44 protein-coding genes (1 of these 44 running past the window's edge) are annotated in these 57,671 nt (G+C 66.5%); 16 read left to right on the top strand and 28 right to left on the bottom strand.

What is annotated here, in order from left to right:
• The 5 genes from xylB to ACW6W5_RS13015 form a co-directional block, all read right to left on the bottom strand.
• Nucleotides 1-527 carry the 5' end (the start) of a xylulokinase gene (xylB, locus tag ACW6W5_RS13035; protein WP_152153181.1) on the bottom strand. It extends 967 nt beyond the left edge of the window, so the window shows 527 of its 1,494 coding nt (coding positions 1-527); it begins with the start codon at nt 525-527; its stop codon lies beyond the left edge, outside the window.
• A 64-nt stretch (nt 528-591) separates the two neighbouring features.
• Nucleotides 592-2,121 carry a tryptophan halogenase family protein gene (locus ACW6W5_RS13030; protein WP_152153179.1) on the bottom strand — a complete coding sequence of 510 codons (1,530 nt, stop codon included), beginning with the start codon at nt 2,119-2,121 and terminating at the stop codon, nt 592-594.
• A 13-nt stretch (nt 2,122-2,134) separates the two neighbouring features.
• On the bottom strand, nt 2,135-3,136 hold the full coding sequence (locus ACW6W5_RS13025; protein WP_152153177.1) for a cupin-like domain-containing protein: 1,002 nt from the start codon (nt 3,134-3,136) through the stop codon (nt 2,135-2,137).
• Between the two features lie 21 nt (nt 3,137-3,157).
• On the bottom strand, nt 3,158-3,916 hold the full coding sequence (locus tag ACW6W5_RS13020) for a SapC family protein (protein WP_152153175.1): 759 nt from the start codon (nt 3,914-3,916) through the stop codon (nt 3,158-3,160).
• Nucleotides 3,917-3,984: 68 nt separating this feature from the next.
• Nucleotides 3,985-7,116, bottom strand: a complete 3,132-nt coding sequence (locus tag ACW6W5_RS13015; RefSeq protein WP_152153173.1) for a TonB-dependent receptor — start codon at nt 7,114-7,116, stop codon at nt 3,985-3,987.
• Nucleotides 7,117-7,441: 325 nt separating this feature from the next.
• On the opposite strand from ACW6W5_RS13015, the gene ACW6W5_RS13010 reads away from it, so the two are divergent.
• On the top strand, nt 7,442-8,503 hold the full coding sequence (locus ACW6W5_RS13010) for a LacI family DNA-binding transcriptional regulator (RefSeq protein ID WP_428999838.1): 1,062 nt from the start codon (nt 7,442-7,444) through the stop codon (nt 8,501-8,503).
• 12 nt (nt 8,504-8,515) lie between these two features.
• Here ACW6W5_RS13010 and ACW6W5_RS13005 read toward each other — a convergent pair whose 3' ends face one another.
• From ACW6W5_RS13005 to ACW6W5_RS12985, 5 genes are all read right to left on the bottom strand, one after another.
• Nucleotides 8,516-9,040 (bottom strand): GNAT family N-acetyltransferase, encoded by a 525-nt coding sequence (locus ACW6W5_RS13005; RefSeq protein ID WP_121036845.1) that lies wholly within the window; start codon nt 9,038-9,040, stop codon nt 8,516-8,518.
• A gap of 127 nt (nt 9,041-9,167) precedes the next feature.
• Nucleotides 9,168-9,689 (bottom strand): DUF6622 family protein, encoded by a 522-nt coding sequence (locus ACW6W5_RS13000; protein WP_121036846.1) that lies wholly within the window; start codon nt 9,687-9,689, stop codon nt 9,168-9,170.
• A gap of 163 nt (nt 9,690-9,852) precedes the next feature.
• Complete coding sequence (locus tag ACW6W5_RS12995; RefSeq protein ID WP_121036847.1) at nt 9,853-10,320, bottom strand: hypothetical protein; 468 nt, start codon at nt 10,318-10,320, stop codon at nt 9,853-9,855.
• 7 nt (nt 10,321-10,327) lie between these two features.
• Nucleotides 10,328-11,710, bottom strand: coding sequence for an aldehyde dehydrogenase family protein (locus ACW6W5_RS12990; RefSeq protein ID WP_121036848.1), 1,383 nt, complete (start codon nt 11,708-11,710; stop codon nt 10,328-10,330).
• 33 nt (nt 11,711-11,743) lie between these two features.
• Entirely contained in the window at nt 11,744-13,399 is a 1,656-nt protein-coding gene (locus ACW6W5_RS12985; RefSeq protein ID WP_152153169.1) for an acetolactate synthase large subunit, read from the bottom strand.
• A 294-nt stretch (nt 13,400-13,693) separates the two neighbouring features.
• Between ACW6W5_RS12985 and ACW6W5_RS12980 the strand changes: the two genes are divergently transcribed.
• On the top strand, nt 13,694-18,325 hold the full coding sequence (locus ACW6W5_RS12980; protein WP_152153167.1) for an autotransporter outer membrane beta-barrel domain-containing protein: 4,632 nt from the start codon (nt 13,694-13,696) through the stop codon (nt 18,323-18,325).
• Between the two features lie 79 nt (nt 18,326-18,404).
• Here ACW6W5_RS12980 and ACW6W5_RS12975 read toward each other — a convergent pair whose 3' ends face one another.
• The 8 genes from ACW6W5_RS12975 to ACW6W5_RS12940 all read right to left on the bottom strand — a co-directional run bounded on the left by ACW6W5_RS12975 (nt 18,405) and on the right by ACW6W5_RS12940 (nt 29,573).
• On the bottom strand, nt 18,405-19,568 hold the full coding sequence (locus tag ACW6W5_RS12975; protein WP_152153165.1) for an MFS transporter: 1,164 nt from the start codon (nt 19,566-19,568) through the stop codon (nt 18,405-18,407).
• Nucleotides 19,569-19,669: 101 nt separating this feature from the next.
• Nucleotides 19,670-20,575: a LysR substrate-binding domain-containing protein gene (locus ACW6W5_RS12970; protein ID WP_152153163.1), complete on the bottom strand. Its 906-nt coding sequence runs from the start codon at nt 20,573-20,575 to the stop codon at nt 19,670-19,672.
• A gap of 140 nt (nt 20,576-20,715) precedes the next feature.
• A complete protein-coding gene (locus tag ACW6W5_RS12965; protein WP_152153161.1) occupies nt 20,716-21,693 on the bottom strand; it encodes a hypothetical protein in 978 nt (325 codons plus the stop codon).
• Nucleotides 21,694-21,793: 100 nt separating this feature from the next.
• Nucleotides 21,794-24,046 (bottom strand): TonB-dependent receptor, encoded by a 2,253-nt coding sequence (locus ACW6W5_RS12960; protein ID WP_458233650.1) that lies wholly within the window; start codon nt 24,044-24,046, stop codon nt 21,794-21,796.
• Between the two features lie 224 nt (nt 24,047-24,270).
• The gene (locus ACW6W5_RS12955) at nt 24,271-25,269 is read right to left on the bottom strand and encodes a dipeptide epimerase (protein ID WP_152153157.1); all 999 of its coding nucleotides are present in this window, start codon (nt 25,267-25,269) and stop codon (nt 24,271-24,273) included.
• Nucleotides 25,270-25,454: 185 nt separating this feature from the next.
• Nucleotides 25,455-26,897 carry a serine hydrolase domain-containing protein gene (locus ACW6W5_RS12950; RefSeq protein WP_152153155.1) on the bottom strand — a complete coding sequence of 481 codons (1,443 nt, stop codon included), beginning with the start codon at nt 26,895-26,897 and terminating at the stop codon, nt 25,455-25,457.
• A gap of 37 nt (nt 26,898-26,934) precedes the next feature.
• On the bottom strand, nt 26,935-28,554 hold the full coding sequence (locus tag ACW6W5_RS12945) for an N-acyl-D-amino-acid deacylase family protein (protein WP_121036857.1): 1,620 nt from the start codon (nt 28,552-28,554) through the stop codon (nt 26,935-26,937).
• Nucleotides 28,554-29,573, bottom strand: coding sequence for an alpha/beta fold hydrolase (locus tag ACW6W5_RS12940; protein WP_193222817.1), 1,020 nt, complete (start codon nt 29,571-29,573; stop codon nt 28,554-28,556). The genes ACW6W5_RS12945 and ACW6W5_RS12940 overlap by 1 nt, the downstream gene beginning before the upstream one ends.
• A gap of 714 nt (nt 29,574-30,287) precedes the next feature.
• Between ACW6W5_RS12940 and ACW6W5_RS12935 the strand changes: the two genes are divergently transcribed.
• Genes ACW6W5_RS12935 through ACW6W5_RS12920 form a run of 4 tightly spaced genes read left to right on the top strand, consistent with a single transcriptional unit; the run spans nt 30,288 to nt 34,939 of the window.
• Complete coding sequence (locus ACW6W5_RS12935; protein WP_226956661.1) at nt 30,288-31,637, top strand: TolC family protein; 1,350 nt, start codon at nt 30,288-30,290, stop codon at nt 31,635-31,637.
• Nucleotides 31,630-32,646 carry an HlyD family secretion protein gene (locus ACW6W5_RS12930; RefSeq protein WP_121036860.1) on the top strand — a complete coding sequence of 339 codons (1,017 nt, stop codon included), beginning with the start codon at nt 31,630-31,632 and terminating at the stop codon, nt 32,644-32,646. The genes ACW6W5_RS12935 and ACW6W5_RS12930 overlap by 8 nt, the downstream gene beginning before the upstream one ends.
• Nucleotides 32,643-33,830 carry an ABC transporter permease gene (locus ACW6W5_RS12925; RefSeq protein WP_152153150.1) on the top strand — a complete coding sequence of 396 codons (1,188 nt, stop codon included), beginning with the start codon at nt 32,643-32,645 and terminating at the stop codon, nt 33,828-33,830. The genes ACW6W5_RS12930 and ACW6W5_RS12925 overlap by 4 nt, the downstream gene beginning before the upstream one ends.
• Entirely contained in the window at nt 33,827-34,939 is a 1,113-nt protein-coding gene (locus ACW6W5_RS12920) for an ABC transporter permease (RefSeq protein ID WP_152153148.1), read from the top strand. Before ACW6W5_RS12925 ends, ACW6W5_RS12920 begins: the two co-directional genes overlap by 4 nt.
• A gap of 27 nt (nt 34,940-34,966) precedes the next feature.
• Here the strand turns inward: ACW6W5_RS12920 and ACW6W5_RS12915 are convergent, their stop codons facing one another.
• A complete protein-coding gene (locus ACW6W5_RS12915) occupies nt 34,967-35,323 on the bottom strand; it encodes a YkgJ family cysteine cluster protein (RefSeq protein ID WP_121041066.1) in 357 nt (118 codons plus the stop codon).
• A gap of 157 nt (nt 35,324-35,480) precedes the next feature.
• Here ACW6W5_RS12915 and ACW6W5_RS12910 point away from each other — a divergent pair, with 157 nt between their 5' ends.
• Nucleotides 35,481-36,728 (top strand): arsenic transporter, encoded by a 1,248-nt coding sequence (locus tag ACW6W5_RS12910; protein ID WP_152153146.1) that lies wholly within the window; start codon nt 35,481-35,483, stop codon nt 36,726-36,728.
• A 60-nt stretch (nt 36,729-36,788) separates the two neighbouring features.
• Here ACW6W5_RS12910 and ACW6W5_RS12905 read toward each other — a convergent pair whose 3' ends face one another.
• The 5 genes from ACW6W5_RS12905 to ACW6W5_RS12885 all read right to left on the bottom strand — a co-directional run bounded on the left by ACW6W5_RS12905 (nt 36,789) and on the right by ACW6W5_RS12885 (nt 42,056).
• Nucleotides 36,789-37,079, bottom strand: a complete 291-nt coding sequence (locus ACW6W5_RS12905) for a hypothetical protein (RefSeq protein WP_152153144.1) — start codon at nt 37,077-37,079, stop codon at nt 36,789-36,791.
• 82 nt (nt 37,080-37,161) lie between these two features.
• Entirely contained in the window at nt 37,162-38,433 is a 1,272-nt protein-coding gene (locus ACW6W5_RS12900) for a carbohydrate porin (RefSeq protein ID WP_152153142.1), read from the bottom strand.
• Entirely contained in the window at nt 38,430-39,827 is a 1,398-nt protein-coding gene (locus ACW6W5_RS12895) for a c-type cytochrome (RefSeq protein ID WP_152153140.1), read from the bottom strand. The genes ACW6W5_RS12900 and ACW6W5_RS12895 overlap by 4 nt, the downstream gene beginning before the upstream one ends.
• On the bottom strand, nt 39,824-41,464 hold the full coding sequence (locus ACW6W5_RS12890; protein ID WP_152153138.1) for a GMC family oxidoreductase: 1,641 nt from the start codon (nt 41,462-41,464) through the stop codon (nt 39,824-39,826). The genes ACW6W5_RS12895 and ACW6W5_RS12890 overlap by 4 nt, the downstream gene beginning before the upstream one ends.
• 46 nt (nt 41,465-41,510) lie before the next feature.
• A complete protein-coding gene (locus tag ACW6W5_RS12885) occupies nt 41,511-42,056 on the bottom strand; it encodes a sugar dehydrogenase complex small subunit (RefSeq protein ID WP_152153136.1) in 546 nt (181 codons plus the stop codon).
• A gap of 180 nt (nt 42,057-42,236) precedes the next feature.
• On the opposite strand from ACW6W5_RS12885, the gene ACW6W5_RS12880 reads away from it, so the two are divergent.
• The 4 genes from ACW6W5_RS12880 (at nt 42,237) to ACW6W5_RS12865 (ending at nt 46,417) form a co-directional block, all read left to right on the top strand.
• Nucleotides 42,237-42,479 (top strand): hypothetical protein, encoded by a 243-nt coding sequence (locus ACW6W5_RS12880; RefSeq protein ID WP_121036869.1) that lies wholly within the window; start codon nt 42,237-42,239, stop codon nt 42,477-42,479.
• 6 nt (nt 42,480-42,485) lie between these two features.
• Nucleotides 42,486-42,677, top strand: a complete 192-nt coding sequence (locus ACW6W5_RS12875) for a hypothetical protein (RefSeq protein ID WP_121036870.1) — start codon at nt 42,486-42,488, stop codon at nt 42,675-42,677.
• Nucleotides 42,678-42,972: 295 nt separating this feature from the next.
• Nucleotides 42,973-44,592, top strand: a complete 1,620-nt coding sequence (locus ACW6W5_RS12870) for an SDR family NAD(P)-dependent oxidoreductase (RefSeq protein WP_428999836.1) — start codon at nt 42,973-42,975, stop codon at nt 44,590-44,592.
• Between the two features lie 37 nt (nt 44,593-44,629).
• Nucleotides 44,630-46,417 carry a putative bifunctional diguanylate cyclase/phosphodiesterase gene (locus tag ACW6W5_RS12865; RefSeq protein ID WP_226956660.1) on the top strand — a complete coding sequence of 596 codons (1,788 nt, stop codon included), beginning with the start codon at nt 44,630-44,632 and terminating at the stop codon, nt 46,415-46,417.
• Here the strand turns inward: ACW6W5_RS12865 and ACW6W5_RS12860 are convergent.
• Both ACW6W5_RS12860 and ACW6W5_RS12855 read right to left on the bottom strand, forming a co-directional pair.
• Nucleotides 46,407-47,081: a ChrR family anti-sigma-E factor gene (locus ACW6W5_RS12860; protein WP_152153134.1), complete on the bottom strand. Its 675-nt coding sequence runs from the start codon at nt 47,079-47,081 to the stop codon at nt 46,407-46,409. The genes ACW6W5_RS12865 and ACW6W5_RS12860 overlap by 11 nt on opposite strands.
• Nucleotides 47,078-47,704: a sigma-70 family RNA polymerase sigma factor gene (locus ACW6W5_RS12855; RefSeq protein WP_226956659.1), complete on the bottom strand. Its 627-nt coding sequence runs from the start codon at nt 47,702-47,704 to the stop codon at nt 47,078-47,080. Before ACW6W5_RS12855 ends, ACW6W5_RS12860 begins: the two co-directional genes overlap by 4 nt.
• A gap of 194 nt (nt 47,705-47,898) precedes the next feature.
• On the opposite strand from ACW6W5_RS12855, the gene ACW6W5_RS12850 reads away from it, so the two are divergent.
• The 5 genes from ACW6W5_RS12850 to ACW6W5_RS12830 all read left to right on the top strand — a co-directional run bounded on the left by ACW6W5_RS12850 (nt 47,899) and on the right by ACW6W5_RS12830 (nt 52,449).
• Nucleotides 47,899-49,038 (top strand): SPFH domain-containing protein, encoded by a 1,140-nt coding sequence (locus ACW6W5_RS12850; RefSeq protein WP_121036873.1) that lies wholly within the window; start codon nt 47,899-47,901, stop codon nt 49,036-49,038.
• 21 nt (nt 49,039-49,059) lie between these two features.
• Nucleotides 49,060-50,406 carry a TFIIB-type zinc ribbon-containing protein gene (locus ACW6W5_RS12845; RefSeq protein WP_152153132.1) on the top strand — a complete coding sequence of 449 codons (1,347 nt, stop codon included), beginning with the start codon at nt 49,060-49,062 and terminating at the stop codon, nt 50,404-50,406.
• Complete coding sequence (locus tag ACW6W5_RS12840) at nt 50,403-50,669, top strand: hypothetical protein (protein ID WP_121036875.1); 267 nt, start codon at nt 50,403-50,405, stop codon at nt 50,667-50,669. Before ACW6W5_RS12845 ends, ACW6W5_RS12840 begins: the two co-directional genes overlap by 4 nt.
• Before the next feature lie 70 nt (nt 50,670-50,739).
• Nucleotides 50,740-51,687, top strand: a complete 948-nt coding sequence (pip, locus tag ACW6W5_RS12835) for a prolyl aminopeptidase (RefSeq protein WP_152153129.1) — start codon at nt 50,740-50,742, stop codon at nt 51,685-51,687.
• A gap of 9 nt (nt 51,688-51,696) precedes the next feature.
• Nucleotides 51,697-52,449 carry a sulfite exporter TauE/SafE family protein gene (locus ACW6W5_RS12830; RefSeq protein ID WP_152153127.1) on the top strand — a complete coding sequence of 251 codons (753 nt, stop codon included), beginning with the start codon at nt 51,697-51,699 and terminating at the stop codon, nt 52,447-52,449.
• Here the strand turns inward: ACW6W5_RS12830 and ACW6W5_RS12825 are convergent.
• The gene (locus tag ACW6W5_RS12825; RefSeq protein WP_226956658.1) at nt 52,388-53,848 is read right to left on the bottom strand and encodes a serine hydrolase domain-containing protein; all 1,461 of its coding nucleotides are present in this window, start codon (nt 53,846-53,848) and stop codon (nt 52,388-52,390) included. The genes ACW6W5_RS12830 and ACW6W5_RS12825 overlap by 62 nt on opposite strands.
• 150 nt (nt 53,849-53,998) lie before the next feature.
• Nucleotides 53,999-57,472 carry an autotransporter outer membrane beta-barrel domain-containing protein gene (locus ACW6W5_RS12820; protein ID WP_193222815.1) on the bottom strand — a complete coding sequence of 1,158 codons (3,474 nt, stop codon included), beginning with the start codon at nt 57,470-57,472 and terminating at the stop codon, nt 53,999-54,001.
• Between the last annotated feature and the right edge of the window lie 199 nt (nt 57,473-57,671).

The raw sequence follows: 57,671 nt of genomic DNA, 5'->3' as shown, positions 1-57,671 counted from the left end.
GCATCTCCGTATTCGCAGAAGCGCTGGCCGGTCAGCACGAGGTTGAGATAGTCGTGCGGCAGCAGGATCGTTGCGAGCCTGGCGTAGGCCTCGGGCCGGTGCGTCTTCGTCCAGGGCAGTTTGGACGCGGTGTAACCGGTAAGGACGGGGTTGCCGGCGAGCGCGATGGTGCGCGCTGTTCCGCCGACCGCCTCCATGATCTGCACGCACTCGGCCGAGGTGCTGGTGTCGCACCACAGTTTGGCCGGTGCCAGGACCTGCCCGGCGGCGTCGACGGGTACGAAGCCGTGCTGTTGGCCCGAGACCGCCAGCGCGCAGATGCGGGACCTGATCTTGGAATCGATCGCACGGAAGCAGGCCTGAAGGGCTGCGACCCATGCTGCCGGGTCCTGTTCACGGCTGCCATCGGCAGTGGAGATCAGTTCCAGGGGCGCGCTGGCGCTGGCAATGAGATGCCGCCCGGCAGGCTCGTACACCACGACTTTCAGACTCTGCGTACCTGCATCGATTCCAGCAACCAGATCCATGTAGTCCATCCCGTGGGTGTTTGAAGGTAGCGCTACCATTTCCGGGCAACAGCGTGCCTCTGTGCTATGCCAAGGCGGAGGCCCGTGGCCATACGTCCTGCGCCGCTCTGCAGTAGCGTTCGATGAATGCTGCCTGCGACGGCATCGTCGCGAGCGCCTGCTCCACCGGCTGGCGGATCCGCATCAACAGCGTGCGCAGGTCCGCGTCCCCGATGGCGGCTGCAAGCGGATGCACAGGTCCCGGCTGGATCCCCTGCCCCATCAGCACGCTCGTCCAGGAGTCGACCCGGAACAGCTCGCCGGGGTCCTGCCAGGCATGCGCACGTTCGCGCCAGGCACGCAGCCGGACCGCAAGCGATTCGGGCAGCTCCATCTCACGACAGGCCTTCCACATCGGCTCGTCGCGCTGGTTGGCGTGGTAGTGCAGGATGATGAAGTCGCGCACGTGCTCCATCTCCTGCCGGCTGACCTCGTTGTACAGGTCCACCAGTGCCGGGCTGATGCCGTCGGACGGGAACAGCTGGATCAGGCGTACCACCGCGGTGATGGTCAGGTGGATGCTGGTCGATTCCAGCGGCTCGATGAAACCACTGGCAAGCCCGAGTGCCACCACGTTCTTGTTCCAGGCCTTCAACCGCCTTCCGCTGCGGAACGGCACCAGCCAGGGGTCGCGCAGGGGCGGGCCGTCAACGTCGCGCAGCAGCTTGGCGTGCGCCTCGTCATCGGACATGTGGCGGCTGGAGAACACCAGCCCGCAGCCGACCCGGTGCTGAAGCGCGATATGCCACCGCCACCCGGCTTCGTGCGCGATGGCGCGGGTATACGGAACCGGCGGCCCGACCGACGCGGTCTGCACCGCAACGGCACGATCACTGGGCAACCATTCGTGCCAGTCCTCATAGCCGGTATGCAGGGTCTGCTCGGTCAACAGGCCGCGGAAGCCCGTGCAGTCGATGAACAGGTCGCCCTCGATGACCTGTCCGTCTTCCAGCACCAGCGATTGAACGGCGCCGTCGTGGGCATGTTGGCGGACCTCGCGGATCTTGCCTTCCACCCGTCGCAGCCCGTGGCCTTCGGCTTTGCGGCGCAGGAATTTCGCGTAGAGCCCGGCGTCGAAGTGATAGGCGTAGTTGACCTGGGGCTGGGTCTGCAGCGAGAACCGGTCTTGCCGCGAGGCCGCGCTTTCCAGGCAGAAATCGCCCAGGTCCGATGGCATCCCGCGGCGTAGGCTGTCCAGCCAGAAATGGTGGAACGGCGTGGCCCAGGTGCCCTGCCCGATCGTGCCGAACGGATGGATGAAACGCTCCCCGGGGCGACGCCAGTTCTCGAACGAGATCGAGAGCTTGAACGTGCCGGCGACGGCCTGCAGGAACTCCTGCTCATCGATCTGCAGAAAACGGTGGAACGTGCGGATGGGGGGCACGGTCGACTCGCCGACACCCACCGTACCGATCTGCTCGGACTCCACCAGGGTGATGTCCAGCTGGTCGCGGAACTGGTGCGCCAGCGCACAGCCGGCCAGCCAGCCAGCGGTGCCGCCACCGGCGATGACGATCTTGCGGATCCGTCCCTGCGTTGTGTTCGCCACGTTCAATGCGGTGCTCCCATCAGCGGTTGAGTCGAGCCAGCAGCTGCGCGCGCATGCGGCGCGCCTGCGTCTCGTCGAACGGTGCCAGCGCGCCCCGGGCGGCGTCGGGCAGGTGTTGCCCTGCACGCTCACCCGGTCCGAAGACGTAGTACTCGAAGATCGTTGCCCAGGCCTGCTTCTCGCGCGGGGGCAGATCGCGCACCGCCCACATCGCGTGATGGAGTGCCGGCAGCGGCGAGGACAGGAAGGCCGGCGAACTGCGCCACCAGTAGTTCACCAGCACATTGAACGGCGCGAGGCTGCGCACGTGGTGCCACCACAGGCTCGGAATGAAGATCGCATCACCCGGTTCCAGCACGGCGGTCTGTGCGCTTGCCAATGCATCACGGAACCGGGGGTGGCGCGCGAAGTCCGGGCGGTCGATATCCACCACGCTGACCACCTGCCCCCCCGGCGTGGGGTCCAGCGGGCCCGGGTACAGGTTGTCGATCTGCTCCGGCGGAAACAACGTGAACCGGCGCCGGCCCACGGCGCAGCACGCCAGGTTGTCGGGCGTGTCGAAATGGCAGGAGGCCGTCACGCGGTTGCCGATCCAGATGCTCGCTGAAGCGTCGATGCCCTGCCCGGCCAGGCCGGCATCGTTGTGCTGCGAGAAGCCCGGCAGTGCCCGTTCGATCAGCAGGGAGGCGACATAGTAGGTGGGCGGCCGCGGTGCCTCGAGGGTGGCTTCAATGTCGGCCAGCACCTGCGTCAACAATCCACGCCGGACCTCGACGTTCAACCGGGTGAAATCCTCGTTATAGAACGGGCGCCCCTCGATCTCCGGCCCGCCGAAGGAATACGGGACCGGCACACCTGCCTCGAAGCCGCGCAGATAGCCCAGTGCCGCCTGCGTGGAGCGCAATCCTGCCTGCACCATCGGCCAGTCGCGCGCGATGCCGCGCAGCACCACCGGCTCGCCGGCATCCACCAGCGCCTCAAGCGGAAGCGCGCCAGGCGCGAGGCCGTCCAGTGTCCGCATGGCAGTGCCGTCCAGCACCGGTCAGTTCCTGCCCGCCGCAGCGGCGGCATCCTGCAGACGCAGACGTTTCTGTTTCTCCGCGATCAGGCGACGCATGTTGTGCAGCGACGCCAGCATCAGGTAGGCACCTTCCAGGTAGCCGGTGCGATTGAGTTCGGCCAGCGCCGGACCGTCCAGCTGGGCAAGCCGGTCACGGTCGATGGCGTGCAGGCCGTTGACACCGACCCGATGCTCCTGGGCAACCTGCACGTCGAGCGTGATCGGTTGAATGAGGTCTTTCGCATCCAGCTCGGCAAACATCGCCGCCCCGAAGGCGTGTCCCTCGTGGATACCACGCAGCACGCCTGCGATGTGGTCCAGATAAGGTGTGTTGCCCCCCTGCGGCAGGAATACCGGCTCGCCCTGCATCGCCGTCACGCGCGGGTGATCCAGATCCACGTGCAGCACCGCTTCCTGGGTGAGCGTGCCATCGATCTGGTTCTCCTGGAAGCCGATCAGGAACGGCCCCTTGGCCGCCGCCCCGGGCAGGTAGGACGCATTCCATCGGCCGTCCTGCAGGTAAAGATTCTCGTGCTGCTCGAACCCGAGCAGGACCACGGCCTGCCACTGGCCCGCGGCGGCGTCCTTGCGAAGGAAAATGGGATATTCCCGCTGCAGTTCGGCGAACTCGCTCGGGTAGGCCGGCACCATGCCGACCGCATCGCCGAACGCGGGCCCGAAATCGGTGGCCACGCGCAGATCGCGGTGGGCGATGTTGTTGAGCATTTCGTAACGCGGCATGGTGTTCTTCCCACCCCATCAGGACCCTTGAACGGGTGCCGCTGCCAGGGCAGCGGCACCCCCACACGTCAGAACCTGTAACGAACGCCGAGCATGTAACGCGGGCTCTGGTCAGCCAGCTTCACGATCATCTGCGAGGTGCGCGAGCGCCAACGGACGTCCTCACCGGTCAGGTTGATCGCTTCCAGGCCGAACGACCAGTGATCGTCCAGCGTGTAGTTCACGCTGAGATCCCACTGTTCGTACGCCTCCACGTAGTACGGATTCCGGCTGGCCCCCTGGTTGGCCAGAATCAGATACTGGTCACGCCAGTTCCACGCCAAGCGGACCGACCAACCGTATTTTTCGTACATTAGCACGGCGTTTGCGGTGTCACTGAGGCCGGTCAAGGCGAACTGGTCGATGGCCGGGTCGCCCCCGTTGTTGTAGCCGACATCGCCGTTCACGAGGGTGTAGTTGGCGAGGACGCCAAAGCCGGTATCGCCGAAGAAGTACTGGCCACCCAGCTCCCAGCCATGCAGCTTGGCCTGGTTCTGGTTGATGGGTCGGTTGACGTTGAACGCATAGAGCGGGTCATCACCCTCCCCGTACAGATCGTAGGCCGCTTCGGTGGCCAGCACCTGCGCGTCGGTTCCGTTATAGGCGCCCAGGCCGGCCGGGTTGTTGCGCAACAGGGCCAGCGCGGTGAACAGGGCCGTATCGTTGGCCGAGCAGGCCGCCGCATTGGCCGCACCGACCTGGGTGATGCAGGCGCCGCTGTTGAGGAAGGCCAACGCGGCCTGCGCATCCGGACCGGCGGTGGGATCCCTCAGCCCATACAGATTCTCCTGCACGATCGTGTTGCCGATGAAGTTGTTGACGGACTTGTTCCAGTAGGTCAACGACACGTAGCTCGCATCGGCGAAGTACCACTCCAGTGCCAGGTCGAGGTTGTCGGACTCCAGCGGCTTCAGCTGCGGGTTCTGTGCGGTGCCGCTGGCCCGCGAAGACGGATCGATCAGCACCGAGCCAAACGGCTGCTGTGCGGTCGGGCCTGCATAGAGGTTGCCGATCGGCGCGCGCGCGATGCTCTTGCCGAACGAGACACGCCCCTTCAGGTTGTCCATGAGGTCGATGCTGAAATCGAGGTTGGGCAGGATGTAGCTGTAACTGTTCTTCTCGGTGAACGGCTGTTGCTCATCGGACAGCACCACGCGGAAGTCGTTGTTGGACTGCCACTCGATGGCCTCCGGGATGGCGATGACCGACGTGGACACCACATCGGTGGTTTCATAGCGCACGCCCAGGCGGGTATTGGTGCGCAGGCCGCCCAGCTCGCCATCCAGCTCGACCTGGAAATAGGCCGATTTCGTCTTCTCCTCCACCAGGTTGTCGGCGGCCCGCTGCGGGCTCACGCCAAGGCTGGCGCCATAGTTGTCCGCCGCCCATTGCGCGAGGCGGCCCGCATCGCCGCGCCAGGCGGTGAAGCTGTTGGCATTGAAGTCGTTGAACAACCCGACGATGTTGACCGGCTGCAGCAGGTCCATCAGCCCATTGGCCACATCCCCGTCGACGTTGGCCACGCCCCAGTCGCCCAGCGTGCTGTAATTCTCCGCGGCCTGGATGCGGTGGGTGGTCTGCTTGCTCGAGTCCACGCCAAACTGGAAGCGCCCCTTGTCGAAGCTCCACTCACCGTCGATGCGCCCCTGCTTGATCTCGCTGACCTGGGTCTGCGAATTGATGCGCAGCACCTGCGAGCCGATCTCGCCCGGCACGAAGCCCGGGTTGACCACGCCATTGGCTTTGGCGAGGGCATCGGCCGTGCTCGGGTACCAGACCTGGGTGCCCACCGGCAAGCCGTTGTTGAAGTTCATTTCCTGCACCCACGACCCACCGCAATGCGGCCCGGTGGTGCAGTTGTTGGTGCCGGCGATGCTGCTGAAGATGGAGCCGCCCCCGGTGAGCGGATCGTTCGGCCGGCTTTCGTTCTTGGAATCGTGCGCGTCGAAGGTCAGCTTGAACCGGTCGGTGACGTTCCAGAGGGCGTTGAAACCGAGCGATCCCAGCTTGTACTTCTGCATGCTGCGCTGCTGCTCAAGCCCGAAATCCTTGGTGCCCGCGATTTCACGGATATAGACCGGCGTCGCGACCGCACCGCTGGTGTCGAACGTGACATCGGTGTAGTTGCTGTTCTGCAACCACATGCCCTGTTCGCCACGATTCTCGGTGATCTCGTTGGTCGAATAGGTGTAGTCCAGGGTCAGGGTCACCGCGTCGGTCGGCGCGAACTGCAGCACCGCCTGACCATTGATGCGCTCACGCTCGAACTCGGAGAACGCATAGCGAAGGTCGTTCGGGCGACCGTACAGTGCGCCCACCGCCGGGGCATTGACCACGGTCGGGTTGCCGGGCATCGTGCCCGTCCACGGCTGGATGTTCCAGTAGTTGTTGGTGGCCTGCACCGAGCCACCCTTGCGCTTCTGGTAGCTCGCACTCACGCCGACGCCGAAGGTCTTTTCCGGGTTGCTGTAGCTGAAAATGCCGGACAGTTCGGGCGTCAGGTCGTTGTCGAACGGCTGGCTCTGGTCGGAGACGACCTTCGCACCGGCGCTGGCGACGGTGCCGTCATGATCGAACGGGCGTCCGGTCAGGATGTTGATGGTGGCGCCGATCCCACCGCTGGGGACATTGGCCTGGCTGGTCTTGTAGACCTCGATGCCATTGATGGATTCGGCGGCCAGCTGGGCGAAGTTGAAGGCACGGGTACCTCCGTCCACGCCGCCGATGGCGACCTGCCCGGACGCGCCGAACGCATCCGCGCCCGGCATCTGCCGCCCGTTGAGCGTGACCATGTTGAACTGCGGGCCAAAGCCACGCGCGGTGACCTGTGCACCTTCACCATCACGACGTTCGATGGAGATGCCGGTGATGCGTTGCAGCGATTCGGCCAGGTTGGTATCCGGGAACTTGCCGATATCCTCGGCACTGATGGCATCCACCACGCCGGCCGAGTCGCGTTTGATGTCCATCGCCTGGCTGAGGCTGTTGCGGATGCCGGTGACCTGCACGGTGTCCAGCTGGGTCGGGCTGGGCTGGGCCTGCGGCTGGGCGACGGTCGCGGGCGTTGGCGCGTCCTGTGCAAATGCAGGATTGATGACCAGGACGCCACCGACAAACGTGAACATGGCCCTGGAGGTGAACTTCGCCAGCGTGCGGCTCATGAACGAGCCCCCCGGCCTTGGGTACGACGGAACGTAGAAGCGCTCATGACTCTCCCCTCTGACATAACGATCGAATGGATGTACCGCCCCTCCTGGGGGCACGTACGGGCGATGCCCGTCTTCCACACCGAACATCGCAGCGCGCTGTGCGCTTGCTGCGACTCACACTCGCTTTCAGGCTTGCCAGAACAGCCGCGTGGTAAAGGGGGGGTACCCGTTGGCCCTTACCCCGGCCAAGTGGTAGCGCTACCATCACGTCACGGCCGCAGACTAATCATCCGGGGTCGCGCTTGTCATCATGCAGCGCAGCAAAGGAGCGCGTGTCCTGAAAAACAGCCAGAAAGTCGTGCGTCGGAAAGCCAGCGCCATCACCATCGACGACGTCGCAGCGCACGCCGGCGTGTCCGCCATGACGGTGTCGCGCGTCATCAACGGCCATGCGGGCGTGCGTGAAGGCAACCGCGAGCGCGTCATGCGCAGCGTGCTGGCACTGGACTACCGCCCCAACCTTGCGGCGAGCGCACTGGCCGCGGCGCAGCACACCTGCATCGCACTGATCTATACCAACCCCAGCTCCAGCTACCTGCGCGAACTGCTGGTGGGCGCACTGCGCGGCTCCACCCGGGCAGCGGCACAGCTGGTGATCGCCACCTGGGATGAACTGGGCACCCAGCAACGTCGCGAGGCAGCACGGCAATTGTCCAACAGCGTGGCGGGCGTGATTCTTCCGCCGCCGCTGTGCGAATCACAGGACATCGTCGACACCTTCGTGACCGCCGGCATTCCCGTCGTCGCCATCGCATCCAGCCAGTTCAGCGACAGGCTCTCGTGCGTGCGCATTGATGATCGCCAGGCAAGCCACGACATGGTGTCGCATCTGATCGCTTACGGGCATGCCCGCATTGGCTACATCACCGGCGATCCGAATCAGACCGCCAGCGCGCACCGCTGGCAGGGCTACCGGGACGCCTTGGCTGACGCCGGCATCGGCTACGACGACACCCTCGTCCAGCCGGGGTATTTCACCTACCGCTCCGGGCTGGAGGCGGCCGAACGGTTGTTGACGCTGCCCCAGCCGCCCAGCGCGATCTTCGCCAGCAACGATGACATGGCGTCGGCCGTGGTTTCCGTAGCGCATCGCCGCGGGTTGGAGGTGCCAGGGGATCTTTCGGTGGTGGGTTTCGACGACACCTCCGCGGCGACGATGGTGTGGCCGGAACTGACCACCCTCCATCAGCCGGTGGCCGAGATGGCGGACACCGCCGTCGATATCCTGCTGCGCGCGATCCGGCATCCCGCGTCCTCGGCGCGCGCGACCGTGGACCATGTGCTGCCCCACCAGCTGGTCACACGGGCGTCTGTCTCGAGGCCTTTGCTGGCCCTTTAGCCAGCGGCTGCCTCACAAGCGGCGGCCAAGCACCTGGCCCGGCCAACCTTCCATGTTGAAGGTCGACAGCCGCTCGTATCCGCACGATTCGTAAAAACGCACCAGGTCGCCACTGCCCCCGGCATAGCAATCCACGCGCACGGAAGCGACACCCGCGGCACGTGCCTGCTCGTCGGCGAACGCCATCAGCCGGCGGCCGATACCGCGCACGCGCGGATCGCGCGAAGCAATCAGCACGCGCACGTAGAGCTCTGGCTCGACCGCCGCGGGCACGTAAGGCATGGCGTCCCCCAACGCCAGGAACGCACGCACCTCGCCCTGTGAGGTTTCAGCCACCCACGCACCCGGCAGCGCGCAGGCGTCGGTCATCTGGGTGATACGGCGCGGAATCGATGACCACGCTTGGCTACCCCACTGCTGCGGGTTGCCGATGGCCACGAACCAGGCAATCACCTCATCGAACAAGCGCAGTACAGCGGGCGCATCGGCCACACTGGCGCGACGCATCGCCAGCGCTTCTTTTGCCGCATCAGTCACGCATACCTCTCCTGCCTGGTGGCGATATGCCACGTCCAGAAGCAGTGTGCCGCCATCGGGGGCAGACACCAAGCCTCTCGCCAGATCGACGTCGGCATCACAGAGCCGGGACATACCCCAGGTGGCCTCAGCCCGCCGCTTCCAGCGCCGAGGGCGGCGTGGCAAGCCGCGAGGCACGCAGGTATCGCAGGTACTTCCCGATGAAGACGCCGGTGAATCCGCCCGACAGCAACAGATAGGCGGCGCGGAAGCCGACATCGAAGGTGAGCGAAGGGGAAACGGAGAGTGCGACCTCGAAGCCGTACTTCACCACAAACGTGAGCAGCAGCAGCGGCAGCAGGCTGTAGTCCGCACGCCGCCACAACCTCCCCGTGGACATGTTGACGGTGAGCGTTGCCCGTCGCAGCAGCATCCACCCAAGGCCCATGCCCGCACCGATGCCGACCAGCCATTCCGCCCACGCCTCCCAGGAACTACCGAAGCGGTGGCCCAGCGACCAGACTCCCCAAGCGGTGAAGAGGACCGGCACGATCGCCAGCTTCGTGAGCGAGGTTTCACCGGGTTTCATGGCGCTGACGCCACGGGTGACCAGAAAGACCAGAAGCGCCCAGACCCACACAGGGGTACTCGAGATGAGGCTCAGCAGCATGTTCACAGGACGTCCTTGATGTGGGTGGGTGCCGGCGATGCAACGCCGCGCGGGAATGGGTCCATTCTCGCTTTGCACCGACCCATCACAAGTGACAGGTGTCAGGGATCAGGAATTACCCCCCCTCACTCTCCTGGCGACGAGCCAGGGTGCGTGTAAAGGGTCAGGTCCGCTGCAACGCATAGTTGGCCACCATCCTGTCCAGAAGGTCCAGTTCGTCGGGGGGAACTTGCGAGGCGGTATCACACACAATCGATGAGGCCAGATAGTACTCGGTGTCATTGCGGAGGCGGCCACGCCGCAGGATCGCCTTGTAGTGACGAGAGCGGCCCTGCCAGAGCTGACTCATCGTCGGTGCGCCGGCCCGGGCCAGAGAGGCATCGGCTGCAGCGATCTCCTGAGGCGAGAAATCCTCGAAGTCCTCCAGGATGTCATTGACCGCTTGCTTCAGGCCTGGCAGCACACGTGAAACACCCAGCTGGCGCTCGTAGGCCGCCAGGACATTGATGGGATTGTGCGGGTGCTCGAGCCCCAACACCCGATGCGGCGTGAGATGTGTCTCCCAGTGAACAAAGAAGCGCTTGAGTTGGTCGTACTCACGCTGCTTTTCTGCCGATACCGACCTGGCCATAACGGGTTCAACTCCTCCGCATCAGAATCATCTTTTCCTGCGACATGTCCCGCATCGTGTACGGAATCCCGCCCGTGCCATAACCCGATTCGCGGCGGCCGGCGAAAGGCATCCAGTCCGTGCGGAATGCAGTCGGATCATTGATCATCACGGCCGAGGCATCCAAGCGGTTGGCAGCGCGCATGGCGATATCGATATCCTGCGCAAACACGCTGGCCTGGAAGGCGGTGGGCAAGGCGTTGGCGCGAGCAATCGCCTCGTCGAGGTCCGCGAAGCGATACACCGCCACCACCGGCCCGAACACTTCCAGCGTGGTTACCCGAGCGTCGCTGGCTGGATCGAGCAATACGGTGGGCTGCAACATCGTCTCGGAGAGGCGCTTGCCGCCTGTGGCACGCTGCGCACCGCCGCTCACCGCTTCGTCAATCCACTCGGCCACGCGGTCGGCCTCGCGCGGCTGGATCAGCGGGCCCACCTCGGTGTCCTTCAGGGTCGGGTCGCCGGTACGCAGCCGTTCAACCCGGGCGACGAGGGCCTGGGTGAAGTCGTCGGCAATGGTGTTGTGGACGAAGATGCGCTGGGTGGAAACGCACACCTGGCCGGCATGGTAGTAGCCGCCCTTGACGATCGGCTCGATGATCCTGGCCAGGTCAGCGCTGCGATCGACGAGGGCGGGCGCAGCCCCGCCATGTTCCAGCGCCGAACGTGCGCCATGTGCCAGCTTGGCGTGCAGCGACCACCCTACCCTCGCCGAACCGATGAAGCTCAGGAAGGCAATGCGTTTGTCGGTCGCCAGCGCCTCGGCCAGGTCGTTGCCGTCCGGGAGGAAACTCTGGCACCACGGTTCGGGCAGCCCGGCCTCATGCACCATTGCCACGAATTCCAGGCAGGACAGCGGCGTTGCCGAGGCGGGCTTGATGATGACCGGACAACCCACCGCGATGGCCGGCGCGACCTGATGGACGATCAGGTTGAGCGGGTGATTGAACGCCGAGATGGCCGCCACGATGCCGATGGGCTCCCGGGTCGTGAACGCCCAGCGGCCCTCGGACGCTGCCGAAAGACCCATCGGGATTTCGCGGCCGGCAAAGTTGCGCAGCTCGTCGGCCGCGTTGTGGACGCCATCAATCGCACGTGCGGTCTCGATGATCGCATCCGGGAGCGGTTTGCCGCCCTCGCGTGCAATCTGCAGGGCGAGGTGATCGCGCTTGGCGTCCATCAGGGCGGCAAGCCTGCGCAGGATGGCGATGCGCTGGTGCGGGGCGAGCCAGCCGTCGCGGTCCTTGAAGACGCTCTCGGCAGCACTGAGCTTGCGCTCCAGCGCGGCGGCGGTATCCAGCCCGATCTCTGCGATGGGGGCGCGGTCAAAGGCCTGTACGACGGTCAGCATCTTGAGCTCCTTGCGGAAGGGGCAGCCGGGGGGTCACGCGCAGCCCACGTCCGGCGTGCGGTTGCGCAGCTCATCCACCAGCACGCGGGTATTTTCGGCATAGTCGATCGGCACATCCAGCACGTGGACACCGCCACCAGCGAAAGCAGCCTCGATCATCGGCACCAGGTCGTCGACCGCGGTCACCCGGCTCCCCTTCGCGCCATACGCCTCGGCATACTTCACGAAATCCGGATTGCCAAAGCGCATGCCGAAATCCTCGAAACCATCCACCGCCTGCTTCCAGCGGATCATGCCGTAGGCACTATCGTTGAGGATCACCACGACGAGGTTGAGGCCCAGCCGCACGGCGGTTTCCATTTCCTGCGAATTCATCATGAAGCCACCGTCACCGCACACGGCCATGACGCGCCGCTGGGGGTACAGCATGGCCGCCATCATCGCCGATGGCAGGCCCGCGCCCATCGTGGCCAGTGCGTTGTCGAGCAGCAGCGTGTTGGCGACGTGCGTTCGGTAATTGCGGGCGAACCAGATCTTGTACATGCCGTTGTCGAGGCAGACGATCCCGTCGTCCGGCATGGACTGGCGCACGTCATGCACGACCCGTTGCGGCGTGACCGGGAAGCGGTCTTCCTCGGCACGGTCATTGAGGCGGGCCAGGATCTTCTGGCGCAGCTCGATCATGCCTTCGTCGGACGCCAAGCGGCCTTCCAGCCGCCCGGCCAGGGCATCCACCGAGGCACCGATGTCGCCCAGAACCTCGATATCGGGGTGGTACACCTGCTCCACCGTGGCGGACTGGAAGCTGATATGGATGACCTTGGGCCCGCCGCCGCTCTTCATCAGGAAGGGCGGCTTTTCGACCGTGTCATGGCCGATGGCGATGATCAGATCGGCGCGGGCAACCGCTTCGTGGACATAGTCGCCCTCGGAGAGCGCGGCCGTTCCCATGTACAGGTTGGAGCCGCCGGTGACGGCGCCCTTGCCCATCTGCGTGTTGAAGAACGGCAGGCGGGTCCGTGCGACGAACGCGGAAAGCGCCTCGGCGAGCCACGGGCGGCTTCCCGCCGCACCGATCATCACCAGCGGCCGTTTGGCCGCCAGGATGGCCGCCTCTGCGCGGTCGAGCGCGGCAGACGGTGCGATCGGACGCTCCAGCGGATGGGCCGGGATGACGGGAATATCTTCGACCTCCTCGCCGGCGACATCTTCCGGGAGCTCCAGATGCACTGGCCCGGGGCGCTCTTCCATGGCCACGCGGAAGGCATCGCGCACCGTGGCCGGAATCGCGGCCGGGCTGACGATCTGACGCGTCATTTTCGTGAGCGGCTTCATCGAGGCCACGATATCCACGATCTGGAACCGTGCCTGCTTGGCGCTCATCACCGGCTTCTGCCCCGTGATGAGAATCATCGGCCACGCGCCGAGGTGGGCATAGGCGGCGCCGGTGGAGAAATTCAGCGCGCCCGGGCCGAGCGTGGCCAGACAGACCCCGGGCCTGCCGGTGAGCCGGCCGTGGGTGGCGGCCATGAACGCGGCCGCCTGCTCGTGGCGGGTAAGCACCAGCTCGATGTGCGAGGTCCGGAGCGACTCGAGGAAGTCCAGATTCTCCTCGCCCGGGACACCAAAGATGCGGTCGACGCCTTCGTTCTCCAGCGCCTTGACCAGTAGATCCGAGCCCTTCTGCATTGCTTCGATCCTTGCGGTGAAGTCACGATCACTATACCCGGGCCGATGTCAGCGCTACGTCGCCTGTCTGCGGGATGCTGTGCCCCGCGGGTGCCGGTAGTTTTACTGCCCTCATCCCGCATGTATTGCGGTTGAGCGCGTAAAGCGCTGTGGCCAGACTCGAGTGACACCCGGTGCCCGCCGTGCGTGGCGACTTCGTGCATGTAGATCAACACAGCACAACATGGATAAAACGTGGAAACTTCCCGATCTGGTCGCCGAGCAGCATCCGGCGTGACGTGTGCGGGTACGTTCGTGTCACCGCAATCGATCCGCGGCAGCCTGCTCGTGGTCGGTCTGGCGGCCGCGGCGCCCTGGTCCGCACTGGCGCAGAGCGTGGACGCCGCCAGCTGCATTACGGTGCCGGCCACCGTACCCGCCCAGCAGGTCCGTGCGAACGGTACGGTCCAGACGATCGCAAGCGGCACGTACGCGCCGACCACCGCCGGTGCACCGGCCTTCTATGCCGCCAATGCCGGCGTGATCAACGCTACCGGCGCGGTGGCGTTGATCACCAGTGCCGCCAACACGGCCACGGTCTGCTCGACCAACGCGGGCGCGGTCAACTTCCTGGCGGCTGGCTCCACCGTCAGCCGACTGGGCGCCGGAGGGCCTGCTGCCCGCCTGGAGGCAGGCACCACGCTGACCTCGAACGGCACGCGCTTCTACACGTCCCTGGCCAACAGCGAAGGCCTCCAGGTAGCGGGCGGCAGTTTCACCGGCAGCGGCGATGTCATTGCCACCGGAATACTGCTCGGGACGCAACCCGGCAACCCCGCCACCTACGGCCTGCCGGTGGATGCCAGCGGCAATCTCGTCACCGATCCCAGCGCTTACGTGGGCAAGGCCGCAACGGCGGCCCACGGCATCAGTGCCATTGACGGCACCGTCCGGTTGAATGTGGACAGCGCCGGCATTCCCACGGGTGGCACCACATCGATCCATATCCTGGGCGCCGGCGCCGGTGCAACCAATGGCAGCCACGGGTTGCTCGGCGCCAGCGGCGCGCAGTTCGACGTGCACGCGGTGAACATCCTCACCCGAGGCAACAACAACAGTGGTGGACGCTTTGCCACCGGTTCGCGCCTCCAGGCATCCCAGCTGTCCATCGATACCACCGGCACCGGCGCGACCGGCCTGGTGTTCGCTGATGCGCAAGGCATCATGTCCGGGCTGACCATCAACGCCACCGGCACCACCGCACACGGGCTGTCGGCCGCTGGCACCTCCCAGGTGCAGGTTGATGGGCTGGACATCCGCGTGGCCGGGCAGAATGCGCACGGCGTGCTGGCCGGGGGCGGCAGCACGGTCACACTGGCAGGTGCGCCGGGTATCGTCATTGCTGCGGGACAGACCGGCAATGCGCTGCGCGCCGAAGGCAGTGGCAGCGCGCTCACGGCAAACGGGCTGCGCCTCTCAACGCTGCTCAACGGCGCCATCGGTGCCCATGCGCTGACCTCAGCCACGCTCACGCTCAGCGGCAGTGCGATCTACACCTCCGGCATTGCCGGCGGCAATGCGGCGGTTGGTCTGCAGGCGGCCAGCGGCGGCACGGTGCTCAGCCAAGGCAATGTCCTGCTCACGGGCGTACAGCTCGGTACGGATCCTTCCGCCGCCAGCTATGGCCTGCCGGTGGATGCCGGTGGCACTGTCACGACCGATCCGGCCGCCTATGTGGCCACCGGCACCACCGGCGCAAATGGTGCGCAGGTGTCGTCCAGCGGCGGCACGCTGCGCCTGGACGTGGCCGCCGACGGCTCGCCGCTGGCCACCGCCACGCGCATCGAAACGTTTGGCAACAACAGCACCGGCGTACTCGTGGCCCAGGCCGCCTCGGCGACATCGCGGCTGCAGGCGGCCAACACGGTGATCACCACGCACGGCATCAATGCCAATGCCGTACTGGTCCAGGGCACGGCCGGCACCACCGGACCGCAGGCCACGTTGCTGCGCCTGGATACACGCACCACGGATCTCAATGCCAACGGCGTGTATGGCCAGGCTGGCGCGCAGATCAACGTGACCGACAGTACCCTGACCACCTCGGGAAGCGGCGGCGGCATCCGTGCCGATGGCGCGGCAACCCGCATCACCGCGCGCAATCTCTATATCGGCGGCGGTGGCGCGGGTGGCATCGGCCTGAACGCGACGGGCGGCACCATCGACAGCGCCGGCTCCACCATCATCAATGCCGGCCGCCCCGGGATGACACTCAACGCCAGCGGTGGCACGGCTGGCACGCTGATCTCCAGCGGCGACACCCTCCACACGGGCGTGCTGCTGGGAACCGATCTGGCGCTGCCGACGTTTGGGCGGCCGGTGGATGCCGGCGGCAATGCGGTGACCGATCCCGCCGGATTCGTCCCCTCGGGCATCTCCGGGCATGGGGTATACGTGGGCACGGCCGGCGGCCGGGTCTGGATGAACGTCACTCCGGTGACGGGTCAGGCCGACGGCGCACGCAGCAGCATCACCACGCTGGGCAACGCCAGCGAAGGCTTCAACATCCAGGGCGTGGATACGATCGCGACCCTGGCCAATGTGAGTGTCTCCACACGCGGCACCGATTCCATCGGCGCACGCGCGGCGGGGGCCGGGCAGATCCGTACGAGCGGCATGACCGTCACCACCAGCGGGTTGCATGGCTACGGGCTGGCTGCGTATGCCGACAGTCTGCTGACCGCGACGGCAAGCACCATCGTCACCACCGGCGTGCAGGCGCACGGACTGATTGCCTGGGCCGACAATGGGCGCCTGCTGCTGGGCGGCGGCAGCCGCGTGACGACCCGTGGTGCGCTGGCCCACGCTGCGGTGGCATGGAACGGCGGGCGGTTGGACGTAGCGGATACCACGCTGGCCACGACCGGTCCCGGCGCGGCGGCGTTGCTGGTCCGCGGCGATCCCGCCCCCGCGTCGGCCTTCGTTACGCAGTCCACGCTCTCCGCTGCGGACGGCCCCGGCGTGGGCGCCATTGGCGCGGCGCAGATCGACCTGACCGGCGCGACGGTAGGCGGGCGCGATCTATGGCTGAAGGTCGGCGCCATCGCCGATTTCGATGGGCTCGATGCGGCGGTCCCGGTGCTCCCGCCAGACCTGCCGCCGGATGATCCGGCAGCGCCCTTGCCGATGGCGGTGCCGATGCAGATGCCGCTGGTGCCGGCCGCCGACACCCCGACCATTGCCAGCATCACCGCGACCGCCAGCGAGCTCACCGGCGCCGCGATCACCCTGCCCGGCAGCCTCTCCAATGTGGCGCTGCACGACACGCTGTGGAATCTGACCGGCAGCTCCACGCTCACCACGCTGCTCAATGATCGCAGCCGGATCGCGTTCGCGGTGCCTGGCGGAGATCCCGCCCAAGGGGCCAGCTACAAAACCCTGGCCGTGTCGCGCTACAGCGGCAATGGCACGCTCGCGCTGAACACCTGGCTGGGTGACGATGCCTCCCCTTCGGATCAGCTGGTCGTGGTGGACGGCAGCAGCAGCGGCCCCGGCGCATTGGAGATCCGCAACAGTGGCGGCCGGGGCGACCTTACGCTGGCCGATGGCATCGGCGTGGTGCAGACAATCAACGCCATCAGCACGGCGGACAATTTTGCGTTGTCCGCGCCGGTCGTGGCCGGCCCCTACGAGTATTTCCTGTACCGCGGCGGTGCAGCCACGCTCTCCGGCCCGGACGTGGAGAACAGCTGGTACCTGCGCTCGGTGATCGATTGCGCCAGCCCGGGCGCACCGGCACCCCCCTGCCCCAGCCCGCCGCCCGAGCCGCCCGAGCCGCCCGAGCCGCCCCAGCCACCACCGGAGCCACCGCCTACACCGCCTACACCGCCCACCCCGGCGCCGCCCCCGGCCTATCGCCAGGAGGTGTCGCTGATCGCAGCCGCACCCGCGATGGCCCAGGTGTACGGGCGCACCCTGATCGATACCCTGCACGAACGGGTCGGCGACGAGCAGCTGCTGCACCAGCGCGGCGACCTGGAGACCGGACGCAGTGGATTCAATGGCGCGTGGATGCGCTATCTCGGCCACGACGGCGAACATGATGGTGGCCGACGCGGCATCTATGGCGATCGCGGCCCCGACTTCGACTACCGCTTCGATGCGTTGCAGATCGGCACCGACCTCTACCGGCGCGTGGATGCCGATGACCTGCGCCGCCGCCATGCCGGTTTCTACCTCGCCTATGGCAAAGGCAAGGGCGAGGTGCGGCACAACCTCCTGGATTACCGCTTCCATGCCGGTACGAACCGGTTCAAGGCCGGCTCGGTCGGCGGCTACTGGACAGCGTTCTCCGCCAAAGGCGCCTATATCGACGCCGTGGCCCAGTACACGTGGTACGACATGCGCCTGCAGTCCCCGCGCACGTCCGACAGTTTTGTCGACGCCGATGGGCTGGCGCTGTCGGTGGAAGGCGGCTGGCCGTTCGTTCTCAACGAGGGCGACGGGTCCTCCGGAGAGGACGGGCGTTGGCGTCTGGAGCCGCAGGCGCAGGTGATCTGGCAGCAGATCGACGTCGACGACCTCGATGATCACACCGCGCAGGTGCACTTCAGCGACGGCGACTCGCTGGTGGGGCGCATCGGCGCGCGATTGAATCGCACCGGGCAGCACGAGACCGCGCAGGGTGAGGCCCGCAGCAGCAATGCCTGGCTGCGCGCCAACGTGTGGCATGAGTTCCGGGGCACGCCCCGCGCCGCATTCGCCACCAACAGCGGCTACGTGCCGTTCGCCGTCGATATGGGCGGCTCATGGGGCGAAGTGGGCATCGGCGGAACCTGGCAGGTCACCCAGACCGGCTACCTGTATGCCGATATCGACTACAGCTGGAGTTTCAACGGCGACGAGACCGCGTGGAACGGCAAGCTGGGCATGCGCTGGAACTGGTAGAAGCGGTGATTCCCACCGGGCAGCTGCAATCCTCCCGTCGCCATTTCTGGGACATCAATGATGGGCGCGCCAGTACACCTTATGAGTGTCTGCGGCGAGCGAGGCGATACAACACGGTGCCCGCCAGTACCGCGGCCACGGCCCCTGTCAGCGGTACCGAGGCCAACGTTGCATAGCTGATCGTAAGGCTGCCCATGGCGCCCCCAAGCGCGGTGCCCAGGTTGAAGGAGGCGATGTTCAACCCCGCCGCCACCGGGCTGTAGGCGGGAATCAAGCGCTGCGCCTGCTTGAGCAGACGCAGTGTCAGCAGGGTCACGATGCAGAAGAAACAGATGCCGAGCGTACCGATCAGCAGCATCATCATGGCCGGCATGCTGGCGAACACGTAGAGCCCGAGCAGATTCAACGCCAACGCGACCAGCGCCACCTGAAGGCTGCGCTCCCCGTCCATCGCATCGCCCAGCGCGCCCCCGAGCAGATTGCCTGCGATCGCACAGACGCCGAACAACAGCATGCCCAGGCTCAGCCACTGCACGCCCACACCGGTGATCTGCTGCAGGTACGGCGAGACGAAGGTGAAGAACGAGAACGTCGCGACGCTCACCAGCGCGCCGATCCCGGCCGTCGCCAGCAGCTCGGGATGGATGATGGCCTGGATGCCCTTCCATGCGCCGCCGCGGGACGGGGCCGAGCGGGCAGCCCCCCTCGGCATGCACAACGCCAGGCCCAGCATGCCGACCACGCTGAGGACGCCGATGGACAGGAAGACCACGCGCCACGACCAGAGACTGCCCAGGTACGTGCCGATCGGAACGCCGAACGCCAGCGCGAGGGTCAACCCGATCCACACAACCGACAGCGCCCGGCCGGATCGCTGCGGGTCCACGAGCCGGGTCGCCGCGTCGGAGGCGACCGCCATGAAGACCCCGTGGCCGAGGCCGACCACGAAGCGGATGGCCAGCAGTGTGATCAGATTGGGCGAGGCGCTCATCAGCAGGCTGCCCAGCCCGAGCAATGCCGTGGCCAGCAGCAGGATCTGCCGGTCCCGCCAGTGCGCGACCAGGGCGGTGATGAACGGTGCGCCGATGGCCGCGCCCAGTGCATAGGCGGCAATGGCCGTGCCGACGAGGGATATCCGCGCCCCCAGGTCATCGGCAATCGTGGTCAGCAATCCGGCGACCACGAACTCGGAGAGCCCGAACGCGAACGCGCACAGGGAAAACACATAGATGGCAGCAGGCATCGCAGGTCCTATACAGCAGAGCTGCGCAAGCCTAGTGCCTCGCCCTGTGCGGGTGAAGGACGGTTTACATACCGCAGCAAGACGCCGCGCGTCCTGTCACCTCAAGGCAGAGTAAGGGTCTGCAGGACTGCCTGTATCAACCGGTCGCGGATCGCTGAGGTCCGGGTCTCGTTCCACGCCATGAACAGGTCCAGCCGTGACACGTCCTCGGCCGCATCCACCTGGAGCGGCCGGAACACAACGTCCTCGCGCGTTTCCGTCGCCAGCGAAGCGGGCAGCAGCGCGATACCGAACCCCGCAGCCACCAATGCAATCAAGGTCTGCATCTGCCGGCCGTGCTGCACGATGTCGGGCACGAACCCGGCTGTCTGGCACAGGCCGATCAGCTGGTCATGAAATCCTTTGCCGAGTGTGCGGGGCGAGGCGACGAACGCTTCGTTGCTGAGCAATGCCAGGTCGATGCGCGCCTTCGCCGCCAGCGGATGACCGGCCGGCAGCGCGACGCAGATCCGTTCGCTCAGCAGCCTTTGCATGCGCAGGTGCGGCGTCGTGGTGCCCGGTGTCCGCATGAAGCCGATATCCACCTCTCCCTGCTCCAGGGCGTTGACCTGCTCCTGGGTGGTGGCCTCCCGCATCGTGAAGGCGATGCCCGGGTTGCGCTCTCGAAAGTGGCGCAGCGCCTGCAGCAACGAGGCATATGGGGCGATGTTGATGAAAGCCAGGGTCAGATGGCCCTCCATGCCCTGGGCCACGCGGCGCGTCTGCGCTACGCCCTCCTCCAGCGACTGCACGGTACGGCGCGCGGTTTCAAGAAAGGCAGCGCCCGCCGGTGTCAACGCGACGCTGCGAGGGGTGCGCTCGAACAACGGCGCTCCGACGGCGGCCTCCAGCTTGCGGATGGCCTGGCTCAGCGGCGGCTGCGCCATGTGCAGCCGCTCGGCGGCACGATTGAAGTGCAGCTCCTCGGCCACGGCAATGAACTGTTGGAGCAGGCGGGTCTCTATCACTGAAACACCAGACCTCTTGAATACCGGGATTGAGGGTGTTCAACATACCAAATCGCTACATTGGCCAGAACGCGCCTGCGGGAGGGGCTGGTCATGATGCTGCTGCTCGTCAGCCATCATCGACGGGGGGGCGGACAGCGTTACTTCGGGGTGTCGCGCTCCGTCGCGTCCGCTTCGATCAGCTCCCGGCGCTGGGCCTCGATCCAGGCATCCCCGGCGGCACGTGCCTGGGCATCCCGTTCCTTGTTCTGCCGCTCGATTTCCTGATACTCCGCCCATACCTCGGGCGTGATCGTGTCGAGTCGATGGTCCGAACGCAGCGCGATCGAGGGAGAGGCGCCCGTAGAGACCGTGAAGTTGTCGAACAGCCATTGCCGTCGCTGCTCGGGCGGGGCATGCAGCAGGTCGGGTTCCGCATAGGTCTGCATCGGCAGGGTCTGCTCGGCGAGCGGGGTATCCGAAGAAATCCGTGCCAGCCTGACGACGAGGCGCTCATGGTCCCGGTCCTTCCGGTACAGGGCAACGGTGTCGCCGTCGATCCACAGCGCGTACCAGTACCCCGCGATGGGATGGACCTGGAAGGGCCTTTCACGGATCAGGATCAGATCGCCGGGATCTCTGTAAAGCGCCCGCCAGCCCGGCGCTGCCGGGCGGAGGCTGCAGTCGGCGGTCCCTTTCATGATCGTGTCCAGCGTCGGCGTGCCATTGCGTGCGACGAGCCGCGTCGTCCAGCAGCGTGACCCGTCACGGTTATGCGAGGCGATCAGCACCGCGTCTTCGTCCAGCACCACGGCATCGGTATGCACAAACTGATCGCCCGCCGCTTCAGGATCCTGCAGGAGCGCCGAGAATCCTTGGTCGGACAGCCTGTTGCCGTCCACGTACAGCACGTACGTCGTGTAGTGCTGATACTTGCTGACGTTGATGTCCAGTCGGCTTTCGGTCACGGCCACGACCTTCAGCGTGTCCGAGGAAAGCACGGTTTCCCTGTTGGTCCGGGCACATGCCGTCAACAGCGGCGCCGCACACACCAGCAGTGCGGCGGAACGCAGGAGGGAATCCAGTCTGAAACCCATCGCGCTGCGGCCTGCGGGTGTGGGGCGGACCCGTGCAAGCATATCTGCTTCGGCGACGCGTATCGGCCCGCGTTGCAGGCCTTCGTAGCGTTGTCGGCCAGCGCGGCACCGGGAAGGTGCCGCGCCGCCCTGCCCCGCTCGATCAGAAGCTGTAATCGAGCGACACACCCACGGTCCGCGGCTGCATCATCACCGCATTCCAGCGGCGGTACTGCTGCGCGCCGGCGGCAGGAATCGTCCTGCCGGCCGCCACGTAGATGTCCTTGTTGGTGAGGTTGGTGACGAAGAAGCGCACCGTCGTGTTCTGGCTGCTCACTTCGGCAGTCAGGTCAACGGTGGTGTAGCTGGGCAGGTCGAAGGACTGCGTCGCCGCCACCGATGCCGCACGCTCGCCGTAATAGCGCAGCGCGCCACCGACGCTCCAGCCCCATTCGCCGCTCGTCGGGAACTGGTAGTCGGCCTGCAGGCTGCCGGCCCATTCGGGCACCTGCGGCAGCTGGGCACCGGATTCGGCCTGGTTCGGGCCACCCGGGCGCGCCGGGGGAATCGGCGCGGTCAGCTTCGCGTCGGTGTAGGTCAGGCTGCCGCTCAGGCGCAGGCCGTCGACGGGCATCAGCGCGCCGGTGAATTCAACGCCCTGGCTGCGTGCTTCGCCGCCATTGCCGCCATAGGAGATGCCCTGCGCCGTGAGCAGGTTCAAGCGGATGTCATCCCAGTCGATCCGGAAGGCCGCCACTTCCACCAGTGCACGACGATCCCAGAAGTGGCTCTTCAGGCCGGCTTCGTAGTTGATCAACGTGTCCGACTTGACCTGCGACGGCACCTCCGGGGCGGCCGGCAGGATGGGATTCGGGCTGCCGGCGCGGTAGCCGGTGGCCACGCGCACGTAGGCCATGGTGTCTTCGCCCAGGAACAGGCGCGGGCTGGCGCTCCAGGTGGTCACGCTTTCCGAAGAGTCGGTGATCCGCTGCACCCCGTCACCGCCCAGCGGACCGCCGAGGGTCTGGCGGAATTGCTGGTCATTGCGCGCATGGCGCACGCCCAGGGCCAGATCGAAGCGGTCGGTGAACTTCCAGGTGGCATTGCCGAACAGCGCCTTCTCTTTATACGTGGTCAGCACCGAGGCGGTGAACAGATCAAGCACCGGATTGAACGCCGGGCTCAATGCACTGCCGCGCTCGATGTAGGCGGCATCTTCATCGGTATAGAACGCGCCAAGCTGCCATTGCAGGCGACTGTCGCCCTTGGAGGTCAGGCGGAATTCCTGGGTCCACTTCTTCAGTTCGATATCCGTGTCCAGGCCGGCGTATGCCATCACCGGGCCCACGCCGGGCTTCTGGCCCAGCAACGGGATGTACTCCACCGACTGGTCCTGCAGGCGCCAGGAGTTGGATTTCATCCAGCTGCTGGCGGAAGTGAAGTCGGCCCAGCCCAGATCCCAGTCCACCGTCAGGCCGTACACGTCGTACTTGATCGTGCTCGGCTGCAGGAACAGATACTCGTTCGAGTAGCCGGGCAGCTTCGGCTTGAAGGTGGCCGGGTCGAGCGCGACCGTCGCGAAATTGTCGCCCTTGTTTTCCTGGCGCATCGCGGTGAGCAGCACGTCCACCGTATCGGAGGCCTTCCACAGCAGCGAAAGGCGGCCGGCGTTCTGGTACACATCGTTGGTGTCGCGGCGATGCAGGACGCTGTTGTCGATCCAGCCCGGACTGGTCTGCTCGGCGTAGCTGGCGCGCAGGGCCAGCTGACCCTTCACCAGCGGCACATTGACGGCGGCGCGCTCGGAATGGCCCACCCGGCCGCCATCGTCGACAACGCGCATCGTGGCGCCGGCGCGGCCCGAGAAGTACTCCAGGTCCGGCCGTTTGGTCACGTACTTGACCACGCCGCCCAGTGCACTGGCACCGTACAGCGTGCCCTGCGGGCCGCGCAGCACTTCCACGTTCTGCACGTCGTACGGCAGCAGGTCGAACATGCCGGAGGTGGCGCCGGACAGTGAGCCATTGGCGGTCAGCGGCACGTCGTCGACGTAGATCGAGGTCGCGGCGGTGTTGCCCATCGGGGTGATGCCGCGGATCGAGATCGTCGAGCGGCCCGGCGCACCGAGGCTGGTGATCTGCAGGCCGGGAACCAGCCCGGCCAGGTCATTCATGTTGTTGACCTGGAGGCGGTCGAGCTGCTCTTCGCTGATGACGCTGATCGACATCGGGATATCGGTGACCACCTCCACGCGTTTCTGCGCGGTCGCGGTCACGGTGCCCAACGTATGTACGTCGTCGCGGTTGGGGTTCTCGGCGGCGACCTGTGCCAGTGCCGTGGTGCTGCAGCCCAGGGCCAGGATGCCTGCAGTGCAGGCCAGCGACAACGCGTTCATTCGGAGCGAACAGTGACTCATGTGATGAGACCTCGGTAGCGAAGCTGGACGCCCACGGCAATGGGCACGGAATGCGGCAGTCAGGGCACCCCGTCGTGCTGGGGTGGGGGCCGGCCTGGCAGTGACGCTCCTGGGATGAATGGCTATGTGTAAGCCCATGTAGGACACAATAGTCCTGTTCAGAGAACTGTCAATCCTGCGTCGCAGCATTGACATGAATTCATGCGCCACGCGCGCCCCGAACCTCAGCGTCCAGCGCCCCAGACCGCTTCGTCACACCAGATCGTGCCGTCGCGATAGAGCACCCCGGGGGTGCGGTCCTGCTTGAGGAACGTGGGCCCGTCCAGGTCGACGAGATCGCACAACTGCCCGACCACGAAGCCCGGCGCAGCGCCCAGGCTGCTGCAGACCATGCAGCCGACCATGACGCCCAGCTCGGCCTCGCGTGCCGCGGCGGCGATCAGCAGCGCCTCGGTCAGGCCGCCGCATTTGTCGAGCTTGATATTGAATACGTTGAAGCGACGCTTCAGGCCGTCGACATCGGCCAGGGTGAGCGCGCTTTCATCGGCGGCCAGAGGAATCGGCGACACGAATCCATCCAGATCGGCCTCGCGCCCGCGGGCCAGTGGCTGTTCGATCAGCGCCACATCGGCGTCCACCATCGCAGCCACCAGCCGCTCGAGATCGCCAACCTGGTAACCCTGATTGGCATCGACCCCCAGCCATACCTCGGGGCGCACGGCACGGATCGCTGCGACGCGTGCGATGTCCAGGTCGAGATCACCGGTCAATTTGACCTTGATCGAACGCGCCTGGCGATACGCGACCGCAGCGGCCGCCATGGCCGCCGGCTCATCGGCGCCGACCGTGAAGGTCGTGGGGAGCGGCCGCGGCGGGGGCAGCCCGGCAAGCGCCCAGACGGGCTTGCCCGCCTGCTTCGATTCCAGCTCCCATAGGGCAGCATCCACCGCGTTGCGTGCGCCACCGGCTGGCAGGATCGTGCGCAGTTCCTCGCGCGTGGGGTGTGCCTCGATGGCATCACGCACCGCTTCGAGCTGGATGCGCATGGTCTCGATGTCTTCGCCCAGGTAATAGACGCCGGTCGCCTCACCGCGGCCGATGTGCGTGCCGTCATCCAGGGTGACAAGGCAGGCCAGCCGGCTGTCGAAGACGTGGCTGGCGATGCGGAACGGCGCGGCCAGGCGCAGCGCGTCAACCGCGATGCCGAGGGTGAGGCGGGCCATCAGGCGTTCACTCCGGATGCGGCCACGTCACGCGCCACAGCGGGCGTTGCCAACAGCTTGATCGAGTACATCTGGTTTCCCTGCCTCAAGGTGAGTAATTCTCACATTGAGACATTAGTTCTCCGTAAAGAGAACTGTCAATGGGCGCCGTGTCCGGCGCCCCCTCCCTCGTGGCGCGTTACGGATTACTTCGCAGGTACCGGGGCCGGTGCAAGTGCGGCCGCGATCTGCGACAGATACTTGTTCCAGTCGAATTTCTGCCCTTCCGGCGTCCAGCCCAGACGCACGATCACCGCATCCTGCGAAGGAATCACCGCCATGATCTGATGGTTGTGGCCCATCGCCATGAAGGCATCGGGTGGCACGTCCTGCAGCACCTTTCGACCTTCTTCTGCAGCCGCGGGCCGGTTCAACCACAGCTGCGCGCCGTAGGAGGGGCGCGTTGATGCCGGCGTGGGCGTCACCGCGAACTGGAGCCATTCCGGCGACAGCAGCCGCTTGCCACCGGCCTCGCCGTGGTTCAGATGCAGCAGCCCATAGCGCGCCCAATCCCGCGCCGTTGCATACCCATAGGAACTGCCGACCAGCACGCCGGACTCGTCCGGCTCGATCAGCGCGCTGCGCATGCCGGCCGGCTCGAACAACCGTGTCTGTGCAAATCGGGTCATGCCCTCCAGAGTGCCGCCGGTAGCCTCGAAAACGATCCGCGAGAGGATGTTGGTCGTGCCCGAGGAGTAGCTCCAGTGCGTGCCTGGCGCATGTTCAAGCGGCATCGCGGCGGCCAGCGCGCCCATGTCACCGGCTTCGAACAGCATCTTGATCGATTCGTTGCCGGGCTTGTAGCTCTCGACGAAGGCCAACCCGCTCGACATCGTCAGCAGCTGGCGCAGCGTGATCGCGCCACGTGGATCGCCTTCGCCCTTCCATTCCGGCACCGGGGCGGGGTCATCCAGCTTGAGCACGCCGTCATCCACCAGCAGGCCAACCAGCGTGCCCATGATGCTTTTGGTGGCCGACCAGCCCAGCATGCGGGTGTTCTGGTTGAAGCCGGGCGCGTAACGCTCGGCAACGATCGCCCCACCCTGCACCACCACGATCGCACGGGTGTCCGGGTAACCGCCCACGTTCTGCTCATCGAAGGCCGCACTCACGGCCGCGTCCAGTGCGGCACGGTCGAGCTTCGCTTCTGCGGCGGCCTGCAGCGCCGGCACCGGGCGGTCGCCCTGCGGCCACGGCCGCGCCGCCAGTGGCGATAGTGGCGTGAGCTGGGCCGCCTGGGCCTTGAGCGCGGTGAGCGGCACGTCGCCCGTGGTCAGCGTGCAGCCGACCGCCGGGCGATGCAACGCCGTCCGGGTGGCCGTACCAGGCGCGGAGGCGGTGACCGTGCCTGCCTTGCGATCGACCGCCAGCGCCACCGTCCTGGTGAACGGCGCCAGTGCGTGGATGTCATCGCGCAGCACGTCGGCCTCAGCGCGGTTGGCCACGAAAATGCCGGCGCAGGCGAGCTGTGCCGAGACCGCGGTGCCCAGATCCTCCGCGCTGGTGATCGGTGGTGCGGCGGCCAGTGCCGGCGCGGAGGCGGCGAGCGCCAGAGAGAGAAGACTCCAGCCGGAGGCGTGTCGGATCATGAGGTGTGTCCTGTGTCTGTTGAGGCGCGCACGTGGATCACCGCGCGCGGCATGGGTGGCGCAGCGCAGAGCCCGCCCGGGCGCCGGTGTGCTTGCCGCCCTCGAAGCTCACCACACCGTTGACGATCACGGTTTCGATGCCGGTCGGCGCGCCGGCGGGCGCATCCCAGCTCGCCACATCGTCCAGCGTGTCCAGATCGAACAGCACGATATCGGCGCGCATGCCCTCGCGGATCAACCCGCGATCGCTCAACCCCATCCGCTGTGCGGGCCAGCTGGTCATCTTGCGGACCGCGTCTTCCAGCGTCAGCACATGGCGCCGCTTGACGTACTCGGCGAGGATGCGTGGGAAAGTGCCGTACGCGCGCGGGTGCGGCAGGCCGATGGCACCGTCGCTGCCGTAGTTCACCGCCGCGGCGGCATCACTGCCGATGCTGACCCAGGGTTGGCGCAGCGCGAGCTGCACATCCTCTTCGCTGATCATGAAATACAGCGCGACCGCCCGGTTGGGCAGCCCTTCAAGCGCGATGTCCCAGGCCGCATCGGCCGGATCCAGATTCAGCTCGGCACCGATCTCGGCCAGCGTCTTGCCATGGAAGCGACGGTACTTGTCACTGAAGCTGTTGGCCAGGCGCACGTTCTGGAAGCCACCCGATGCATGCACCAGGTTCGACCAGCCCGGCATCGAACCGGCGGCGACCTCCTTCTTCATGCGCTCGCGCACCTTGGGATCGCGCACGCGCTCGATACCTTTCTCAAGCCCGTCGGCCCAGACCCAGCTCGGCGCGATGATTTCCAGCCCGGTGCCGCCGGCGGTGTAGGGATACAGATCGGCGGCTACATCGACGCCACGGTCCCGCGCGGCATTGATCGTCGCCAGTGCCTGCGGCATCAGCTTGCCCCACTCCGGCGCATAGGCAGCCTTCAAGTGGAAGATCTCCACCTTGACCCCGCCCTTCTCACCAATCTCGATCGCTTCCTCGATCGCCTTGACCACGCCCTCGCTCTCATCACGCATATGCGTGGCGTAGAAGCCGTCGCATTGCGCGGCCACCTTGGCCAGCGAGATCAGATCCGAGGTGCTCTGAAAGCTGCTGGGTGCATAGATCAAGGCGCTGGAGATACCGAACGCGCCGGCCTCCATCGCGATCTTCACCTGCTCGCCCATGGCATCCAGCTGCTTGCTGGTCGGCGCACCGGCGGCATCGCCCATGACATGCACGCGGGCCTGGGTGGAGGAGTAGTACGTGCCGAAGTTGACCGCGATACCCTGGGTTTCAAGCTGCTTGAAGTAGCCCGGCATGCCCGCCGCAGGCACCGGCGGTCCGCCCTCGCCGCCGATCAGCGTGGTCACGCCCATCCGCAGCTTGTTCTCCGCCGCGCCATCCTTGAGCAGCGCCGCGCCGGACTGATCCATCATGTCGATGAAGCCGGGCGACACATAGCGCCCCGTCGCGTCGATCTCGCGGGTGCCCTGCCCGGGGACCTGACCCACCCGGACCACGCGCCCCTCCTTGACCGCCACATCGGCACGGACCCACGGATTGCCGGCGCCGTCGAGGACGCGTCCACCGCGGATCACCAGGTCATAGTCGGCGGCGGCCGCATTGGCGGCGAACAGCATCGATACGCCCGCCCAGAGCAGGGTGCGCTTCATCATTTCATCTCCTTGTCGGTGCGCGCCTGCGCACGCACGTCATCCACGACCTCGCGAACCGCATCCACGACGCGGTCAGGCTGATCGATCTGGATGTAGTGACCGGAATCGCTCACGATCTGTTGCTGCCCACGGCTGGACAGGGCTGCCTGCTCGGCATGCAGGGTGCGCCATTCCTGCTTGAACCGCGCGCCCTCCTCCGCCGTCAGGCCCATCTTCTTCAGCTCGTCGGGCTTGAACGGTTTCAACGCGGTCAGCACGATCACCGGGCGGTCGCCAAACGACGTGACCGCGCGGGCATCGTCCATGGTGCTGTCGAAGCCGTCGAGTTCAGCGGTCGCGCCCGTGACCGAGGCACTGGAGAAGGCAGTGATCTCCGCGGCCTCATCCTTCGGGCGTGGGCCATGATCGGCGCGCGAGAACAGGAAGCGCACCAGGCCGGTCCGCGATAGTGTGGTGGCCGTATGCATCAACAGCGACACATTCTTCGGGTGGACATCGATGCTCACCACGCTGCCGAGCCGGGCGATCTGATCCGGGTGCGAGGGGTCGACCATCACCAGCCCGGCAACCTGCTCGCCGTAGCGCCCCACATAGGTGCGGGTGTACGGCCCGCCGATGGAGTGGCCGACCAGCACCAGCGGATCGGTGATGCCCGCCCCTTTCAACAGGGCATGCAGGTCATCGGCCACGGCCGACGCACGCTGCGGGGTGTCCTTCGCATCGCTGCGCATGATGCCGGCGCGGTCGTAGGCACAGGCGCGGGTGAAGCCGGCGATCCGGTCGTGCACCCGGGTCCAGTCCATCGTGCCGCCCGTGCCGAGGCCGGACTCGAAGATCACGGTCGGGGTGCCACTGCCGCGACACTCGATATGCATCTGGCGTCCGCCGATATCGACCATCTGGCCGCGCAGCGGGTGGTCCACCTCTGAATTGCGGCGCGCCAGCGCCTCGTACACCACCCCGACCAGGGTGAGAAGGATCACGAGCGCGAGCAGACCCAGCAGGATCCACTTCACCCATCGCCAAAACCGCCGCCAACCCTTTACTGCTGTCATGTCGTGCTCTCTTGAATGGCGTACTGAAGCGCGTGCCGCCCCGCGGATCCGGCCCGGGGAGCGTTCAAGGGAGGACTGACCCATGCGGCAGGCAATCATCCCGAATGGGATATAAACGTCCTGATGGGAGAATTGTCAATGTGCGGTGCGCCACCCCGCTGTCGTTTGGGGCGAGGTTGAGCGCGCAGATCACACGGGGGCAAAGACGATGGCGGCATCGATGCCGGGCTGATCGCCTTATTCGGCGGGCGGAATCGCCGGGATGTGCATGGTGTCGACGGGCCTCTGCCGCCCGCCGATCTCGAACTTCACCGGCATCCGGATACGACCGGCCACCGGCATCCGCACGCGTTGGCGTTCTCCGCTTTGCAATGCAGTCTAGCCAGGCTGACCCGGGCATTGGCCACGGTGCAGCTCTCGTCCAACATGGGCTGTGCCGATGCAGTTGTGGCGGCGAGGTAGATAATGACGGCCAACGTGCCTGCAGTGATGTAGCGCTTGTCCACGGTCAGTCCATTGATGGGCAAAGACAACAAGGGTACCGACATGTGTGAAGACCCGCACTTCACGCGGCGCACACTACCCTCTTGCCGTCACACCCCATGGAGCTGCCCCCTCGTGAGCCGGCATTGGCCGCCAACGCGCGCGTTAAAAGGACTTACCAGTCTCCCCCTGATGCTCTGCAGTGCGTTTGCAGCCGCCCAGGTCGCGCCCGACGGCGCTGCAATCCCGGCATTGGACTGGCAACAGTCGCACCAGCGGCTGGAGCAGGTCTCCGATGCCTTGGCCGCCGCGGACGCGTCGGTGCGCAACAAGCAGGACCTGCAGGACGCCACCCGGCTGCTGCGCCTGCCGGAGATCACCGGTGAAGTGCGCCGCCTGCAGTTCCAGAAGACGCTGACCCTGCCCCTCGGTTCGCTGGCCCCGGTGGCCGAGGCGTTCGGTATCGACTCGCCGCTGCAGTTCACCGAGCGCGATTGGCGCACCCGCCCGGTGGTCACTGCGGTGTTGCCGCTGTACACCGGTGGGTTGATCCCTGCCGCCCAGCAGGCCGCGGCAGGCGCGACCGACCAGGCCAGCGCCGAGCGCGAATCGCAGCGCCAGTCGCTGAGCGTGCAGCTGGTCCAGGCCTATTTCGGCCAGCGTCTTGCCGAGCAGGCCGTAGACGTGCGCCGCGAGGTGCGCGATGGGCTGCAGCGTCACCTTGATGATGCGATGAAGCTGGAACGCGAGGGCTTCGCCACCCGCGCCCAGCGGCTGCAGGCCAACGTGGCCCGCGACAAGGCCGAGCGCGAGTATCAGAAATCGCTGAATGATCTGCAGACCCTGAAAGCGGCACTGGCCACGCTGTTGCGCAGCGGCGGTGAAGTCCGGCCGCTGTCGCCTCTGTTCGTGCATCGCGCGCCGATCGGTGCGCTGCCCACCTTCGAACGCGATGCACAGGCCCGGCAGCCGCAGATTGCCCGGCTGCGGGCCGTGGTGGCGCAGGCCGAACAAGGCGTGCGTGTGCAGCAGGCCAAGCTCAAGCCAACCATCTTCCTGTTCGGCCAGTACGATTTCCGCCGCCGCGACGAGATGCTCACCGACCCGGACTGGGCATTCGGCATCGGCCTGAAGTACACCTTCCTCTCCCCCACCTCGCGCCCCGCCCAGATCAGCGCCGCCCGCGCGCAGCAGGATCAGGCCGAAGCCGGCCTGCGCGAGGCCGAGAACCAGGTGACGCTGGGCGTGCGCAAGGCCTGGTACGAACTGGATACCGCCCGCCAGCAGTACCTGCTGCTGGACAGCAGCATCGAACAGAACCGCGAAAACCTGCGCCTGCAGGAGCTGGCCTTCCGCGAGGGCCAGGCCACCTCGCTGGATGTGATCGATGCACGCCTGGGGCTGGGCGGCGCGCAGGTGGAACGCGCACAGGCTGCCTATCAATATGACGTGGCGCTGGCCCAGCTGTTGGAGATCAGTGGACAGATGGACCGATATGAAGAATTCCGCCGCCGCGGCGACGAGGTGATCACGCATGAATGACACACTGCAGGCACCGGCCGACGCGCCGCCGCCGAAAAAACGCAAGGTCGGCCTCCTCATCGGGCTGGTGCTGGCGATCGTGGTGGTGGTCGGGCTGTGGCTGGCCTGGCGCACCCCGGCCGAACAGTTGCAGGGCATGGCCGACGCCGACACCATCAACGTGGCCGCGAAGATCACCGCCCGGCTGGCCGAGCTGAAGGTACGCGAGGGTGACCGGGTCGCCGCCGGTCAGGTGCTGTTCGTGCTGGACAGCCCGGAAGTCGCTGCCAAGGAGGAACAGGCGCACGGTGCACTCGAAGCGGCGCGTGCGGTGGCCGACAAAGCCGATGAAGGCGCGCGCAGCGAGGACATCCGCGCCGCGCAGGCCAACTGGAAACGTGCCGAGGCCGGTGCCACCCTGGCCGATGCGACCTATCAGCGCGTGCAGAACCTCTTCAACGAAGGGGTGATGACCCGCCAGAAACGTGACGAAGCACTGGCCCAGGCGCGCAGCTCGCGCGAGCTGGCCAATGCCGCACGCGCCCAGTACGACCAGGCACTGGCGGGCGCACGCGACCAGGACAAGCGCGCCGCACAGGGTCAGGTGCGCCAGGCGCAGGGCGCGGTTGCCGAAGTGAACGCCGCCCGCGAGGAGGTCAATGGCCGCGCGCCCGTGGCCGGCGAGATCAACAAGCGCATGTCGGATATCGGCGAGCTGGTGCCGGCCGGCTACCCGGTCTTCACGCTGGTCGACATCGACCGCATGTGGGTCTCGGTGAACCTGCGCGAATCGCAGATGCGGGGCCTGAAGGTCGGCGCCCGTCTGCGTGGCACGGTGCCCGCGCTGGATCGTGATGCGGAATTCGAGGTGTATTTCATCAATCCCGCCGGTGACTACGCCACGTGGCGTGCCACCCGGCAGTCCTCCGGGTATGACGTGCGCAGCTTCGAAATCCGGCTGCGCCCGGTCGCCCCGGTGGAAGGCTTCCGCCCCGGGATGAGCGTGTTGTTCGGGTGGCCGCAGGGATGAGCTGGCCGGTGTGGGCGAGCGCTGCGGCGTCGTTCCAGCGCGAGCTTCAGCACCTGCGCCGCGATCGTGCCGATCTGCTGCTGATCACCCTGCTGCCGGCGCTGATGCTGGGCGTGATGGCCTGGCTGTTTGCCGCCTCGGTGATGCGCGATATCCCCATCGCCATCGTCGACCTGGATCGCAGCGCGGAAAGCAGACAGCTGGCCCGCATGCTCGATGCCAGTCCCGGCGTCAGCGTGGCCAGCCAGCCGTCCAGCCTGGCCGAGGCGCAATCGCAGCTGCGCCGGTTGGACGTCTTTGCAGTCGTACTGGTGCCGCGCGATGCCACGCGGCAGGCACTGCGCGGCGAACAGGGCACGGTGTTCGCGTACTACAACGCCACCTACCTCACCACCGGCCAATCGGCCGTGCGCGATATCGTCGAAGCGGTCAGCGCCTGGAATGCGCGGCTGCTGGGCGAGCGCATCGGCAAGCAGGTGGGCCCGGGCAAGCTGCGCGCGCCGCCGATCGCGGTGCAGTCGGACATCCTGCACAACCCGGCGCGCAGCTATGAGTTGTTCCTGCTGCCCTTGCTGTTCCCGGCCGTGCTGTCGCTGGGGCTGGCATTGACGGTCGCGGCCAGTCTGGGGCGCGAAGTGCGTGACGGGCACCTGCGCGAATGGCTCGGCGATGCCCCATGGTCGGCGATCGCCGGCAAGGTCGTGCCGTACGTGCTGCTGTTCTCGGTCTACGGTGCGCTTGGGGTGCTTTACCTTGCCCTGCTCCGTGGCGACGGCATCGCCGGCAGTGCCCTGCTGCTGATGTTGGGGCAACCGCTGTTCTACCTGGCCTGCGCGGCGGTGGCCCTGCTGTTCGTCGGGCTCACCCGGGACATGGGCACGTCACTGTCGGCGATCGGCTTGAGCATCGGTACCGCGCTGGCGTTTTCCGGGGCCACCTTCCCGGTGGTCGATGCGCCGCTGTTCACCCGGGTCTGGAATCTCCTGCTGCCGCTGACCGCCTACGTAAAGCTGCAGACCCAGCAGCAGTTCGTCGGCGCGCCGTGGAGTGTCTCGCTGTGGCCGCTGGGCACGCTGCTGCTGATGGTGCTGGTGGCCGGTGGCATCGGTGGCTGGCGATTGATGGCGGCCGCGCACAACGCCGATCCGGTGCTGCCGGGTGCACCGCGCGAGACCCGTGCATGAAGCGCTTCGTCGACAGCCTGCGCCTGACCCTGCGCACGGTGCTTACCGATCGCTATGCCGTCGTGCTGATGGTCGGCGCGGTAGTGCTGTACTCGTTCTTCTACCCGGCCGCCTACCGCCACCAGGTGGCCAGCAACCTGCCCATCGTGGTGGTCGACCATGATCAGAGCGCCACCAGTCGGGAATTGCTGCGCCGGGTGGACGCGCTGCACACGGTACGCATCGTGGATCAGCCGGCCAGCATCGACCAGGCCCGCGACGAGATGGAGGCCGGCAGGGCCGAGGGCATTCTGCTGATTCCGGCCAACCTTGAACGGGACGTCCTGCGCGGCGGCCACGGCTATCTGGTGTTGATGGGCAACGGTGCCTACCTTGGCCGCGCCAGTTGGGTGCTCGGCGGCGTGGCCGAGGCCCTGACCGCGTTCGCGCGCGAGGCGGCCGTGTCCCAGGCGGCGTTCATGGGGGCACCCCAGGCACCGCCGATCACGTTGGTGCAGCGGCCGCTGTTCAACACGCAGGAAGGGTACGGCAGCGCCATCGTGCCCGGCGTGGCCGAGCTGATCGTGCATCAGACGCTGCTGATGGGCATCGGCGTGCTGCTTGGCGCCCGGCGGTTGGCGCTGGGTCGGCGCCTGCGTTTCGATCTGCCCACATTGGCCGGCATGGCGGTGGGCTTCGGTGCCATCGGCCTGCTCGGGCTGCTCTATTACGCCGGTTTCACCGCGTGGGTGCAGGATTACCCGCGCGGTGGCAATCCACTCGGGCAGCTGCTGGGCGGCACCTTGTTCATCGCCGCCACGGTGGCATTCGGTTTGTTCGTCGGCAGTTTCTTCGCTACCCGCGAGCGTGCGTTCCAGGTCGTGATCGCCTGCTCGATACCGTTGTTCTTCCTGGCCAACCTGTCCTGGCCGGCGGTCACTTCGCCGCCGGCGCTGGTCGCGCTGGCGCACCTGCTGCCCACCACCCCCGGCATCAACCTGATGGTGCGGTTGAATCAGATGGATGCCCGCCTGGGTGAAGTCAGCCACGAGCTCTGGACATTGCTCGCGCTGCTGGTGCTGTACGGGGGCCTGGCGATATGGCGGCTGGGTGCCCGCAGGTCGAACTGACTCATGCTGTTGCGGACACTCCGCGCGTTAGATCAATACCTGCCGCGTGCTGCGAAGAAACTGATGGATCTCTTTCTCCACCGATTCATCCAGCATGTAGACCGGCCGCTGGCCGTTGGGGCAGCGCAGGCTGGGGGTCGTCCCGAACATGCGGCAGATCAAGGGGCGTTCCTCGTAGACCTCACAGCCCTGCTTGCCCAGATACGGGCAACTCAGGTCCGCCAAGGCTGCCGCATGCTCGGCATCGCTCTTGACCGGCAGCCGCGCCACTTCCTCGCTTGAAGCGGTGACCGGGCCACAACAGTCCGTACACCCCACGATGCAGCGGAAGGTCGGGATCTGGTCGCGCAGACGCTGGATCGCGTCGCGGGTGGCGTAAGGCATTGCGATGGGCCTTGGAACGGCGTTGGCGGTGGGCCATTTTAACGCGTCGGCAATCGCGACGTATCCAGGGTGCTTCATCTGGGCGCGCAGGCGTGATCCCCTCGTCCGCTGGGTATGATGTCGCGTTCGCCAAGCTGTGTGCCCAAGCAACCCCTCCATGCACGTCCCCACCCCCTCCCTGATCATCTGGATAGTGACCGCCGTTGCCACCAGCGGCGTCATCTTCCGTCCCTGGCGGATCCCCGAGTATGTCTGGGCACTGGGCGCTGCCGTGCTGCTGGTCGCGACCGGGCTGGTGCCCATCCCCACGGCCATCACGGCGGTCGCTGAAGGCGGCGATGTCTACCTGTTCCTGATCGGCATGATGGTACTGGCCGAGCTGGCGCGTCACGAAGGCCTGTTCGACTGGCTGGCCATGTATGCCGTCCAGCATGCCAAGGGGTCTGGACGGCGCCTGTTTGACCTGGTCTTCCTGGTCGGCACGCTGGTGACCATTTTCCTGTCCAACGACGCCACCGCCGTGGTGCTCACACCGGCGGTTTACGCGGCCTGCAAAGCGGCCCGCGCCAATCCTCTGCCCTACCTGTTCGTCTGCGCGTTCATTGCCAACGCAGCCAGCTTCGTGCTGCCGATCTCCAACCCCGCCAACCTGGTGGTGTTCGGCAGCCACATGCCCTCGCTGCCGGAGTGGCTGCGGCAGTTCAGCCTGCCGTCGCTGGCCGCGATCGCGATGACGTACCTGGTGCTGCGCCTGGCTCAGCGCCGTGAGATCGCGCACCCGCTGGCGGAGCGGATCGAGCAGCGCGCCCTGTCCGAGGGCGGTCGCCTGTGCGCCATCGGTGTCGGGCTCACCGGCATCGTGCTGCTGGCGACCTCGGCGATGAACGGCCCGCTCGGCTTGACCACCTTCTGCGCCGGTGCGCTCACGTTGGCGGCGGTTCGCCTGCGCCAGCGGCGCAGTGCCATGTCGATACTTCGGCACGTCGCCTGGGGGGTGCTCCCGCTGGTGGCAGGCTTGTTCGTGCTGGTCGAAGCCGTCGCGCAGACCGGCGTGATCCGCACGGCCGCGCACGCATTGGAAGCACTCGCACGAACCTCGCCGAGCGAGGCCGGCTGGGCTGCGGGTATTGCCGCCGCCATGGCGAGCAATCTGGCCAACAACCTGCCCATCGGGCTGGTCGCCGGATCACTGGGGCAGATGGCTGATTTGCCGGCGCAGACGCTCGCGGCGCTGCTGATCGGCGTGGATCTCGGGCCGAACCTGTCGGTCACCGGCTCGCTCGCCACGATGCTGTGGCTGGTCGCGCTGCGGCGGGAGGGCGAGAACGTCAGCGCCCTGCAGTTCTTCAAACTGGGGATACTGGTGATGCCGCCGGCGCTGATCGTGGCGTTGCTGCTGCTGTAGCGATGCTGATGCGCTAACGGTGCAACCGTGTCGTCGGGCTGCCGTGACGCTACATCCGTCTCAGGCGGCTTTCGGCGTCCACTGGCGCAGGGTGGCGGCTTTCAGCGACTGCTCGCCGCAGCCGGTGGGGCAACGCAGTACCCGCGCGGCCGCGTTGCTGACAAAGCCAGCGCCTTCCTGCGCCTTGAAGATCACCTCACACGACAGGCAGCGCGCCACCATCGAATACAGGTGAACGATGCGGCCGCTGCAGGGATCCTGCAGCGCGCTCACATCCAGCAGGTCGAAGTGGCAGCTGTCGGGCATCGCGCGGCGGGGAAACGGTGGGGAAACGGTCGTCTGCAGATTCACGCGTGCCAGCCTCGATGGTGTGGGCATCACTTTAGGCACCCGGATGTGGAGCGTGCGTGCATTAGACGACCGTCCCGCGTGATCACAACGTCGCCTGCGCCTGCAGCGTGAACACCCAGCTGTCCGGCCGGCTCTCATACGCCCCCGGCCGGGCCACATACTGCACCGCAGGCCGCAGGATCAGCCACGGGGTCACCTGCACACCGTAATTGAGCTCCACGAACTGCTCGTTGCTCTGCACGTCCTTGCCGGTGATGCGCTGGTACTGGGCAAGGCGGTCGGAGATGTCCAGCCGGGTCCACGCCAGGCTGAGCACATCATCCTCGCGTGAGGCCACCACACCGCGCCAACTCAGGCCGGCTTCCCACGAATACCGCATGAGTCCGGTCTTGGCATCGGCACGCGTGGCCACGCCGAATACCGACAGGCCGCGCACGGTGTCGCCTTCGGGCTTCAGCACGCGCTGCGCCAGCTGGATGTACGAACCGCTGCGATGCGAAGCGCGCGGCGCGGCCGGATTGCCGATGTCGTCGGCGTTGGAGGTATCCAGGTAGTAGCCGGCCTTGTAGGTACCGCCGTAATGCTCGCCGGTGTTGCCGTGGCTGTAGCCCACTTCCACGGGCAGGAACAGGCCGGTCTTGCCGCGGTCGGACACGCGGAAGCCACTGCCCTCCTGCTTGCGCATCGGCACGACATCGTAAATGCCGGTCTGTGCGTACCAGCCTGAGGGATCGGCCCACTTCACCCGCATGCCCCACTGACCAGTCGGGTTGTCCAGCCAGCCGGAACTGTAGATCGGCCCCAGCGGATGCCCGCACTGGCCGTTGTTGTTGAAATTGCAGGTGTACGGCAAGCCGCCGAAGTCGTTGCCCATCGAGTAGAAGCCGCCCTTCAGGCTCAGCCGCCTGTCCAGCAGCCAACGCTCGTAGGAGAGCTCGTTGAAGCGCAGGTTCTGCCCTTGGCCATAGAACGCCTGGTTCTGCACGTAGGAACCGGTCGAGCGGTCATTGACCGCATTGCCGAAGCGGTCGGAGAACACCACCCGCATCGTGCCGTCGAAGCCGAAGGCCTTGCCGGTATCGATCATGGCACCGAAATCAACGTGCTCGGCGGTGGACCAGCCGGTGCCCTTGTAGCCGTCGCTGTTGACGCCCGTGGCAATCACGATGCGGGCGCTCGGCGTCACGCCCCGGTCCTGCAGCCAGATCCGGGTCGCCCAGTCCGCGCTGAGCGGGGTCTGGGCAATGGTGTCCACCGGTTTGGGCGTGGGCGCATCGCTGGCGGCGGCCCAGGCCGGTAGGCTGGCGGCGATCGCCATCAGCCCGAGGCTGATCAGATAAGGGGTGTGTTTCATGTCGAGGCCCTCCGCAGCCTGCGTTTCTTCCAGGCGCGTCGCACCATCAGGATCACCACCACGAACGCCGCAAGCCCGAGGATGAGCAGCGGCAGCCACAGGCGCGCGATCTTGGCCAGCAGCGGTTTCTCACCGCCATCGCGGATCAGCGCGACCTGGGCTTCCGTGACCTGGTCACCGGGCCCAAAGCTGGTCCGCACATAGCTCGCGACCGCCGCGACATCGGCATCGCTCAGCGCCTGCACGTACGAGCCTTCCGAAAAGTGCGGCATCACTACGTGCTGGCCGTCCACCTCGCGGTCGATGCCGCCGATGATGGTGGCCACCAGATTCTGCGGCCGGGTCATGCCGACGGTGCTGTTGTGCACCAGCGAGGGGTAATAGCCGTCCTTGCTGCCCTCCCCTTTGGGGCCATGGCAGCTTGCACACAGCCCGGAATACAGCACTGCACCGGAGGCCAGGGGGGCATTGGTGCCACGCACCGGTTGTTCGCCCGGCGCCGCGGTGGGGTCACCCCAGGCAAAGGCCGCACGCGTGGCGTCCTTGTCGGCCACGGCAGGCACGGTGCGCAGGTAAGTCACGATGGCACGGATGTCTTCATCGCGCAGTTTGGAGAGGCTGTTCGTCACCGCTTCGGCCATACCGCCACCGGCCTGCCCCTTGCCCTCAACCCGGCCGGTCTTCAGGTACTGGGCCAGTTCGTCATCGGTCCACCCGCCGATCCCGCTGATCGGGTGCGAAGTGATGTTGGGCGCATACCAATCGCCCAGCGAACCACCGGCGAAGGCTTTGCCGCCCACCTCCTGCATCATCAACCCGCGTGGACTGTGGCAGCTGGAGCAGTGCGCCAACCCTTCCACCAGGTAGGCACCCCGATTCCACTGCGCACTCTGTGCCGGATCCGGTTTGAACGGGGTCTTGTCCAGGAACAGCAGATTCCACACCGCCATGGACGAGCGCACGCTGAAGGGGAATGGCAGTTCGGTGGTACGTGCCTCCTCATCGACCGGTGCGACCGCCTGCATGAAATAGACGTACAGCGCGTGGATGTCCTCGTCGGTCAGCTTGGCGTAGGAGGTGTACGGCATCGCCGGATAGAGGTGGGCGCCGTCCTTGCGTACACCTTCGCGCACGGCCTGGGCGAAATCGGCCTCCGTGTAGTTGCCGATGCCGTGGGACTTGGACGGAGTGATGTTGCTCGCCCAGATCTCACCCAGCGGCGAGGCGATCGCGTAGCCGCCGGCGTAGGGCTTGCCCTGCCTCGGGCTGGTGTGGCACGCCACGCAGTCCGCAGCCACGGACAGGTAGCGCCCACGTTCGACGGTGTCATCGGCGCGCGCAGTGTGGCTGACGCCAGCCAACAGGCCCAATGCGATGAGCAGAAAGGCCTTCATACGGCACGCTCGATGGCATCGGCCGCACGCAAGGCCAGCGCGGCCATGGTCAGGGTGCTGTTGACGACGCTGGCCGAGACCATCGCGCTGCCTCCCGGCAGCCACAGATTCGGGTGGTCATGCGCGCGGCAATCGCCATCGACCACGGAATCACGCGGATCCGCGCCCATGATGGTCGAGCCCATGATGTGGTTGTTGGCATTGAGCGCCGTGGTGATCACGAACTCTTCGGCGTTGAACAGCGTGCCGATGTGCCGCAGCTGCTCGCAGGATTTGTCGTAGCCCTTGCGCGCGTAGTCGCCCAGCGAGTAATGGATGTCCGGGCAGGCCAGGCCATGGCCATCGACGCGGGTCGTGGACAGTGTCAGCCGGTTGCTCGGGTCGGGCAGCGGCTCCAGGCTGATCGACAGATCCACCCCGTAGATCGCGCGGCGTCGGATTTCCGCATCCAGCGCCTCACCGGCGAGCCCCATCTTCAGGGCCTGGTCGGTGGCGATCGCCACCCGACTGATGTTGTTGAGGATGATCTTGGTCGCCGAATACTCCGACCGGAACGCACCATCACGCGGCCCGACCATGCAGCTGGACTGCGCCGGGCCACGCCCCAGCCAGATCGGGCGGTCCGCGATGAAGGAGCAGTGGAAGCCGGAGTGGTCCAGCATATTGCGCCCGACCTGATCGGACGAATTGGCAATGCCGTTCGGGTTCTGTTCGTTGGCGGCCAGCAGCAGCAGACGCGGCGTCTCCAGCGCGTTGCAGGCGATCACGAAACTGCGGCCGGTGGCCTTGTGGCTGACCTTGTCGCTGTCATACCAGTGGATGGCGGTGACACGGTTCTGCGCATCGGTGTCGATCTTGTACGCCACCGCTTCGGCCAGCACCTTGGCGCCCAGCGCTTCGGCGGCCTGCACGGTATGGACGCCGTTGTACATCGCCCCGATCGGGCAGATCGGCTGGCAGTTGTTGTTGCCACAGCACGCGGGGCGATCGTTCCAGGGCTTGATCATGCGCCCCTGCGGAATCGGCACCAGGTTGTAGCCGTGCGGATTGACCACCTCGGCAAACACCTTGTCGCCGTTGCCCCACGGAATCATGTCGGCCAGGTACGGCTTGGAGCGCTTCGAAGGGCTCTGCTGCGCGGGATCGTTCGGCCCGGAGACGCCCATGGCTTCCTCCGCGCGGCAGTAATACGGCTCGATGTCCTCGTAGCTGATCGGCCAATCGCGCCCGACCCCGTAGGCGGACTGCATCTTGAAATCGACCGGAAGATGGCGCCAGCAGGAGGCAGCCCAGTGCCAGGTCGTGCCACCAACCGCCTTGATGAAGCCCTGATGGAAGCTGCTGGCATCGGGGCCGGTCAGGCCGACGTAGTCGTTGGCGGGGAAATACAGTGGCGCCGTCGCGAATTTCGATTGCGGGAACGGGCCTTGGAAATCGCTGCCGATGCGTCGTTCGAAGCTGACGTTGCGCCAGTTCTCAACGACGTCGGAACGGTTCAGACGGGGGCCGGCCTCAAGGACCAGGACCGATTTGCCGGCGCGCACCAATTGGTGGGCGATCAATGCACCGACGACGCCCGAACCGACGATCACGACGTCGGCATCGGCGTCGCCATCACGGAAAACCGGAGCTTTCATGAGAGGGGTTCCAGATCGATAACAGGGAAAAAAGGACTGCGCAGGCTCAGGCGTGGGCGCGAATCGGGGCCGGCGGCTCAGCCGTCCACCAGCCGGGGCCGCCTTGGACGTAGGTCGGTGGTGAAAGACCGTCATCCACGCAGCGCTGCATCAGCGCATCGCGGTAGGACACGGTCACGGCGTGCACGCCTTTGCCCACGGTGCCGGTGTACCACGCGGTGATGACGGCCAAAGCGGCGGGTTTCGCGTCGCCCGCCGCCGCGATCAGCGCCTGTGCGCCAGTCACCTGCCCTGCAAGAGTGACCAGGGTGGGGAACTGCGCATGCAGCTCGGGCTGAAGATGGGCGAACGCCTGCTCGATCCGGTCGGCCGTGGCCGGGTCCAGATCGGTCCTACCGGTCAGCGCGTAAGAGAGCTCGAGGAAGGCGGTGTCGGTCTTGGCCGCGGGCGCTGTTGCGGCCGGCCCTGCAACGGCAGGCGCTTTGTCACGGCAGGCTGCGAGCAGTGAAACCGAACCGACCGCAAGAAGGAAGCCTCGTCGTGTGAGGCCTTGCCCCCGACGATGCTCGTCCAATCCCTCGGGAATACTCATGATGTGAACTCTGCTCCGTAACACGCCGGCTCCCCGCCCGTAGACCACGGAACGGCTAAGCTTCGACGGCGACAAGGCTACTCCCCCTGTCTGTCATCACGGAGTGATAAGTGATGACTCACGCACCGCGCACGGAATCAGCGCTACAACGCGGGCTAGTCTCAGTTCCGGAGAGTTGCCATGCGAACCCTGTTGTTCAGTGCCCTCGCGGCGATGGCGTTGTCGGCCTGCAATCAGGCCGAGCCTACCGATCAGGGCAAGCACGCCGATACCATCGAGCAGCCTGCCCCGGCGGCAGGCAGTGAGCCCGCCCGTAACGTGCCCGGGGGCGGCAGTGGTACAGCCGCCTCCGAACAGCAGGACTCCGGGCATGGCACCGGGACCGGTGCGGAGCCGAAGCGCGAATCGCCGCCGAAGCCGTAGCACGTCATGACGCCACTCGATAAACCACTCCGCCGGGAAGTCCAGATCGACGACGAGGTCTATACGTTGACCCTTGATCCGGAGGGCCTGAAGCTGGTGCCCAAGGGCAAGCGGAACGGTGTGACCCTGAAATGGGCGGAACTGGTCAACGGTGACGCGGCGCTGGCGACGGCGCTTCAGGCGTCACTCGGGCACTGAGTGGCGGGGCATCGAGCGTCCAACGCGATGCGATGCGCGGCAGGTGGACTGAGGTCAATGAGCAGCAGTGCCCGATGCCGTCGTCACCGTACGGCAGCGCGAGGCCGCCGATCCAGAACGACACCGCTGCCGCCAGAGGTCCTGACGCCACGTGTTTCGGCCCGCACACGCTTTCTCCATTCAGGTTGATGGCGACGGGAAAGCAAGCAGACTCAGGATCAGGGACAATAGCCACCCACCGTATGCCCCGGGCTGCTGGCGGATGCCCCCATCAGGGGCCGTCGCGCGGCGGCCCATGCCTGCCTTCCTGCTGCTTTCCGGATCCGAATTGAATACCACCGCCCTGCCCCTTGCCGACGACGACCTGCCCCTGACCGACCGCCTGCGCACCGCGCTGGACCTGCTGGAGGCCATCGAAGCCGACCGCAGCGTGCTCGATACGCTGCCCGAAGCAGACCGCGTGCGCCTGCACCAGGTGGTGGCCAAGGTGTATCACCCCGAGCCCAAGGCCCGCCGGGCCAAGCTGAAGCAGCAGGCCAAGGCGCGGCACCAGGAAAAAGTGGCCAAGTCCGAGGCGCTGCTGGCGCAGACCGGTATCCGCGCCCTGCGCCGCAAGCCGGTGTTCAGCACCCCGAACTATTTCCCGCCGCACGCGGCCGGCCTGCATGACGCCTCCAACGGCGAGAATGCGGCGGCCACGCCGGAACCGGTGCATTCCCCGGAATTGCGCCATTGCTATGTCTGCAAGCAGAAGTTCACCCAGCTGCACCACTTCTATGACCAGATGTGCCCGGCCTGCGCCGAGCTGAACTTCGTCAAGCGCACCGAGACGGCGGACCTCACCGGCCGCGTCGCGCTGCTGACCGGCGGCCGGGTCAAGATCGGCTACCAGGCCGGCCTGAAGCTGCTGCGGGCCGGTGCCGAGCTGATCGTGACCACGCGCTTCCCGCGGGATTCGGCCGCGCGCTACGCCGAAGAGCCGGACTTCGGCGTGTGGGGCCACCGCCTGCAGGTGTACGGCTTGGACCTGCGCCACACCCCGAGCGTGGAGGCCTTCTGCAACGAACTGCTGGCCACCCGTTCGCGCCTGGATTTCATCATCAACAATGCCTGCCAGACCGTGCGCCGCCCGCCGCAGTTCTATGCGCACATGATGGCCGGCGAAACCGCCGCGCTGCATGAGGTGCCCGAGACGCTGCGCAAGCTGATCGGCGATTACGAGGGCCTGCGCAGTGCCGAACTGCTCGGCACCACCGCCTCGGCCGCGCTGCCGGTGGTCCAGGGGCGTGATTTCAATGCCGCCAATGGTCTGACCCGTGCCGCCGAGCTGTCGCAGGTCCCGCTGCTCGAGGATGAGCTGGTCGCCCAGCAGCATCTGTTCCCGGATGGCCGGCTGGATCAGGACCTGCAGCAGGTGGATCTGCGCGGTCGCAACTCCTGGCGCATGCTGATGGCCGAAGTGCCGTCGGTGGAACTGCTGGAAACCCAGCTGGTCAATGCCATCGCGCCGTTCATCATCAATGCGCGCCTGAAGCCGCTGATGCTGCGCACGCCTGAGCGTGACAAGCACATCGTCAACGTCTCGGCGATGGAGGGGCAGTTCTACCGCAACTTCAAGACCACCCGCCATCCGCACACCAACATGGCCAAGGCCGCGTTGAACATGATGACGCGCACCTCGGCCGCCGATTACCAGAACGACGGCATCCACATGAACAGTGTGGACACCGGCTGGGTGACCGACGAGGATCCGGCGGACATCGCGGCCAAGAAGGTGAAGGAAGAGCGCTTCCATCCGCCGCTGGATATCGTCGACGGCGCTGCGCGCATCGTTGATCCGATCATCCACGGGTTCAACACCGGCGAACATGTCTGGGGCCAGTTCCTGAAGGACTACGCGCCGACCGACTGGTAAGCGCATCCAGGGGCGTGTTTCGTCCGTATAGCGTGGAATGACTCCCCCCACCTCACAACGCGACGAACGCAGCGCGGTCCTCAGTGCCATGCAGCTCGATGGCCTGGCATCCGTGCCGGCGCTGGACCGGCTTACGGCACTTGCCGGGTACACCTTCGATGCCCCGGTGGCGTTCGTCTCCATCCTCGGGGATGTGGAGCAGCGCTTCCTTTCCCGGATCGGCCTGCCCATGGCGCAGACCGACATCCGCGCCTCGATCTGCGCCCACGCCGTCACCTCCGAGGGCGTGCTGGTGGTGCCCGATCTCCAGCAGGACCCCCGCTTCCGGGACAACCCGCTGGTCACCCACAGCCCGCATCTGCGCTTCTACGCCGGCGCCCCCCTGGTGGCCAAGAACGGCGTGCCCATCGGGGCCTTTTGCATCATGGACACGCGCCCGCGCACGTTCGATCAGGGGGATCAGGAGCAACTGAGCACCCTGGCCGAACTGGTGGTCGCGCAGCTGGAGCTGCGGGCGATGTCCGGTCGGCTGGACCCGGTCAGCGGCCTGCCAAGCCGGCACCAGTTCCATGCGGATCTGCCCGGTATCCTTGCGCGCTGCGCCGATGGAACCGCGTATGCCGTTGCCGTGGACATCCTCGACATTCCGCGGGCCAACCAGGTCGGTCAGGTGCTCGGGCTGCGCCCGCTGGAGGCCCTGATCCGGCGCGCCGGTGTCCGCCTGCGCGCCGCGCTGGGGGGCGTGGCGACGGTCTACCACGTGGGGGTGACGCGGTTCGCCTTCGTGGTCGAGATGCCTGCCGCGGCACAGGTCGAGGCGCTGATCCTGGAGTTGAGAACGCGCATGTTGCGTCCGCTGATGGCCGCGGCGGTCCCGATGTCCCCCCGTTTCCATGCCGGCATCTGTGCGGTCGATCCGGATGAAGAAGACAGCCACGACCTGTTGCGGCGGCTTCTGGTGAGCATGCAGGGCGCGTTCGACGCGCGGCAGCCCTTCTGCTGGTATTCCGCACAGCGCGACGAGAAGATGCACCGCGCCTACCGTCTGGCCTCGGATGCCGAACGCGGCCTGCAGAACGGCGACTTCCATCTGGACTACCAGCCGCGCTTCACCCTTGACGGTCGGCGCCCGGTCTCGGCCGAAGCGTTGATCCGGTGGAACCACCCCACCCTGGGGCCGATCAGCCCGGGCGAGTTCATTCCGGTCTTCGAGCGGACGGCGCTGATGGACGAGGTGACCCACTGGGTCCTGGACACCGCGCTGGATCAGGTCCAGGCGTGGCGCGCCCAAGGACAGGACATTCCGGTCTCGATCAACCTGTCCAGCAGCTATCTGTCCAATGCCTCGGCCTGGCAGGACATCCGCAGCAAGCTGGAGCACAGGGCGCTGCCGTTCTCGATGATCGAACTGGAGATCACCGAAGGCGAATGGCTGCGCCCGGGATCGCCGGCCATCGGCCACATCGCGGCGATGGCACAGGCCGGCATCACGGTGGCGATCGATGACTTCGGCAGTGGCTACAGCAATTTCAGCTACCTGTCCGACCTTCCCATCCACACCGTCAAGCTGGACAAGTCACTGATCGATGGCATCGCCAGCAGTTCGCGCGCGCGCGCCAAAGTTTCGGCCATCCATCATCTGGCCCACGAGTTGGGCTACCTCACCGTGGCCGAGGGGGTCGAGCATCAGGCGCAGGTGGATGTACTGGCCGCGATGGGGGTCGATGAAGTGCAGGGCTACCTGCTTGCCCGGCCCATGGCGCCGGCCGCGGTGATGCAGGTGTTCGAACAGGCCGCGATCACACCGCGCCCCGTCAGAGTTTGAACACCTGCTGCAGCTTGCGCGCGAACCACCCGCTGAAGACCAGCGGCGCATCCAGCGCTGACACACAGATGCACGCCACACCGGGGGTGGTCACGGGCTGATGCTCGACGTCGCTGTCCAGATCGGCCACATCGCCGGGGGCGAAATGCCCCAGGGAATCGTCATAAGCGCCGCGGAGAATCTGGGTCAGCTCGCTGTTGCCATGGCTGTGCATGGGCAGGCATTTGCCGGGGGCGATCCTGAGCATGATCAACGACGGGTGCGCCGGTGCACGGATGCAGTGGACACCCGGCGCCATCCAGCGCCATTTCAGCGAGCGGTAGGACGTCCCGAAATGCGGTGCCAGTGCGGCCGGCAGTTGATCCGGATCGTGCACCCGCGCGTGGCCGGGTTCCGCACCCTCCCGCGCCACCGGAGGACGTGCCGACGCATCAAGCCGGCCCAGCATCGCCTCGCGCAGTGCTGCCTGGCGATTCTCCTCGGGCGGCGGCGACAACTGCTGCTCCAGCAACACGCCCCCCAAACGCTCGGCCGAACGCAGCTGCTCCCGGCAGTGGGCGCACCCTTCCAGGTGGGCAGCGGCGACCACGGACATCTCCGGGGCCAACGTACTGGTCGCAAACCCCAGCACGGTGGCCGGATCCAGATGGTGCCGAGGATTCATCGCTGCTCTCCCATCAACGCCTGCAGTTGCAGGAAGGCCCGCCGGATATGTGATTTGACTGTGCCCAGCGGCATGTTCAACTCGTTGGCGATCTCGACATGGGTCTTTGCTTCGAAATAGGACATCCGGATCAACCGTGCCTGGGTGGCGGACAGTTCATCCAGCCGTTGCTTGAGCCGGACATGCTCGGTGTGCAGCTCGGCCAGAGAGCCGCGCCCGTCGTCCTGCTCTGCCGCCTGCTCCACCACGTCATGGGCATGCACCCAGATGTGCTCGCGCCGCACGCGATCGATATGGAGGTTGCGGGCCACCCGGTACAGCCAGGTGCCCAGGCTGCTCCGCATCGGATCGTAGAGATCGGCGCGGTTCCACAACTTGAGCAGGACCTCCTGGGCCAGGTCCTCGGCCACGCCGTGGGGCGCGCCCAGCCCGTTCAGATATCGGCACAGGCGCGGCATGAAGTGATCGTAGATCCGCATGAAACACTCACGATCCCGCGTACTGGCAACCGCCGCCACGTCCGCAGCCCAGGCTTTCAGCTCCACCGGGTGTTGAGCAGGCGCGGCAGTCATCCGGGCAGCCTCGAAGGGCGTCATCCTTGCAGCAGGCAGGTCAGCGTCCATCGTAGGCCACTTCCGGGCGATCGGCGAGTTGGGGTTCATGGGCGGTCTACGGGCGGCGGAGCCGTTTGGATGCAGCCGCTACCTGACCGGCACCGCGGCCGGATCAGGGCGCCACTGCCGGCGCACTGGCTGCTGATATAGTCAGACGAGCATGGCGGGCACGGTGCCCGGCCACGAATCGCAGGGAGTGGGTCATGGGTCTTCGTCAGGCAGTGGCAGGGGCAGTCGGTGGTGTTCTGGCCGACCAGTGGAAGGATTTCTACACCGTCCCGACGGGCCTGCCCTCCACGGCAGCGCTGTTCGCGGCGGTGCCGCGTGGCACCAATGCCGGGCGCGGCTCCAACACCAGCGCCTCCTCCAACATCATCACCAACGGCTCGAAGATCGTCGTGCCCGAAGGGTACGGCCTGCTGCTGTTCCAGGACGGCGCGATCACCGGCTTCGTCGCCGAACCGGGTGGCTATGAATGGCGCTCGGACGATACCAATTCGCAGTCGATCTTCGCCGGCGACGGGTTCGTCAGCCCGCTGATCAAGCAGAGCTGGGAGCGCTTCAAGTTCGGCGGCCAGCCAGGGTCGCAGCAGGCGGCGTTCTTTGTCTCGCTGAAGGAACTGCCGGACAACCGTTTCGGCACGCAGTCCGAAATCTACTGGGATGACGGTTTCCTCGGCACGCAGGTCGGCGCGGTCACGCGCGGCTCGTACACGCTGAAGATCGTCGATCCGATCCTGTTCGTGAAGAATTTCGTGCCGGCCAGCTACCTCCAGCCCGGCCAGGTGTTCGATTTCACCGATCTGGACAACGCCGCCGCCAGCCAGCTGTTCAATGAAGTGGTGGGCTCGCTCGCGCCAGCCTTCAGCCTGTATACGAACGATCCCGGCAAGGGCAACCGCATCACCAAGCTGCAGCAGGATTCGCTCGGCTTTGCGCAGAGCCTGTCCGCTGCCGTCGAGCAGGGTTACCAATGGAAGTCCGACCGTGGCCTGGCCATCGTCAAGACCGCCATTGTCTCGATCGAGTACGACGCCAACACCCGCGAGCTGCTCAAGACCGTGCAGCGCGCCGATGCCCTGGCCGGCTCGCGTGGCAATTCCAACCTGCAGGCCAGTGTGGCCCAGGGCATCCAGTCGGCGGGCGAGAACGGCGGCGCGGCCGGCCTGGTCGGCGTGGGCATGGCCTCGGGCATGCTCGGGGTCGGCGGCATGCAGCAGCCGGTTGCTCCGGCCGCGGATGATCCGGTCGCCAAGCTGAAGAAGGCCAAAGAGATGCTGGACCTCGGCCTGATCACCCAGGACGACTACGACAAGCTCAAGGCCAAGGCGCTGGGGCTGTAAGACACCGAGCGCACCGACACCATGTCCGACCCCAAGATTCCACCGCCGATCCCGGCGGTTCCGCCGCCGTTGCCGCCTTCCCCGGTGGCCCCGGTCACTGGCCCGGGCTCGCCCCGGGAGGTGCCGCCGTTGCCGGGCAGTTTCCCGGTGGATCCAGCCACCCTGCCCCAGCCCATCCGCGATGAGGTGCAGGCCCCGGATCCGGTCGCGCTGGACACCGCCGCGGCCGAGCTGAAGGACGGTCTCAACCGCTGCCCGAAGTGCGGCTCCAGCGATATACGGCTCAAGCTGGGCACCGATGTGCTGGTCTGCCAGTTCTGCCGGCACGAATGGCACGGTGAGCGCGTTGAGGAGGCCTTTGGCTTTGGTGAAGGCATCGGTGAGCTGCGCGGCACGGTCATCGCCTCGGGCGCACGCGACATCGAAGCCGATACCGCCAGCCTGATGAGTTTCAAGTGCACTGGCTGCGGTGCCGAAGTCACGATCAACACCGAAAGCACCATGACCGCACGCTGCCACTGGTGCCGCCATGTGTTCGGGGTCAACGAGCAGATCTCCAATGGCGCGGTGCCCGATGCGGTGCTGCCGTTCCATATCAGCAAGGACGATGCGGTCGCGCGGATCCGCCAGTTCGTGGACAAGCGCCGCCTGTTCGCACTGAAGGCATTCAAGGATCAGTTCACGCCCGAGAATGTCTCCGGCGTCTACCTGCCCTACATGGTGGTGGACAGCAATGTCAGCGCCAGCGTATCGGGCAAGGGCGAGATCCAGACCCGGCAGTACACGCGCGGCACCGAGAAGAACAAGAAAACGTATTACGACGCCGACGTTTACCAGGTGGATCGCCAGGTGGATTTCACCGTGGACGATCTCACCATGGAATCCTCGGCCGAGCGTGGCAACCTCGATACGCAGACCAACACCAACAACATCATCAACGCGATCCTGCCGTTCGATACCAAGAACGCCCTGAAGTGGAACGCCTCCTATCTGGCCGGCTTCACCTCGGAAAAGCGCAACCTCGACGTGGAAAAGCTGCACCCACGGCTGGAAGACCAGCTGCTGTCGATCGCCCGCGCCCAGGTGGAAGGCTCGGTGCGCCGCTACGATCGTGGCGTGCGCTGGGAACGCGAGCGCGTGGATGTGCACGGCACGCGCTGGGTATCGATGTACCTGCCGGTGTGGCTGTACTCGTACCACCAGCCGGGCCGCAATGGCGGCATGCTGCACTACATCGCGGTGAATGGCCGCACCGGTGAAACCATGGGCAGCGTGCCGGTGCAGCAGTGGAAGCTGCTGCTGGCCGCGCTGACCACCGGCACCATCATTGAAGCCCTCGTTCTCTTCTTCCTGGTAGCTGCCTCATGAGCGATGACAGTGGACTCTGGCTGCTTGCCGCCGGCCCCGCCGGTGCCACGGCGTTGTACTGGGCGTTGTACCGGTACTACCGCAACACCGACAAATCGCATGCGTTCGAGCGTGATACCGCGATCGAGGCCAAGCCGGTGACCGGCGCGGACCGCAAGGTCGATACGGTGATCGGCACGCAGGAGCGACGCATCCGCGGTGACAACGTGGCGGCGTATCGGACGCGGGTGCAGCGCGACAGGGACAGCGCGCCGCCATTGTGACGCGTCACGGACGCGGCTCGACGAACCCGGGCGGTATCATGGGGCGTCAGTTTTCCGTAGGACGCCCACCATGCGCACGCTTTATCCCGCGATCACACCCTTCCGCACCCATCAGGTGGCGGTCGATGACCTGCACACCTTGTTCGTCGAGGAGTGCGGCGCTGCGGACGGCATCCCGGTGGTGTTCCTGCATGGCGGGCCGGGTGCCGGCGTATCGCCCACCCACCGGCGCTTCTTTGACCCGTCACGGTATCGCATTGTCCTGATCGATCAGCGCGGCAGCGGCCGCTCCACCCCGTTCGGTGAGCTGCGGGACAACACCACCCAGCACCTGGTCGCCGACGTGGAGATCATCCGCGCGCGGCTGGGCATCGAGCGCTGGCTGGTGTTCGGCGGCTCCTGGGGCTCCACGCTGGCACTCGCCTACGCCCAGGCCCATCCGGAACGTGCCACCGGCCTCATCCTTCGCGGGGTCTATCTCGGCCGCGCCGAAGAGAACCGCTGGTTCGCCGAAGCCGACGGCGGTGCGCGCTGGGTGTTCCCGGAGCGCTGGGCGGCCTACGAGGCGCATATCCCTGAAGACGAACGCGGCGACATGATCGCCGCATACTGGCGTCGTCTGGACAGCCCGGACGAAGCGACCCGCATCGCCGCCGCGCAGGCCTGGCTGGGGTGGGAAGATCACGCTGCCACGCTGGAACACGACGTCGGCGCGGTGTCCGGTGACGATCCGCTGCACACCCTGGCCAAGGCGCGCATCGAAGCGCACTACTTCCGCAACCATGCCTTCCTCGATCATGCGCAGCTGCTGCGCGATATCGACCGCATCCGGCATCTGCCGGGCGTGATCGTGCAGGGCCGCTACGACATCATCTGCCCGGCCCGCAGTGCCTGGGACCTGGCCTGTGCCTGGCCCGAGGCCTCGCTGCAGATGGTGGTGTCCGGTCACAGCGCAACGGAACCGGCGACTGCCGATGCCTTGGTGCGCGCGACGGATGCCTTCGCCGACGCGCAGTAAGGAGTCATCGTGGATTCGATCTACCTGGTGGTGGCGTTGGGCGCCATCGTGGCGGGCTTCGTGCAGGGGCTGTCGGGCTTCGCGTTCGGGCTGGTGGCGCTCTCCTTCTGGGCGTGGGTGCTGGATCCCAGGCTGGCGGCCACCCTCTCGGTGTTCGGTGCCCTGACCGGCCAGCTGCTCGCGGCGTTCACCGTGCGCCGCGGCTTCAATCTGAAGACCCTGCTGCCTTTCGTGCTGGGCGGGTTGGCCGGCATTCCGCTGGGCGTCTACCTGCTGCCCCTGCTCGACATGCACTGGCTCAAGGCGATCCTGGGCACCTTGCTGGTGCTGTGGTGCCCGGCGATGCTGCTGTCCCGCCAGCTGCCGCGGGTCACGGCGGGCGGGCGGGCGGCCGATGGTGTGGTGGGATTTGCCGGCGGCATCATGGGCGGCCTGGGCGGCTTCACCGGCACCCTGCCGACGCTGTGGTGCACGCTGCGCGGTTACGAGCGTGACGTGCAGCGCTCCGTGGTCCAGAACTTCAACCTGTCCATGCTGCTGGTGACCATGGGCACCTATGTCGGCACCGGCATCGTCACCCGCGAAATGCTGCCGATGTTTGCCATCGTGGCGCCAGCCATGTTGATCCCGACCCTGCTCGGCACCCGCCTGTACATCGGCATCAGCGACCTGCGGTTCCGGCAGATCGTGCTCAGCCTGCTCACCGTGTCCGGGATCGCGTTGCTGGCCTCGTCGTTGCCGGCGCTGCTGGGCTGGCGCTGAGGCCGCGCTGCGGCAGCGGCAGACGGTTGCCGACGAAGTTGACCACGTTCTCCATCGCATCGGGATCGACATTGCTCAGCCCGATCACCACGTAGCCGTTGCTGGGCAGCACGATGAGCGCGGCATTCGCACCGGGCGCCCCACCCTCGTGGCCATACTGGCGCTGCTCTCCCTCACCGCTCACCATGAAGCCGTAGCCGTACCAGCCCTTGGTATTCTGCGGTGAGGTGGCCGCGTCCAATGCCGCGGCCGGGATCAGCCGGCCACTGCGCAACGCCTCGGCGAACCGGAGCAGATCCTGGGCGGTGCTGTAACCGCCGCCCGCCGATGTACCGCGCAACGGCAGGCTCTTGGTCTCGCGCACCCAATGGCCCTCGCTCAGCGTGTAGGGCACCGCGCGGCCTGGCACCAGGGTCGCCTCGGGCGCCGCTCCCGTGGAGGTCATGCCCGCCGGCGCAAAGATGTGCTGTTCGACGTAGGCATCGTAAGACTGTCCCGATGCCGCCTCGATGATCGAGCCAAGCAGGATGTAGCCGTAGTTGGAATACTGGTCCTGGGTGCCGGGTTTGAAGGCCGGGGCCGCAGCGCCATAGACGGGCCAATAGTCGGCCAGCGTTTTGAGCGATGTCTTCCGCGCCTCGAATGCCTCGTCGAAGATCTCTCCAAGGCCGCTGGTGTGGTTGAGCAGCTGCCGGATCGTGACACCGGTGGCGACGGCCGGATTGGGGTAATGCTTCAGATGCTGGGCAATCCTATCGTCCAGTGTCAGCTTGCCCGCCTCGGCCAACTGCAGGATCGCCACCGCGGTGAACATCTTGTTCAACGAGGCGAGCCTGAATGTCGTGGTGCTATCCACCGGAATACCCTGCTCCCGGTCGGCCAGCCCGCCCTGCCACGCCATCAGCACCTTGCCGTCCTGCGCCAGCAGAAAGGTGCCGGAGAGCTTGTCCTGTGCTGCCAGCGCATCCAGACGGGCAGGGCTCTGCGCGATGAGCGCGGGCATCTCAAGCCGCGCGGGCCGCAAGGCGACGGGTATCTCCACGCCTTCCAGCTGCAAGGTCTTGAGCCGCGGTCTGTTGGCAGGATCGATGGCCACGGTGATCAGCACCCCGCGATCGCTGGTTGTGCCGCGCACGATGGCCGCGACGGTATCGGGTGTCTCCACGGTTCTGGTCAGCACCTCGAACGGGCCGAAGGTCTCGCGGATATCCAGATACCGCTGCGGGGTGTGGTCGATGCCGTAGGTCGACAGCACGGTCCGCAGTGTGTCCGGATCGCCGACGTTGTAGGCCGCGAGCCAGCGATTGAAGATCTGTTGGGCCGAAACAGGGGCCGCCGGTGTGGCGGCCCAGACGCTGGCGCTGACGAACAGCAGCGCAAAGGTGAGCAATCTGATCAACACCCTCCTGTCCTCGCGTGCACGGGGCTTCGGCCCGGCCGTGAGATGGATTATGCATGCGCTCCTCAACCGCGCTGCATGCGCATCCACAGGGCAGCCCTGCCGATCCAGACGCTGCTCACCTGCTGGTGCTTTGCGTACTGCCGCTGCTTACCAGCGTGCGTTGAGGCCCAGCTGCGCACTCACACTGCGATACCCAGCATCGCCACGCTGCAGGCCGAGGTCGCCCCACGCCGACCAGCGCGTCCCCAACTGCAGCATCGCACCGCCGCGCACTTCGTAACGGTTCTTCGGCACCGCACCCTCGATCAGCGCATCGTCCATCCAGATCCGGTTTCCGCCACCCTCGTGAAGCCAGTGCGCAGCAACGAACGGCTGCACGCGGCGCTCCTCGGTGCGCACGTCACCACTCAGGCGCACGCCCAATCGAGAGGAAAGCCCCCCCGCGGCACCGACGGCGACCTGGGTGCCGTTGTGTTCGGTGATCCGGTCGGCACGATAGTCGGTGTAGGTGAGCTGCAGCTGCGGCTGCACCATCAGTTGGGTCCCGCTGCGCATCCGCATGGCCCACGCGTAGCCGGTCTCAACCGAGGCGGCCTGCGTCTGCGCGTCCTGACGCTCCTTCGCCAGACCGATGCCCTGCACGGTGTTGCGGTAGCGGCCATGCTGGACCCAGCCATCGGCATACGCGCCCGTTCCTTCGCCCGGACGCTGCAGCCACGTCGCATAGATGCCCAGCGCACCGCCCTTTACCGTGCCCGTCGCCGCATAACCGCTCAGCCGCGAACGCACGTCGGTCGAGGCCTGCCCGGCCGCCAGCAGCACACCGGCGCTGCCCTGGCTGGCCCCGCCCCAATGCAACACATCCAGGCCGCCCATCAGCACCGTTGCACGGCCTGTCAGTGCCAGCTGCCCGGCGACGTCCTGCCGGGTCTGGCTGCTGCTGACACGCAGCCAACCGGCACCGCGCACCTCGCCCATGCCGTCAGCACCATTACGGTCCTGCAGCCGATGCTGGAACAGGGACACGGCGGCCGCCTGGTTGGCCAGATAGGCCCCCGCTTCGGGCCGCACGATCTGCGGCGGCGGCGGGCGATCGCAGGCGGTGTCGCCTTCCGCGGCTTCGCAGGGATCCGGCGGTACGATGCCGCAGCCGGGGCCAGTGGGGTCGGCCTCACACGGTTCCGGCGGCGGTACGATGCCGCAGCCAGGGCCGGCGGGGTCGGCCTCACACGGTTCCGGCGGCGGTACGATGACGCAGCCGGGGCCGGTCGGGTCGGCCTCACACGGTTCCGGCGTCGGTACGATGACGCAGCCTGGGCCAGTGGGGTCGAGATCGCACGGTTCCGGCGGCGGCACGATGACACAGCCTGGGCCAGTGGGGTCGAGATCGCACGGGTCCGGCGGCGGTAAGGTGACGCAGCCGGGGCCAGTCGGGTCGAGATCGCACGGGTCCGGCGGGGTCGGGGTCAGCGCAGAGCGCAGGTACCAACCCCCATCGCCGGGCGTGGTGACGCCGCCCTTGTGCAGGAAATAGTCATAGCTGCCTGCCACGGCCCGCCCGTTCAAGGTGTAAGCCGCATCGGACCGGCCATCGACCTGGATCAGCTGGATGCCGTTGCTCGTCTGCGCGCCCAGGCCGTGCACATTGTTGACCTGGATGCCCGCGCTGCCGCGGGTGTCGCCGCGCACGTGCAGGAAGTCGATCAGCGAGGTGTCATCGCCCAGCGCGCCGTTGAAGATCAGCAGCGCATTGTTCGCCTCGACGTCGCCGGACACGGTGAGCCGGTTGAAGCTCGTGCTGCCCGCTGCCGACAGGGCCAGGGTGCTGTCCTGCAGGTTCAGCTGGCCGACGCTGGCGTCCCCCGTGAGGGTCCAGCGGCTGTTGTCGGACAGCGCCACCTGGTTGACCGCGGTAGTGGCGCCCACCCAGTGCGAACGGCCGTTGAGGCGTACGCGGATGTCGGCCAGTACCGGTACGCCGGCGGCAATGTCCTCCGGGGTGATTGCGATGTCGCCCTGCGCGTAGACATCCTGGTCCAGGTGGAGCTCGAACGGGCTCGAGAAAGCAGCATCCACATTCATCAACGTCCCATTGCCGCCGATCAGCTGGGCGCCGTTGCGCGCCGACACCTCACGCGCGGTACGCACCCACAATGCAGCATGGCGTTCACTGATCAGCGAGCCGCCATCGATATCCAGCCGGCCGTTGGCATTGACCACGCCTGCATAGGCCTCCAGGCCCTGGGTGCGCACGTGCGTGTCGCGCAGCGTCAGCTCCCCCGGGCCACCGCTGAGCACGCCGTAGCCCTTGGCGCCAGTGGTCAGCAGGGTGCTGTCGCGCAGGTGCACGGTGCCGCCAAGACGTGCGACCGCACCAATGCTGCCTGCGCCGGTGGTGGTGACGTCGACGCCATCGGCTTCGAAGCGCGGCTGCCGCCCACCCGTGTCGTAGGACGCATACAGACCATGCGCCGAGGCGCCACCGGTGTGCATCGTCAACCCATCCAGCGTTGCAACGCCTTGGCGATTGTCGATGCCCACCCCACCATCGCCGCTGGTGGTGATGCTGCCGCGAAGCATGGTCAAAGCAGACGCTCTGGGCATCCAGATGCCGCTGAGCCGGTTTGCGGTGATCTCCACATCGCTCAGCTGCACATCGCTGCCGTCGCCATTGATGTTGATCCCGAACGCCCCGGCCGTGATCGTCGTCCCGATGATGTCGGCCCGGCTGTTCGCCCTGAGGTAAACACCATCGCCGCGCTCGTGGTCCGAGCGCAGTGCGCTGTTCTCGATGCGCAAGGTGCCACCGCTGAGTTCAACGCCCATGGCGTATTCGCCGGCGACGTGGATGTCGGAATTGATCAGCGACAGCGTAGCGCCACCCTCTACACGCGCCCCGGCGCTGCCATCGGCTGCGGTGCTGACCTGCACGTTGTCGCCCTCGATGTGTCCACCATTGAGCGCATACAGGCCGTCAGAGTAGCTGTCACCGGTCTGGATCCGTGCATCGCGCAGCGTCACCACTCCGTTGTCTGCCATCACGGCGTGGGACCAGTCACCGCTGGTCTGGATGTGGCCTCCCACCATCTCCACCTGCGCAGTGCCGGTGGCCAGCACCCCGTGCGACCCGCTACCGGTGGTTTCCAGCGTCGCATTGCCCATCACCAGCGTGCCCGAATCGACCTGCGCCGCCGTGCTGCCCCGGCCACTCGTGGCGACCCTGGTGCCCTGTCCGCCAGCATCGGCCTGCAGCTCGATGCGGCCGCCCGTGGCGACAGAAAGCCCAACCGCACTGGCCCCCGAGGTGGTGATGTCGCCCGCAGCGAAGATGAGCGTGCCAGCACTTTCGGCGCGGGCGGCGGCCGTATTGGCACCGCTGGTGGTAAGCGATACGGGCCCGCCGGAGCCGATACTGCCGCCATTGAGCGCGTGGAAGACATACCCGGCGGCTCCGTCATCGGCGGACGCATAGCTGCCCGAGATGACGTCGAGCGGGTGACCATCGGCGACGACCGGCCCCAGGCTCTGGGCCAGGACGGGCCCGCTGCACGCGCAGGTCGCGGCAATGGCGAGCGAAAGCGGGCGCAGACGGTTCAGGCGACTGAGGGTGCGAGTGGTCATGTCGGGATAGCCGGTCGTTATGAAGCCGACGACTTTAGGAGCGCTGCCCTCTTGAAGATATGCAATTAGTTGTAATGTCACAGACGCCGGCATGTCCTTAACGCGACGATATCCGCCCAGATCGCGAGAGACGCGGTGCCATACACGGCTTACGCTTGCCCCGTCGATGCCCATGGCTCCATCCGCTCCTGATCCTGCC

Source organism: Stenotrophomonas sp. IS26 (genome assembly GCF_054188265.1).
The sequence above is the reverse complement of the archived record's forward strand: the minus strand, read 5'-3'. Positions and strand labels throughout refer to the sequence as shown.

Bases quoted from the DNA above. Each gene is read 5' to 3' on its own strand.
- ACW6W5_RS13025 (WP_152153177.1), bottom strand. From the start codon at position 3,136: ATGCGGACACTGGACGGCCTCGCGCCTGGCGCGCTTCCGCTTGAGGCG.
- ACW6W5_RS13020 (WP_152153175.1), bottom strand. From the start codon at position 3,916: ATGCCGCGTTACGAAATGCTCAACAACATCGCCCACCGCGATCTGCGC.
- ACW6W5_RS13015 (WP_152153173.1), bottom strand. From the start codon at position 7,116: ATGAGCCGCACGCTGGCGAAGTTCACCTCCAGGGCCATGTTCACGTTT.
- ACW6W5_RS13000 (WP_121036846.1), bottom strand. From the start codon at position 9,689: ATGCTGCTGAGCCTCATCTCGAGTACCCCTGTGTGGGTCTGGGCGCTT.
- ACW6W5_RS12995 (WP_121036847.1), bottom strand. From the start codon at position 10,320: ATGGCCAGGTCGGTATCGGCAGAAAAGCAGCGTGAGTACGACCAACTC.
- ACW6W5_RS12990 (WP_121036848.1), bottom strand. From the start codon at position 11,710: ATGCTGACCGTCGTACAGGCCTTTGACCGCGCCCCCATCGCAGAGATC.
- ACW6W5_RS12985 (WP_152153169.1), bottom strand. From the start codon at position 13,399: ATGCAGAAGGGCTCGGATCTACTGGTCAAGGCGCTGGAGAACGAAGGC.
- ACW6W5_RS12975 (WP_152153165.1), bottom strand. From the start codon at position 19,568: ATGCCTGCTGCCATCTATGTGTTTTCCCTGTGCGCGTTCGCGTTCGGG.
- ACW6W5_RS12965 (WP_152153161.1), bottom strand. From the start codon at position 21,693: ATGCTTGCACGGGTCCGCCCCACACCCGCAGGCCGCAGCGCGATGGGT.
- ACW6W5_RS12960 (WP_458233650.1), bottom strand. From the start codon at position 24,046: ATGAGTCACTGTTCGCTCCGAATGAACGCGTTGTCGCTGGCCTGCACT.
- ACW6W5_RS12955 (WP_152153157.1), bottom strand. From the start codon at position 25,269: ATGGCCCGCCTCACCCTCGGCATCGCGGTTGACGCGCTGCGCCTGGCC.
- ACW6W5_RS12950 (WP_152153155.1), bottom strand. From the start codon at position 26,897: ATGATCCGACACGCCTCCGGCTGGAGTCTTCTCTCTCTGGCGCTCGCC.
- ACW6W5_RS12945 (WP_121036857.1), bottom strand. From the start codon at position 28,554: ATGAAGCGCACCCTGCTCTGGGCGGGCGTATCGATGCTGTTCGCCGCC.
- ACW6W5_RS12935 (WP_226956661.1), top strand. From the start codon at position 30,288: ATGCTCTGCAGTGCGTTTGCAGCCGCCCAGGTCGCGCCCGACGGCGCT.
- ACW6W5_RS12930 (WP_121036860.1), top strand. From the start codon at position 31,630: ATGAATGACACACTGCAGGCACCGGCCGACGCGCCGCCGCCGAAAAAA.
- ACW6W5_RS12925 (WP_152153150.1), top strand. From the start codon at position 32,643: ATGAGCTGGCCGGTGTGGGCGAGCGCTGCGGCGTCGTTCCAGCGCGAG.
- ACW6W5_RS12920 (WP_152153148.1), top strand. From the start codon at position 33,827: ATGAAGCGCTTCGTCGACAGCCTGCGCCTGACCCTGCGCACGGTGCTT.
- ACW6W5_RS12915 (WP_121041066.1), bottom strand. From the start codon at position 35,323: ATGCCTTACGCCACCCGCGACGCGATCCAGCGTCTGCGCGACCAGATC.
- ACW6W5_RS12910 (WP_152153146.1), top strand. From the start codon at position 35,481: ATGCACGTCCCCACCCCCTCCCTGATCATCTGGATAGTGACCGCCGTT.
- ACW6W5_RS12900 (WP_152153142.1), bottom strand. From the start codon at position 38,433: ATGAAACACACCCCTTATCTGATCAGCCTCGGGCTGATGGCGATCGCC.
- ACW6W5_RS12895 (WP_152153140.1), bottom strand. From the start codon at position 39,827: ATGAAGGCCTTTCTGCTCATCGCATTGGGCCTGTTGGCTGGCGTCAGC.
- ACW6W5_RS12890 (WP_152153138.1), bottom strand. From the start codon at position 41,464: ATGAAAGCTCCGGTTTTCCGTGATGGCGACGCCGATGCCGACGTCGTG.
- ACW6W5_RS12885 (WP_152153136.1), bottom strand. From the start codon at position 42,056: ATGAGTATTCCCGAGGGATTGGACGAGCATCGTCGGGGGCAAGGCCTC.
- ACW6W5_RS12880 (WP_121036869.1), top strand. From the start codon at position 42,237: ATGCGAACCCTGTTGTTCAGTGCCCTCGCGGCGATGGCGTTGTCGGCC.
- ACW6W5_RS12875 (WP_121036870.1), top strand. From the start codon at position 42,486: ATGACGCCACTCGATAAACCACTCCGCCGGGAAGTCCAGATCGACGAC.
- ACW6W5_RS12870 (WP_428999836.1), top strand. From the start codon at position 42,973: ATGCCTGCCTTCCTGCTGCTTTCCGGATCCGAATTGAATACCACCGCC.
- ACW6W5_RS12865 (WP_226956660.1), top strand. From the start codon at position 44,630: ATGACTCCCCCCACCTCACAACGCGACGAACGCAGCGCGGTCCTCAGT.
- ACW6W5_RS12860 (WP_152153134.1), bottom strand. From the start codon at position 47,081: ATGAATCCTCGGCACCATCTGGATCCGGCCACCGTGCTGGGGTTTGCG.
- ACW6W5_RS12855 (WP_226956659.1), bottom strand. From the start codon at position 47,704: ATGGACGCTGACCTGCCTGCTGCAAGGATGACGCCCTTCGAGGCTGCC.
- ACW6W5_RS12850 (WP_121036873.1), top strand. From the start codon at position 47,899: ATGGGTCTTCGTCAGGCAGTGGCAGGGGCAGTCGGTGGTGTTCTGGCC.
- ACW6W5_RS12845 (WP_152153132.1), top strand. From the start codon at position 49,060: ATGTCCGACCCCAAGATTCCACCGCCGATCCCGGCGGTTCCGCCGCCG.
- ACW6W5_RS12840 (WP_121036875.1), top strand. From the start codon at position 50,403: ATGAGCGATGACAGTGGACTCTGGCTGCTTGCCGCCGGCCCCGCCGGT.
- pip (WP_152153129.1), top strand. From the start codon at position 50,740: ATGCGCACGCTTTATCCCGCGATCACACCCTTCCGCACCCATCAGGTG.
- ACW6W5_RS12820 (WP_193222815.1), bottom strand. From the start codon at position 57,472: ATGACCACTCGCACCCTCAGTCGCCTGAACCGTCTGCGCCCGCTTTCG.